Annotated in this window: 48 protein-coding genes and 6 pseudogenes (1 of these 54 running past the window's edge); 38 read left to right on the top strand and 16 right to left on the bottom strand. The window is 62.3% G+C overall.

Features of this window, described 5'->3' with window-relative positions; all coding sequences use genetic code 11:
* The 11 genes and pseudogenes from Q0Q48_RS00265 to Q0Q48_RS00215 form a co-directional block, all read left to right on the top strand.
* Positions 1–1649 carry the 3' portion of a CusA/CzcA family heavy metal efflux RND transporter gene (locus Q0Q48_RS00265; RefSeq protein WP_295132100.1) on the top strand. It extends 1465 nt beyond the left edge of the window, so only the last 1649 of its 3114 coding nucleotides appear in the window; its start codon lies off the left edge, out of view; the stop codon is at positions 1647–1649.
* A gap of 1103 nt (positions 1650–2752) precedes the next feature.
* Positions 2753–4066 carry a TolC family protein gene (locus Q0Q48_RS00260; protein ID WP_068196908.1) on the top strand — a complete coding sequence of 438 codons (1314 nt, stop codon included), beginning with the start codon at positions 2753–2755 and terminating at the stop codon, positions 4064–4066.
* Positions 4063–5043: a divalent metal ion exporter adaptor subunit IhpB gene (gene ihpB / locus Q0Q48_RS00255; protein WP_068196907.1), complete on the top strand. Its 981-nt coding sequence runs from the start codon at positions 4063–4065 to the stop codon at positions 5041–5043. The genes Q0Q48_RS00260 and ihpB overlap by 4 nt, the downstream gene beginning before the upstream one ends.
* Before the next feature lie 15 nt (positions 5044–5058).
* Positions 5059–8256 carry a CusA/CzcA family heavy metal efflux RND transporter gene (locus Q0Q48_RS00250; RefSeq protein ID WP_295132091.1) on the top strand — a complete coding sequence of 1066 codons (3198 nt, stop codon included), beginning with the start codon at positions 5059–5061 and terminating at the stop codon, positions 8254–8256.
* A complete protein-coding gene (locus Q0Q48_RS00245) occupies positions 8253–8624 on the top strand; it encodes a hypothetical protein (RefSeq protein WP_068190273.1) in 372 nt (123 codons plus the stop codon). Before Q0Q48_RS00250 ends, Q0Q48_RS00245 begins: the two co-directional genes overlap by 4 nt.
* 135 nt (positions 8625–8759) lie before the next feature.
* Complete coding sequence (locus tag Q0Q48_RS00240) at positions 8760–10037, top strand: adenylate/guanylate cyclase domain-containing protein (RefSeq protein WP_295132087.1); 1278 nt, start codon at positions 8760–8762, stop codon at positions 10035–10037.
* Positions 10034–10399, top strand: a complete 366-nt coding sequence (locus Q0Q48_RS00235; protein WP_068190277.1) for a hypothetical protein — start codon at positions 10034–10036, stop codon at positions 10397–10399. Before Q0Q48_RS00240 ends, Q0Q48_RS00235 begins: the two co-directional genes overlap by 4 nt.
* Positions 10400–10408: 9 nt before the next feature.
* Positions 10409–12454, top strand: coding sequence for a heavy metal translocating P-type ATPase (locus Q0Q48_RS00230; RefSeq protein ID WP_082751690.1), 2046 nt, complete (start codon positions 10409–10411; stop codon positions 12452–12454).
* Positions 12451–12735 carry a helix-turn-helix transcriptional regulator gene (locus Q0Q48_RS00225; RefSeq protein ID WP_068190279.1) on the top strand — a complete coding sequence of 95 codons (285 nt, stop codon included), beginning with the start codon at positions 12451–12453 and terminating at the stop codon, positions 12733–12735. The genes Q0Q48_RS00230 and Q0Q48_RS00225 overlap by 4 nt, the downstream gene beginning before the upstream one ends.
* A gap of 217 nt (positions 12736–12952) precedes the next feature.
* The gene (locus tag Q0Q48_RS00220; RefSeq protein WP_068190281.1) at positions 12953–13303 is read left to right on the top strand and encodes a hypothetical protein; all 351 of its coding nucleotides are present in this window, start codon (positions 12953–12955) and stop codon (positions 13301–13303) included.
* A 31-nt stretch (positions 13304–13334) separates the two neighbouring features.
* Positions 13335–13633, top strand: a pseudogene (locus Q0Q48_RS00215) (transposase); the annotation flags it as partial.
* 92 nt (positions 13634–13725) lie between these two features.
* On the opposite strand, the gene Q0Q48_RS00210 reads toward Q0Q48_RS00215, so the two are convergent.
* The 4 genes from Q0Q48_RS00210 to Q0Q48_RS00200 all read right to left on the bottom strand — a co-directional run bounded on the left by Q0Q48_RS00210 (position 13726) and on the right by Q0Q48_RS00200 (position 16685).
* The gene (locus tag Q0Q48_RS00210) at positions 13726–14253 is read right to left on the bottom strand and encodes an IS630 family transposase (protein WP_295132073.1); all 528 of its coding nucleotides are present in this window, start codon (positions 14251–14253) and stop codon (positions 13726–13728) included.
* A 581-nt stretch (positions 14254–14834) separates the two neighbouring features.
* Positions 14835–15254 (bottom strand): TatD family hydrolase, encoded by a 420-nt coding sequence (locus Q0Q48_RS28650; protein WP_366915252.1) that lies wholly within the window; start codon positions 15252–15254, stop codon positions 14835–14837.
* Between the two features lie 209 nt (positions 15255–15463).
* Complete coding sequence (locus Q0Q48_RS00205; RefSeq protein ID WP_295132070.1) at positions 15464–15811, bottom strand: hypothetical protein; 348 nt, start codon at positions 15809–15811, stop codon at positions 15464–15466.
* Positions 15812–15971: 160 nt separating this feature from the next.
* Positions 15972–16685 (bottom strand): Spy/CpxP family protein refolding chaperone, encoded by a 714-nt coding sequence (locus Q0Q48_RS00200; RefSeq protein ID WP_295132067.1) that lies wholly within the window; start codon positions 16683–16685, stop codon positions 15972–15974.
* A 711-nt stretch (positions 16686–17396) separates the two neighbouring features.
* Here Q0Q48_RS00200 and Q0Q48_RS00195 point away from each other — a divergent pair.
* From Q0Q48_RS00195 to Q0Q48_RS00165, 7 genes are all read left to right on the top strand, one after another.
* On the top strand, positions 17397–19349 hold the full coding sequence (locus tag Q0Q48_RS00195) for a 2Fe-2S iron-sulfur cluster-binding protein (RefSeq protein ID WP_295132064.1): 1953 nt from the start codon (positions 17397–17399) through the stop codon (positions 19347–19349).
* Position 19350: 1 nt separating this feature from the next.
* Positions 19351–20031, top strand: coding sequence for an iron reductase (locus Q0Q48_RS00190; protein ID WP_085936522.1), 681 nt, complete (start codon positions 19351–19353; stop codon positions 20029–20031).
* Positions 20028–20768: a class III cytochrome C family protein gene (locus Q0Q48_RS00185; RefSeq protein ID WP_295132056.1), complete on the top strand. Its 741-nt coding sequence runs from the start codon at positions 20028–20030 to the stop codon at positions 20766–20768. Before Q0Q48_RS00190 ends, Q0Q48_RS00185 begins: the two co-directional genes overlap by 4 nt.
* A gap of 420 nt (positions 20769–21188) precedes the next feature.
* Positions 21189–21383, top strand: coding sequence for a DUF2933 domain-containing protein (locus tag Q0Q48_RS00180; RefSeq protein WP_295132053.1), 195 nt, complete (start codon positions 21189–21191; stop codon positions 21381–21383).
* Entirely contained in the window at positions 21383–22075 is a 693-nt protein-coding gene (locus tag Q0Q48_RS00175) for an isoprenylcysteine carboxylmethyltransferase family protein (RefSeq protein ID WP_295132050.1), read from the top strand. Before Q0Q48_RS00180 ends, Q0Q48_RS00175 begins: the two co-directional genes overlap by 1 nt.
* A complete protein-coding gene (locus Q0Q48_RS00170; protein WP_295132048.1) occupies positions 22065–22445 on the top strand; it encodes a hypothetical protein in 381 nt (126 codons plus the stop codon). The genes Q0Q48_RS00175 and Q0Q48_RS00170 overlap by 11 nt, the downstream gene beginning before the upstream one ends.
* A gap of 185 nt (positions 22446–22630) precedes the next feature.
* The gene (locus Q0Q48_RS00165; RefSeq protein WP_295132045.1) at positions 22631–23527 is read left to right on the top strand and encodes a DMT family transporter; all 897 of its coding nucleotides are present in this window, start codon (positions 22631–22633) and stop codon (positions 23525–23527) included.
* 683 nt (positions 23528–24210) lie between these two features.
* Here the strand turns inward: Q0Q48_RS00165 and Q0Q48_RS00160 are convergent.
* From Q0Q48_RS00160 to Q0Q48_RS00145, 4 genes and pseudogenes are all read right to left on the bottom strand, one after another.
* Positions 24211–24807, bottom strand: a complete 597-nt coding sequence (locus Q0Q48_RS00160; protein ID WP_295132042.1) for a Crp/Fnr family transcriptional regulator — start codon at positions 24805–24807, stop codon at positions 24211–24213.
* A gap of 1043 nt (positions 24808–25850) precedes the next feature.
* Positions 25851–26162, bottom strand: coding sequence for a DUF1622 domain-containing protein (locus Q0Q48_RS00155; protein WP_366915251.1), 312 nt, complete (start codon positions 26160–26162; stop codon positions 25851–25853).
* A gap of 110 nt (positions 26163–26272) precedes the next feature.
* Positions 26273–26605 (bottom strand): annotated as a pseudogene (locus Q0Q48_RS00150) (haloacid dehalogenase); the annotation flags it as partial.
* A gap of 124 nt (positions 26606–26729) precedes the next feature.
* Complete coding sequence (locus Q0Q48_RS00145; protein WP_295132039.1) at positions 26730–27794, bottom strand: IS481 family transposase; 1065 nt, start codon at positions 27792–27794, stop codon at positions 26730–26732.
* A 180-nt stretch (positions 27795–27974) separates the two neighbouring features.
* Here Q0Q48_RS00145 and Q0Q48_RS00140 point away from each other — a divergent pair.
* A pseudogene (locus Q0Q48_RS00140) lies at positions 27975–28106 on the top strand (adenylate/guanylate cyclase domain-containing protein); the annotation flags it as partial.
* 68 nt (positions 28107–28174) lie between these two features.
* Positions 28175–29126: pseudogene (locus Q0Q48_RS00135) on the top strand (IS481 family transposase).
* A gap of 246 nt (positions 29127–29372) precedes the next feature.
* Here Q0Q48_RS00135 and Q0Q48_RS00130 read toward each other — a convergent pair.
* On the bottom strand, positions 29373–29741 hold the full coding sequence (locus tag Q0Q48_RS00130; RefSeq protein WP_139374054.1) for a hypothetical protein: 369 nt from the start codon (positions 29739–29741) through the stop codon (positions 29373–29375).
* Positions 29742–30335: 594 nt separating this feature from the next.
* Here Q0Q48_RS00130 and Q0Q48_RS00125 point away from each other — a divergent pair.
* The 6 genes and pseudogenes from Q0Q48_RS00125 to Q0Q48_RS00100 all read left to right on the top strand — a co-directional run bounded on the left by Q0Q48_RS00125 (position 30336) and on the right by Q0Q48_RS00100 (position 34279).
* Positions 30336–31090 (top strand): annotated as a pseudogene (locus tag Q0Q48_RS00125) (IS5 family transposase).
* Positions 31091–31514: 424 nt separating this feature from the next.
* Positions 31515–32092 (top strand): annotated as a pseudogene (locus tag Q0Q48_RS00120) (IS3 family transposase); the annotation flags it as partial.
* Between the two features lie 191 nt (positions 32093–32283).
* The gene (locus Q0Q48_RS00115) at positions 32284–32658 is read left to right on the top strand and encodes a transposase (RefSeq protein WP_295132032.1); all 375 of its coding nucleotides are present in this window, start codon (positions 32284–32286) and stop codon (positions 32656–32658) included.
* The gene (tnpB, locus tag Q0Q48_RS00110) at positions 32658–33254 is read left to right on the top strand and encodes an IS66 family insertion sequence element accessory protein TnpB (RefSeq protein WP_295132029.1); all 597 of its coding nucleotides are present in this window, start codon (positions 32658–32660) and stop codon (positions 33252–33254) included. Before Q0Q48_RS00115 ends, tnpB begins: the two co-directional genes overlap by 1 nt.
* A gap of 2 nt (positions 33255–33256) precedes the next feature.
* Positions 33257–33484 (top strand): hypothetical protein, encoded by a 228-nt coding sequence (locus Q0Q48_RS00105; RefSeq protein WP_295132026.1) that lies wholly within the window; start codon positions 33257–33259, stop codon positions 33482–33484.
* Between the two features lie 477 nt (positions 33485–33961).
* On the top strand, positions 33962–34279 hold the full coding sequence (locus Q0Q48_RS00100; protein ID WP_295132023.1) for a TrbI/VirB10 family protein: 318 nt from the start codon (positions 33962–33964) through the stop codon (positions 34277–34279).
* A gap of 375 nt (positions 34280–34654) precedes the next feature.
* Here Q0Q48_RS00100 and Q0Q48_RS00095 read toward each other — a convergent pair whose 3' ends face one another.
* The gene (locus tag Q0Q48_RS00095) at positions 34655–35869 is read right to left on the bottom strand and encodes an NnrS family protein (protein ID WP_295132021.1); all 1215 of its coding nucleotides are present in this window, start codon (positions 35867–35869) and stop codon (positions 34655–34657) included.
* 28 nt (positions 35870–35897) lie between these two features.
* The gene (locus Q0Q48_RS00090) at positions 35898–36599 is read right to left on the bottom strand and encodes a cyclic nucleotide-binding domain-containing protein (RefSeq protein ID WP_295132018.1); all 702 of its coding nucleotides are present in this window, start codon (positions 36597–36599) and stop codon (positions 35898–35900) included.
* A gap of 291 nt (positions 36600–36890) precedes the next feature.
* On the opposite strand from Q0Q48_RS00090, the gene Q0Q48_RS00085 reads away from it, so the two are divergent.
* Genes Q0Q48_RS00085 through Q0Q48_RS00040 form a run of 10 tightly spaced genes read left to right on the top strand, consistent with a single transcriptional unit; the run spans position 36891 to position 48859 of the window.
* Positions 36891–39593, top strand: a complete 2703-nt coding sequence (locus Q0Q48_RS00085; protein ID WP_295132013.1) for an MFS transporter — start codon at positions 36891–36893, stop codon at positions 39591–39593.
* A gap of 12 nt (positions 39594–39605) precedes the next feature.
* Positions 39606–43352 (top strand): nitrate reductase subunit alpha, encoded by a 3747-nt coding sequence (locus Q0Q48_RS00080; protein ID WP_295132011.1) that lies wholly within the window; start codon positions 39606–39608, stop codon positions 43350–43352.
* Between the two features lie 14 nt (positions 43353–43366).
* Complete coding sequence (gene narH / locus Q0Q48_RS00075; RefSeq protein ID WP_295132008.1) at positions 43367–44890, top strand: nitrate reductase subunit beta; 1524 nt, start codon at positions 43367–43369, stop codon at positions 44888–44890.
* Positions 44890–45660, top strand: coding sequence for a nitrate reductase molybdenum cofactor assembly chaperone (gene narJ / locus Q0Q48_RS00070; protein WP_295133725.1), 771 nt, complete (start codon positions 44890–44892; stop codon positions 45658–45660). The genes narH and narJ overlap by 1 nt, the downstream gene beginning before the upstream one ends.
* Positions 45657–46385 (top strand): respiratory nitrate reductase subunit gamma, encoded by a 729-nt coding sequence (gene narI, locus Q0Q48_RS00065; RefSeq protein ID WP_295132005.1) that lies wholly within the window; start codon positions 45657–45659, stop codon positions 46383–46385. The genes narJ and narI overlap by 4 nt, the downstream gene beginning before the upstream one ends.
* A 5-nt stretch (positions 46386–46390) precedes the next feature.
* A complete protein-coding gene (locus Q0Q48_RS00060) occupies positions 46391–47221 on the top strand; it encodes a peptidylprolyl isomerase (protein ID WP_295132002.1) in 831 nt (276 codons plus the stop codon).
* An 8-nt stretch (positions 47222–47229) separates the two neighbouring features.
* Positions 47230–47559, top strand: coding sequence for a hypothetical protein (locus Q0Q48_RS00055; RefSeq protein ID WP_295131999.1), 330 nt, complete (start codon positions 47230–47232; stop codon positions 47557–47559).
* A gap of 2 nt (positions 47560–47561) precedes the next feature.
* Positions 47562–48131, top strand: a complete 570-nt coding sequence (locus tag Q0Q48_RS00050; RefSeq protein ID WP_295131996.1) for a DUF2478 domain-containing protein — start codon at positions 47562–47564, stop codon at positions 48129–48131.
* Positions 48119–48589, top strand: a complete 471-nt coding sequence (locus tag Q0Q48_RS00045; RefSeq protein ID WP_295131994.1) for a hypothetical protein — start codon at positions 48119–48121, stop codon at positions 48587–48589. The genes Q0Q48_RS00050 and Q0Q48_RS00045 overlap by 13 nt, the downstream gene beginning before the upstream one ends.
* Before the next feature lie 6 nt (positions 48590–48595).
* Complete coding sequence (locus tag Q0Q48_RS00040; RefSeq protein ID WP_295131991.1) at positions 48596–48859, top strand: hypothetical protein; 264 nt, start codon at positions 48596–48598, stop codon at positions 48857–48859.
* Positions 48860–49851: 992 nt separating this feature from the next.
* On the opposite strand, the gene Q0Q48_RS00035 is transcribed toward Q0Q48_RS00040, so the two are convergent.
* From Q0Q48_RS00035 to Q0Q48_RS00015, 5 genes are read right to left on the bottom strand one after another with little or no spacing between them, the layout of a single operon-like run.
* Positions 49852–50385 (bottom strand): GNAT family N-acetyltransferase, encoded by a 534-nt coding sequence (locus Q0Q48_RS00035; protein ID WP_295131988.1) that lies wholly within the window; start codon positions 50383–50385, stop codon positions 49852–49854.
* Between the two features lie 16 nt (positions 50386–50401).
* On the bottom strand, positions 50402–50947 hold the full coding sequence (locus Q0Q48_RS00030; RefSeq protein WP_295131985.1) for a cytochrome b/b6 domain-containing protein: 546 nt from the start codon (positions 50945–50947) through the stop codon (positions 50402–50404).
* The gene (locus Q0Q48_RS00025) at positions 50944–52356 is read right to left on the bottom strand and encodes an efflux transporter outer membrane subunit (protein ID WP_295131982.1); all 1413 of its coding nucleotides are present in this window, start codon (positions 52354–52356) and stop codon (positions 50944–50946) included. The genes Q0Q48_RS00030 and Q0Q48_RS00025 overlap by 4 nt, the downstream gene beginning before the upstream one ends.
* Positions 52353–55442 (bottom strand): multidrug efflux RND transporter permease subunit, encoded by a 3090-nt coding sequence (locus tag Q0Q48_RS00020; protein WP_295131979.1) that lies wholly within the window; start codon positions 55440–55442, stop codon positions 52353–52355. Before Q0Q48_RS00020 ends, Q0Q48_RS00025 begins: the two co-directional genes overlap by 4 nt.
* A gap of 4 nt (positions 55443–55446) precedes the next feature.
* Positions 55447–56556: an efflux RND transporter periplasmic adaptor subunit gene (locus Q0Q48_RS00015; protein ID WP_295131976.1), complete on the bottom strand. Its 1110-nt coding sequence runs from the start codon at positions 56554–56556 to the stop codon at positions 55447–55449.
* A 104-nt stretch (positions 56557–56660) separates the two neighbouring features.
* On the opposite strand from Q0Q48_RS00015, the gene Q0Q48_RS00010 reads away from it, so the two are divergent.
* Positions 56661–57338, top strand: a complete 678-nt coding sequence (locus Q0Q48_RS00010; protein WP_295131973.1) for a response regulator — start codon at positions 56661–56663, stop codon at positions 57336–57338.
* On the top strand, positions 57335–57671 hold a 337-nt coding region (locus Q0Q48_RS00005; RefSeq protein ID WP_295131969.1), incomplete at its 3' end, for a HAMP domain-containing protein. The genes Q0Q48_RS00010 and Q0Q48_RS00005, both read left to right, overlap by 4 nt.

Raw genomic sequence — 57671 nt, 5'->3', positions numbered from 1 at the left:
TGATGGTTCTCTTCGTTCGCGGACGGATCGTTCCCGAGCATCGTAACCCGGTGAACCGTTTTCTCATCTGGGTCTATCGCCCTGTAATCCGCGCCGTTTTGCGCGCCAAGCTGCCGACGATAGCGCTCGCCTTGATCATCGCGACAGTCACCCTCTGGCCAGCTCGGCAACTCGGAACCGAGTTTATGCCGGCGCTCGACGAGGGGACGTTGCTCTACATGCCGACCACCTTGCCGGGGCTCTCCGTAACGAAGGCGGCCGAGCTATTGCAGACGCAAGATCGGATCATCAAGTCGTTCCCCGAGGTCGACTCGGTCTATGGCAAGGCTGGCCGCGCACAGACTGCGACAGATCCGGCGCCTACAGAAATGTTTGAGACCATCATAAACCTGAAGCCCAGGAGCGAGTGGCGTCCTGGTCTTACGGTGGAAGGTCTGATAGCAGAGATGGATCGGTCCTTGCAGTTTCCGGGCGTCTCGAACGCCTGGACAATGCCGATCAAGGCCCGGACGGACATGCTTTCGACCGGCATCAGGACGCCGGTCGGCGTGAAGGTTTTCGGCACCGATCTCCGGGAGATCGAGCGGCTGTCGCGGGAGGTCGAGCAGGTCCTGCGCAACGTTCCGGGAACGTCGAGCGCTTATGCTGAGCGCATCATGGGCGGCTACTACCTTGAGATCGCACCGGATCGCGCCGAGATGGCGCGGCACGGCCTGATGCTGGGCGATGTTCAGGAAGTGATCGCGACCGCCCTTGGTGCCGAGACGATAACGACGATGATCGAGGGACGGGAGCGCTATGGCGTGACCATACGCTACCCCCGCGATCTTCGCAGCAGCCCTCGGACGATCGCGCAAGACGTGCTGGTCCCCTTGCCCGGCGGGGCGACCGTCCCGCTCGGCGAGGTAGCGAAGATCGAGCTTAGCCGAGGTCCCACGACCATCCGGACGGAAAACGGACAGCTTGCCAGCTACGTCTACGTCGATATCCGCGATATCGACCTCGGGAGCTATGTTGCCGCCGCCCGCAAGGCAGTTGCCACGGGGGTCATTTTTCCGCCCGGTTACTACGTGACCTGGAGCGGCCAGTTCGAGTACCTCGAGCGCGCGCAAGCCAGGCTGGCTGTCGTGGTGCCTGTCACCCTGCTGATCATCTTCCTGCTGCTGTACCTCAACTTCCGGCGCCTCACCGAGACCCTGATCGTCATGCTCTCGCTTCCGTTCGCCCTGATCGGCGGCGTCTGGCTCGTCTGGGCCATGTCCTTCAACCTCTCGGTCGCGGTCGTCGTCGGCTTCATCGCACTCGCCGGTGTTGCCGCGGAAACGGGAGTGGTCATGTTGATCTACCTCGATCAAGCGCTCTCTGATGTCCGCGCTCGGTGCGCGAAAGCAAACGTGCTGTTCACGCGCGAGCATCTTCACGAGGCGATCATGACCGGAGCGGTGGATCGCGTACGCCCCAAGATGATGACGGTGGTGGCGATCATGGCTGGGCTGTTGCCCATCATGTGGAGCACCGGTACGGGTTCGGAGGTCATGAACCGCATCGCCGTGCCCATGGTCGGTGGAATGATTTCGTCTACCGTCCTTACCCTGCTGGTGATCCCGGCACTCTATGCTCTAATAAAGGGACGATCCTTGGCGACCTAGTGCTCCAGGTGGTGAGCCCAAGAAGACTGGGCGCCAGCCGCCGAGTGTACTCTCTGCGAGCACCACGCCGGCTGAACATGTCCAGCAGCCAACGCTGCGTCATGGTTAGCGATGGTGTCGCAGGCCGCCGCTTCTGATCGTTGTAAGAGAGCGAAGACGCTTTCAACGTGATCTGAAACGCCGTTCCGCGCCATCTCTCTCGCTCGCTATATCGTTCGCGAGGCCTACGACTAAAGAGCGGATGCCCGGAGAAGAGGGGCGACGCAGGCAGGGCCGCCGACACGTAGAGGCTGGCGGGAAGCGCTACGAGCCTGCCTACGAACGCCGCCGGCAGTGCCGGCACCGCGAGTGAGGTGAGCCTGCGCCAACGATCACGCCCGCGCATGCAGGCGCTGCATCGTATATGAGGCGGCCAAAAACGTTCTTGGCCATCACTGCCTGGCCGGAGATCGCCGACTGGTACGCTCGTGACGGCCATGACGGCGGGGTATCCCCTGCCGCTCGCTTGGCCGACATTGGCATAGACCGCCGACCGGCCCGGAGCGTCGCCATCAGATGGCGCTGCGCGGTGCCGATGGACGTTTTGCTGCCAACATCGTTTATCTGAGGCGCATCGCCGCATCATCGGCGGCGTGATTGTATAACCCCTTAGTGCTCCTCGATAATGAGTTGGTGGCGACTATGATGGGTCATCGACTGGTACTGACATTCCGGCGGAGCGCACGCTTCGTTCGAGTGATCTGTGTCTTGTCCTTGGCTATCGCCAGCATCGTCCATGTTGTTAGCGATTTTAGCGCGAACAGCGGAGCGACGGGCACAGGGCAGACCGCAGTTTCGACGCTATCGGACGACCGTGGAGGCGAGGGCGGCCAGGCCGCAGAAGCCTGTCACAGCTGCTCTGTTGCGCCCTATTTCACTGCGGCGCCCGTTCTGCTTATCGCCGACGCCTCTTCAGAAGTGCCAGAAGGACGCCTTGTGCAGGTGTCCGTTGCCTCGCCAAATATAGCTGGGCCGCCTCCCAAGAACTGATCCCGTCGTATTTCCATCGTCGCGCCTGCGTTTCTGGCGTGGCGTACCGATGAACGCTTTTCTGGGATCAGATCATGTCAATTCGCGTAATGGGGGCGCTGTGCGCAGCGCTGCTCCTCGTCACGCATGCTCGCGGGGCATCGTCTCAGACCCCGCAGCCGGCTGCGCAGCGCGCGTCAAATAGCGGTCAGCAGTATGCACCGAGCGGGGCGCTTACTCTTCGTCAGGCTCTGCAGCAGGCGGTGAACGCCAGCCCGCGCATCGACATTGCTGATCGCAACGTCGGCATGGCCGATGGTCGCCGCCGGCAAGCCGGCGCGATGCCCAATCCAACCATCGGCTTCGAGGTCGACAATTTCGCCCCCGGAAACTCCGAAAATGTCGGCGGTGCCGAGACGACGCTAATGCTCAGCCAGCTCATCGAATTGGGCGGAAAGCGCGACGCACGCGTATCGGCGGCTCTCGGCGATGCCGATGCCATGCGATGGGAGAAGGATGCAACCCGTCTCGAGCTGCTTTCGGAAACGACGCTTGCCTTCGTAGAAGCTCTTTCGGTACAGCGGCGCGTCCAGATTCTGGAGCGTCAGGCGGCAACCTTGGAACGGCTCGTGCCGCTGATGCAGCGTCGGGTCGATGCGGGTGCTTCTTCACCGTCGGAAGTCACGCGAACCCAGACCGCGGTTGGTGTTACGAGGTTGGAGCGTGATCGGTCACGTCTGGCCTTCGCCGTAGCCCGAAGGGACCTCACCGGGTTGATGGGGCGCGACCTCCCCAATTTCAACTCTGTCTCCGGAGATTTCAATCGTCTGGTCCGCCCAGCACCACTTGAAGCTCTGATCAAGGCTATTGATGACAATCCGCAGCTTATGCGCTGGACGGCCATACGCGCTCAAAGGGACGGAGAGCTGCTGGTCGCCCGTCTGAAGCCCATTCCAGACGTCACGGCAAGCGTGGGCTGGCGCTACTACTCCGACACCCAGCAGAGTGCCGTCCGGCTGGGCGTTTCGATGCCGTTTCCAGTGCTGGACAGGAACCGTGGCGGTATTCACGAAGCGCAGGAAAATTCGCGCAAGGCCCATTCCGAAAGGGCCTCGAACCGACTGGCTCTGATCACCGTTGTCGCGAAAGCACACGACACCGCAAACAATCAGCTCATCCAGCTCGACCTCATCCGCAAGACGATCCTGCCGGCGGCGCGTCAGACCTACGCGACCATCGAAGCGGGGTACGGACAGGGGCGCTTCACGGTCCTGGAGATTCTGGACGCCTATCAGACTGTCGCTGACGCGGAACTGAAAGAGCACGAAGCGCTGACCAGCTTTCATTCAGCCGTTGCTACAATCGAGGGCCTCACCGCGAGCCCCGTGAACGTTACGAGGGCACGATGATGAACTTCGCTAAAAAGGCACTGGGTTACCTGACGCTGGCGATCGTTTGCGCGGGCATCCTGGCCGCCGCTGGCTACTACGTCTTCGATGCACGATTTGCTAACCAATCCAAAGCCGCCGGCGCCAAAGGCGGGCACGCGGAGAAGGAAGGGGACAGCCACGACGAGGGCGTGAAGCTTACCGATGCGCAAGTGACCGCCGCCGGTATTGAGCTGCTGACGGCCGGCCCTCGTGAACTTCGAGACATTCTGCAACTGAACGGCACGGTTCAGCCCAACCAGGAAACGCTAGTGAAGGTGACCCCACGCTTTCCCGGTGTAATCCGCAGCATGCGCAAGCGACTGGGCGACAAGGTCAAAAAAGACGATGTACTCGCGACCGTCGAAAGCAACCAGAGCCTGACGGTTTATGAACTCAAGGCACCGATCGAAGGCACTGTGATCGACCGTGACGGCACGCTGGGTGAGTTCGCATCCGAAGCGCGGCCGATCTTCACCATTGCCGACCTCTCGACCATGTGGGTCGACTTCGCGGTCTTTCGGAAGGACTTCTCGAAGGTCCGGATTGGCGACGCCGTTTCCATCGATGTTGGTGACGGCGGTGCGATCATCGAAGCCAAGATTGATTATCTCTCCCCGATCGGCGCCAGCGATACTCAGTCGGCCATAGCGCGTGCAATCGTCCCGAACAGCGGACGGTTGCGCCCGGGCTTGTTCGTGGACGGAAAGGTCGTCCTGTCAGCGCGGCCGGTCGATGTTGCTGTCAGTACAAACGCCCTTCAAACGCTCGAGGGCAAGAACGTCGTCTTTGTACGCAACGGCGAAATGTTCGACGCGAGAGAGATCGAATTGGGCAATCGGGATGCCGATTGGGCCGAAATTACGTTCGGCCTCGTCGCAGGCGACGTCTATGCAGCAAAGAACAGCTTCGTGATCAAGGCGGAGATCGGCAAGGCCGGCGCCGCTCACGAGCACTGACGCGAGAAATCCAACATGATCAACAAGATCCTGGAGTTCTCCATCCAGAACCGATGGTTCGTCATTATTGCGGCCATCGCGGTTGGTGCGTTGGGTGCGTGGAACTTTACGCGCCTGCCAATCGATGCGGTGCCCGACATCACCAACGTCCAGGTGCAGGTCAACACCGTCGCGCCGGGCTACTCGCCATTGGAGGTCGAACAGCGCATCACTTTCCCATTGGAAACGGCAATGGGTGGTTTGCCGAAGCTCGAATACACTCGCTCGCTGTCGCGCTATGGCCTGAGCCAGGTAACCGTCGTGTTCAAGGACGGGACTGACATCTATTTCGCCCGCCAGCTCGTGAACGAGCGGATCCAGCAGGCCAAGGAGCAGCTTCCACCTGGCACGGAGACCGCGATGGGGCCGGTGTCGACCGGTCTCGGTGAGATTTACATGTATGCGGTCGAGGCCAAGCCAGGAGCTAAGCGGTCTGACGGCGAGCCCTATTCGGCGACCGACCTGCGGACGATCCAGGACTGGATCATCAAGCCGCAGCTCCGCACCGTGCCAGGCATTGTCGAGGTCAACACGATCGGCGGCTACGAGAAGCAGTTTCACGTCCTGCCCGATCCGGCGAAGCTGATGGCTTATCGCCTCGCGTTCCGCGACGTGATGCAGGCGCTAGCAACACACAATGCCAATGTCGGCGCCGGCTACATTGAACGCAACGGTGAGCAGTATCTGGTTCGCACGCCGGGGCAGGTGAACACGCTGCCGGAAATCCGCGACATCGTCATCGGAACGCGCGGTGGGGTGCCGATCCGGATTTCGGACGTAGCCGAGGTCAAGGAAGGGACCGATCTACGAACCGGTGCCGCGACGCTCGATGGCAAGGAGACCGTAATCGGGACCACGATGTTGCTGATCGGTGAGAACAGCCGGACAGCCGCACAGCGCGTGAGCGCGAGGCTGGACGAGATTGCGCGTTCCCTGCCGGACGGCGTCGTCGCACGCGCGATCTACGACCGGACCAAGCTCGTCGAAGCCACAGTCTGGACCGTCGAGAAGAACCTACTGGAAGGCGCACTGCTCGTTGTGGTCGTGCTGTTCCTGATCCTGGGCAACTTCCGGGCGGCCTTCGTCACAGCCTGCGTCATCCCGCTGTCGATGCTCTTCACCATCACCGGCATGGTCGAGAACCATATCAGTGCCAACCTGATGAGCTTGGGCGCCATCGACTTCGGCATCATCGTCGATGGGGCGGTGATCGTGGTAGAGAACTGCCTGCGCCTGCTTGCTGAAGAGCAACACAAGCGCGGTCGTTTGCTGACACGCAATGAGCGCTTCGCGACGATCCTTGCCGGTGCACAGGAGGTGATCAAGCCGAGCCTGTTCGGAACTGTGATCATCGGCGTCGTCTACCTGCCGATCCTCACGCTGACCGGCGTCGAAGGGAAGATGTTCACGCCCATGGCACTCACAGTGCTAATGGCGCTTCTGGGCGCGGCCATCCTGTCGATGACCTTGGTGCCTGCAGCCGTGGCGCTCCTGGTGACCGGAAAGGTCTCCGAGAAGGAGAACTTCTTCATGCGCGGCGCGCTTCGTGTTTATGCGCCGGCGCTCGAAGGCGCTATCCGGCTGCGCTACGTCGTGGTCGCGATGGCCTTCGTGCTGGTCGGTGTTGCAGGCGTGGCAGCCTCCCGGATGGGCGGGGAGTTCATTCCCTCGCTCGACGAGGGCGACATCGCTATGCATGCGATGCGCATACCCGGCACCAGCCTGACCCAGTCGGTACAGATGCAGGAAGCGCTTGAAAAGGCGATTCTGGAGTTTCCGGAGGTCAAGGAAGTCGCGGCCAAGATCGGTACGGCGGAGGTGGCCACCGATCCCATGCCACCCAACGTCGCCGACAACTTCATCATGTTGAAGCCGCGCTCCGAATGGCCCGATCCCAACCGGTCCAAGGCCGACTTGGTGGCAGCCATTGAAAAGAGGGTCGAGCAGATCCCCGGCAATAACTACGAGTTCACCCAGCCCATTCAGATGCGCTTCAACGAGCTGATCTCCGGTGTCCGGAGCGATCTTGGCATCAAGATCTTCGGCGACGATCTCGATACGCTTCTGTCGATCGCGACCAAGGTCGAAGCTGTTGTTCGGGCCGTGCCCGGCGCTGCCGACGTCAAGACTGAGCAGGTGAGCGGACTGCCGATGCTTACCGTGAAGCCCAACCGTGCGGCTCTCGCACGATACGGCATTACGCTGGCGGAACTGCAGGAAGTGGTGGAAATTGCCGTTGGTGGCCGAGAGGCGGGGCTAATTTTCGAGGGCGACCGCCGCTTCGACATCGTGATCCGGCTACCCGAGAGAATGCGCGTTGACGTCGACGCCCTGGCGTCGCTGCCAATTCCTATTCCTGCGCAGGTGGCAGGAAAGGAGAATGGAGCCAAGGGCAGTCGCGCGATCGTGCAAACAGGCCTCGGTGTGGCGGCCCCGTATGTGCCGCTCTCTGCCGTGGCCTCTATCGACATTGCGCCGGGCCCCAACCAGATCAGCCGTGAGAATGGCAAGCGCCGCATCGTCGTTTCTGCAAATGTTCGCGACCGCGATCTCGGTTCCTTCGTCAGCGAGGTTCAGAGCCGCGTCGCCGCACAGGTCAAGCTGCCATCGGGCTATTGGATTGGTTGGGGTGGTCAATTCGAGCAGCTTGTCGGCGCTACGAAACGCCTGGCGATCGTCGTGCCGGTCGCGCTGCTGCTGATCTTCGTCTTGCTCTGCATGAGCCTTGGTTCACTCCGTGACGCGCTCTTGGTGTTCAGTGGCGTGCCGCTGGCGCTGACTGGCGGTGTGGCTGCGCTCGTGCTCCGGGATATTCCCCTCTCGATCAGCGCCGGCATTGGCTTCATCGCATTGTCTGGCGTGGCCGTGTTGAACGGGCTCGTCATAATCTCCTTCATCCAAGGATTAAGAATCCAGGGACGCTCGGTGGCAGAAGCCGTGCGCGAGGGAGCCATGAAGAGGCTCCGTCCCGTGCTTATGACTGCGTTGGTGGCGTCGCTGGGCTTCGTGCCCATGGCAATCGCGACCGGCGCGGGCGCCGAAGTGCAGAGGCCGCTGGCCACCGTCGTCATCGGCGGAATCATCTCGTCGACTATCCTGACGCTGGTCGTTCTACCGGCTCTGTACGCTCTGTTTCACCGAGACAAACCCGTGCAAAAAGAGGAGATGGCATGAAGAAGTTTCTGATAGCGGTGGCGTTGATGCTGTGGGCCGGCGTGGCTGTCGCGCAGCATAATCACGCAGCCACGAAGGGGCCCAATGGCGGGCCGGTCCATGATGTGGCCGGGGTGCATGCCGAGTTGGTCATGTCCGGCAACACGGTGACCATCAATTTGCTCGACGAAGCGAACAAGCCGACATCAGCCAAGGGGTTCAGCGGTTCCGTGCTTATTGTTGCAGGTTCCTCACGTGAAACCGTGCAGCTTGCCGTTTCCGGTGACAATTCGCTGAAGGGCGACGCCAAGGCCGCCATTCCGTCCGGTGCACAGGTAACGCTCGTGCTGAAGAACGCTGCCGGAAAATCCGGCCAGGCCAAATTCTAGTTGAATTAGGCGCGGCTGCCCTGCGGGGCGGCCGCGTCTTGCGTCGTGTTTGGAGCAGGGGCCGCTGTTCTTGTCGGTGCGTCTGCCCGGAATGTGTTCGTCAAAATGCCAGACCTAGCCTCCGAGGAACTCTTGATGAACGTTGAGCGGCGACGCTGGCATCGTGAGCGTCGGTCGGCTTGGCTGCGTCTGGTGGCGCTCGCGATCTTGGTCGTCAACCTCGGCCTTGCCGGTGCGCAGGACACTGGGATCGTCCACGCGAATATTGTAGTCGCTTACGGTTCCCTTACGATCGTAGCCTTGGTCCTCGCGGAACTTCGCAAAGGTCCGAAGTGGCTCTCTTGGATCTACGTGGTGTTCGATGCCCTGCTGGTCGTCGTTCTGTTCCATGAGCACCTTTTCGCACCCGGCAAGGATCTTGATCACGCACTAACAGCGCCATCACTTGCTATCGGATTTGTACTGTTAACACATGCTGCGATGCGCCTGCGGCCGATGCTCGTCTTCCTGTTTTCGGGGATCGTCATTCTCGGGTGGCTGGCACTGCTGACAGTCGCGGTGGAGGCCTACCTGGGCAAGGGTGCGCCTCATGTCCTGGATTGGTCGGCATTCCTTACAGAGGCGGCTCTCGCAGCGGCATTCGGCTTCGCGGCGTTGGTATGCGGTCTGCTTACGCATGACCACAATGTTCTCTTGAAAACGGCCGTCCTGGCCGAGCGGCGGCGCGCCAATCTCAGTCGCTTCTTTTCGCCGACCGTCCTGACGGAACTGCAGGCGACCGGAACTTCGTTGGCTCTTGGCCGCCGCGAAGTGGCGGTGATGTTCGTCGATTTGCGCGGATTCACTAGCCTGAGTGAGTCTATCCCCTTGGAAGCGCTGGCCAGGCTTCTAGCTGAATTCCGGGAACTCGTGACGCGCGAGGTGTTCGCCCATGGGGGAATGATCGACAAGTTCATAGGCGACGGTGTGATGGCGGCTTTTGGCCAACCGAAGTCAACAGCGGACGACGCCGCCCGAGCTTTGGAATGTGCCGTCCACCTAAGAAGCATGCTGCAACGGTGGGCCGCCATGCGGCGGCGGCGGGGTGACGTGGATCCTCGCGCTGGCATCGGCCTTCATTTCGGTACCGCGATAGGCGGCGTTCTCCGTAGCGGGTCGCATGATGAGTTCACCCTTGTCGGTGACGCGGTCAACGTCGCTCAGCGCCTGGAAAGACTGTGCAAGCCACTGGATGCATCAATCGTTGCGTCATGGGAGGTCGTCGAGGAAGGCAGGGGACAAGAGCTAGTCGACTGGAAGTACGAGAACGGAGTTGAAATCGAAGGGCGGAGTAAGCGAATGCGCATCGCTTACGTCTCCAACGAGCAGGGGAGAGTGACGGGGGAATTGATTCAGCAAGGAGTCTGTCGATGAAAGCGCTTGTCTTGATTGCTGCGTTGATCCTCTCGAGTACCTCGTACGCCCAGCACGGCAGAGACATTGTCACTGGTCCTCATGACGGCAAGATGCAGGACATCGCCGGCGTGGAGGTAGAACTACTGGTAGGAGAACGGGAAGTAACGCTGTGTCCGTATGAGCGGAACGTGCCGATTGATATCCGCAACTACAAAGTTGTCGTTACCATCGTTTCGGGATCGAACCGGGAGCGGATCGAGCTTCGGCCAATCACGAGCGGCAGGTTGACAGGTAGCAGTACTTCGGCGCTGCGGCCGTATTCCGCCTTGTCGCTAGAATTGACCCCGCCCAACGGCCCTTCCGCCACTATTAAGTTCTAGGAAGACATCATGGCGACCCAGTCTCCGACGAAGAAAACGCAGAAGCCGCATTCGCATACTGATCCGAGCGATCGGCACGAAGAGAAGGGGAGCGAACACGCGCATTTACATGCGGGTTTCTTTGGTCGGTATGCCGAGCTGGTATTCTCGCTTGTCTGCGGTCTGCTGCTCGGTGTTGGCTTCGCTGCCGAACAGCTGGGCGGGGCACCTGAAGGGGTGTCGGTGGCACTCTATTGTGCGGCATACCTAGCGGGCGGCTTCTACACGGTGCGTGAGGCCTTCGCCAACATCCGGCGTGGGAAGTTTGAGATCGACACGCTCATGCTGGTAGCGGCTGCAGGGGCAGCAATCCTTGGCGCATGGGCCGAGGGCGCATTGCTGCTGTTCTTGTTCAGTCTTGGCCATGCGCTCGAGCACTTCGCGATGGGACGCGCTACCCAGGCCATTGAAGCTCTCGCAAAGCTGGCCCCTCAGACAGCCATCGTAAAGCGCGAGGGTGAAACGCAGGAAGTGTCGGTCGATCAGTTGATCATCGGAGATGTCATCGTTGTACGGCCGAACGAACGCCTTCCGGCGGATGGCTTCGTGGTTCAGGGACAATCGAGTGTCAACCAAGCACCTGTAACGGGTGAAAGCATTCCGGTCGACAAGCAGGCGGTCTTAGACGCTAGCGCGGCTCGCGCCAGGCCCGAAATCATTGCCTCTTCCTCGCGTGTCTTTGCTGGCACGATCAACGGTTCTGGTGCTCTTGAAATCGAGGTCACACGTAAAGCAGGGGACACCGTTTTGGCGAGGGTCGTCAAAATGGTCAGCGAGGCCGAGTCCCGAAAGTCACCGACACAGCGCTTCACCGACAGGTTTCAGAAGTTCTTTGTTCCGGCTGTCCTAATTCTGGCCATCGTACTTCTTGGAGCCGGGCTGATTGTCGACGAGCCCTTTGCCGCAAGCTTTTACAGGTCGATGGCAGTTTTGGTTGCCGCCAGTCCCTGCGCGCTGGCCATCGCTACGCCCAGCGCCGTGCTCTCCGGGGTCGCACGTGCTGCGCGAGGTGGTGTGCTAATTAAGGGTGGCGCGCCGCTCGAAGCATTGGGGGCCGTCCGCGCGATTGCGTTTGATAAGACGGGCACTCTTACTGAGGGAAGTCCGCGCATCACCGATGTCGAACCGCTGGACGGTGCTACTGCCGAGGAACTGCTGGCAGTAGCTGTGGCAGTCGAATCCGTCAGCGACCATCCCTTGGCGCTCGCAATCGTGCGCGATGGCAGTAAACGCCTTGGTAATCGGAAACTGGACCCTGCCGGTGATCTTCAGAGCTTCACCGGTCGCGGGGTGCGGGCCAAGATCGGAACCGATGTCGTCTGGATCGGCAAGGCGGAGATGTTCGGTGCCGACGGCGTACCCGCAATCGGTCAGGAAGCTCAGGCCGCGATCTTATCGCTGCGCGCATCCGGGCGCACAACGATGGTTGTCAAAAGGGGGACTAGGGACCTCGGCGTGATCGGCTTGATAGACGCACCTCGGGCGGGCGCACGTCAGGTCATTGCGCGTCTGCGAGAATTGGGCGTTGGCCGTATGGTGATGCTCTCTGGAGACAATCAGAAGGTAGCAGACGCGATCGCCAGAGAAGTGGGCCTTGATGACGCCCGCGGTGATCTCATGCCGGAGGACAAGGTCACGACCATTGGAACACTTAAGGAAGAAGCACGCCTGATTGCGATGGTTGGCGACGGTGTGAATGACGCTCCGGCTATGGCGTCCTCGACCGTTGGCATTGCGATGGGCGCCGCGGGTTCAGATGTGGCACTGGAGACCGCCGATATTGCATTGATGGCAGACCGTCTGGAACATCTCCCATTCGTCGTCGGTCTCAGCCGCTATACCCGCTCGATCATCCTGCAAAACTTGTACGTCAGCCTTGGGGTGGTGGGATTGCTGGTGCCGGCGACAATCATCGGCCTGGGAATAGGGCCGGCGGTCGCGGTCCACGAAGGATCGACGCTGCTTGTCGTCTTGAATGCGCTGAGAATTTTGGCGTACCGGGGTGATCTCCCGTGAAGAAAGGAGTTCGCCCCGAGCCCGGGTCGTCAGAAACACCGGTCGTCAAGGCTGGCGTCAGCGACTCCCTAGATGTGCATGTGGGGCAGCAGCTCCGTCGGCGGCGCCTCGCCCTGAAAATTCGTTTGAAGAAGTTCAGCAAGGACGCTGGCGTAAGTCAAAAGCAGATCCAGAGATTCGAGAGTGGTGAAAACAGGACAATTGCCCGGCGCCTGTTTGACTTCGCTCGTTTGCTGAACGTTTCTCCGGAATACTTTTTCGAGGATATGGAGAGCCTTTGAGAAAAAGCGCTTACAGGCGCGCTTCGCATGAGGAGGCTGCGTTTGCCATGGGGCATGCCACTCGGGAGTCTATGGCACTCCTGCGCGCGTTCCAAAAAGTGGAGTCCCAGCCTGTTCGCCAGGACGTCCTCTGCATGATCTTGGACCTTGAGGGCATGTAGATGCCGCATCCTGCGGGACGGTAGATTTCACACAAGAGTTGTTGCTGGAGAACAACATGAGAAAGCCAATCTGCTGCATTTTGCTCCTCTCATTGGTGGGGTGTTCTGGCGCGGTGCCGGCATCGGGCGGCACCTCTGACGGAGAACAATTCACAGGAACCTTTACCAAGCGCTCTGATGGGATGGCGGGCGTGGTGAAGCTGAGCAGCAACAGGGGCAGCGCCTGCGAAGGTCGGTGGCATCTAGACGAGGAGTACACGGGCTCTGCTTCCATGACCTGTAGCGACGGTAGAACCGGCACGGTAGAACTCTCGGTGCAATCGGAAAGCGGCACAATGAAGGGGATGCTGGGCGGCAAACCCTTCAAGGGTACCTTCCAAGATCCAGTGCGCGAGATGTCTAGGTAGGCGGAGATGCGTCTACCGCGCACTGGAGATGATGGCCGAGGCGATCCGCTACACACTGTCACGCTGGCAGGGCCTATGCCTGTTCCTCGACGACGGCCGCGTCGAGATCGATAACAACATCGTCGAACGCGCCACCCGCCCGCTCGCCTTGAGCCGCAAGAATGCGCTGTTCGCCGCTCCGATGCCTGCGCCGAACATTGGGCCGTCATTGCCTCGCTAATCGCTACTTGCAGGTGGATCGACGTCGAATCGTACAACGATCTGGCCGACATCATCATCCGCATCGTCGATGGCCATCCCAACAGACGTACCAACTTGCTTAAAGTGTGACGCACGCCCATTTGCGTGTACCGATGGATCGGATGCGACCTGGATGGTTGATAAGGAAGCGCCACGCGGCTGAGCAGGCATCGACGACGTCGTCATAGGTGTCCCAGATCCGCGAGAAAGGAGTTTTCGCGCAAGTAGCGCCAGACGGCTTCCATCGGGTTGAGTTCCGGCGAGTATGGCGGCAGGGGCAACAGGGCGATGCTGTCGGGCACGCGTAATCGCCTGCCGGTCTGGTGCCAGCCGGCCCCGTCGCAGATCAGCACGGCATGGGCCTGCGGCGAGACCTCTTCGCTGATCGCCTTCAGAAGATGGCTCATCGCCTCGGCGTTGACCTCCGGCATGACGACCATCGCGCCGACGGCGCGGTCGGGACAGATGGCGCCAAAGAGGTAAGCCGAGGCGTACCGGTTATTGCGCACCATCAGCGGGCGCGGGCCGACCGGCGCCCAGATATAGGCGTAGGCCGGCTTGTAACCGACCTGCTTGCCGCGATTGCGCTTCAGCTCCCGAGAGATGCTCGATGGCGCGCGATCCAGAGCTGCCGCCGATCTGGCGGGTCGAATAGCCGGCCTCGTGTAGCCCGGTAACCTGGCACCGCTCTTCAAGGCTGAGGTGATCATATCGTTTTCCCATTGCAAAACCATAAGCTGGTGTTGCACTTCGTTTGTGAGTACAGGGGCGACTTCGGACCCACGAGCGAGGGTTACGTGCGTTACTGGATTTCGTCGGTGATGAACGCTCCGCGCGAGAGCGAGAACGTGAGGACGTACTTTAAGGATACCGGCGAATTTCGGATGGTCACGGGCTCGCCTATCATCACCTACAGTAGTTCCCTCAAACGTGGCGTCGACCTTGCCATGGAGTTTCCGCGCCTGGGCGTTCGTTTTGCGCCGAGCCAACCTCGTCTTTAGTCATTTCCGTGCCCTGCCTATACGCGGGGCGGAACTCGGCTTCGCTTGCTTCGACGACGTGCGGTTTCCAGTGGCTGGTGAGGCCGCCCGTCCGCCCAACTTCTCTTCAATCGCACGCTGCGAGACTGGCCTGCCGACGCCCAGGAGGCTTTCTTGACCAAGGTATTGGCAAAGGCGTTCCGGCTGTTCGGCGCGACTCCTTTGCCGAATGCCGTGCCGCGAAGTGCCTGGGCAACAATGATCCTGAACGCGGTCGGACCTCTCCTTGCGTGAACCTCGTCGGTGACCGCTTAGTAAACGTGGACCGTTTCGAGCGCCCCCTGAGTCAACGATGTTGGTTGCAAACATGTACACAGTAAAGACTGGGGGTTGGTGTGGATCGCTCCGGTGACCGCTTCCTTAGGCAAGTTGCGAGCGCCGGCAATCGCCCCGACCGCCGCTCGCACATCCGCTGGCTCCGGCGGGCGGCCGTCGACTTGGGAGAAAGGACCAACGGTCTCCGTCACGATCCGATTCAACGGAAGGTCGGCGAAAAGGGTGCGACCGTGCTCGGGGCGGATCATTTGCGCATTGACCGAGATGTAGCATCCCAATGCGGCGGCGCGCCGTGCTTCGCTCCTGCTGCCCGTAAAGCAGCGGAGCACGACCGCACTACGATCCTGTGGCAGATGTCGTTTGACCATGTCCAAGACTTTGAGGACGCTTCTCACACTATGGACAATGAGAATTCTGTCCCTCGCTTCCGCGCACCTCTGCAAGATATGTCAAAAGACGCTCATCTGCGCTTCAAGCGAAGGTGCTGCTCCCATAAGGATACTGCACCGGCGCGCATTTGGACCAGCGACAGGCCTGCCTTGCCTCCGGTCGTTGACCGCGCGCCCGCATCCTTTCCGGGAATTGAGCCATCGACGATGAGGAATTACTTGCACCAATTCTGCTCGATCGCCCGATCGCGCGCTGCCTCCGCCGCTGCGCCGGCTGCCGATTGAAGCACGTGGTGGTAGACCAACGAGATGGAGTCGAGGATCAAACTCTCCAGAGTTGGCTCGAAGGAGCGAAGCAACGATTCGCTGCAGCCGGTGCATTCTTGTACCGACAGCCAGATCACGCTTGGCCGGGGCTTGGACGCAAGAGCTTGCGCAATCACTTCCGCGCTTCCCGCCGGCAAGGCTAGCACCGAGCTCATGTACCCACAGAACTTCAGGAAGCCGCGCCGTGATACACCTTGGCTTCGTAATTCTTCGTAGAGCGATGGACGGGCTCCCATGGCGCCGCCTCCTTCCGACTAGCGACGGTCTCTTAGTTGGCTTTTGGCGACACCAATGCGGTAAGAAAACGATATCGCGCCCCCTGCTGAGGTTGGGGGATACTGGGTTTACATCAGCCGAGGACGCGATATCGCCGGGGGGCCACGGTGCGCTCGCTTGCTACCGAATGCCCATGTGCGGCGCGATGAGTTCGTTGGCGATTTTCTTCTGCTTGTCGTCGAGTGCCGCATAGAGCTTCGCGTAGGCGGACTTCAACGCCTTCACGCTTTCCAGGCGCACCGTGAGCCAGCGCTCTTGATCGTCCAGTCGGTCGGCGGCGGTTGTCGTGGTCCGCTGCGGCTGGCCTTTTTGGGCGTATTCGACGCGCTTTGCATTCGTTCGCATAACGGTCGCAAACTCGGTCCATGCCGGCATCTGCGGTTCGGTGATCTTCAGCTCAGCATGAAGGTAGGCGATGCGACCGTCGATGTGGTCCGTGGGCAGATCCATCATGCGGGTTTGCATCATCATCTGCATCATCTGGGGGCCCATCATGGCTCCGGGTCCCATTGGCCCAGCCACTTGACCCTGCACGCCAGGACCTTGCATCGCTCCGCACTGTCCGCCAGAGCAATCACCAGGTGTCTGCATGTTCTGCATGCCCGAGCCTCCCATGTTATGGCCTTCCATGCCCATGCTCTTTCCCTGGCTCTGCATGCCCTGGCCTTGCCCGCCTTGGCCCTTCATACCCTTCATGCCCTTATCGTCGTCCATCATCTGCGCAACGACGGTCTTTGTCGGATCGAGGGTCTGCGAAGAACCGATCGCCGGGGCAAGTACGATGGTCGCCATCGTCGCTAGGCTTGCAGCAGACAAGAAGTTCATACGTGTCATGGGAGTTCCTTTCTTCTGAAAGCCAGTTTGTCAGCTACGTGGTTGCCTGCTCTTTCGCAGCGGCGCGGAACGCGGGGCAGTCGGGCGTCCTCTAAGTTGAGGCAATGCCGTTCGTGGCCAGTGACGTAGCAATATGTGTTTGAGCGGTTCCGGGCGGTCGGCGTGCTTTCACGTCAATCCCCCTCTAGAGCCAGCCTTCTGGCCGTGCCGTGCCTCGTTGCGATGCATTTGAAAGTATTCGGCCGACGAGGCTGATCACGCTGTCCCATTTGGGACACGTGCGCGAATTTTGCGGCGGGCTCGTACAGGGACATGCGGCAAAGCAATAGGCCGCCCGTTTCTGCGCCGGACATCTCAGGGGCCGAGGCTATTGCGGTGGGAGTGAACTCGCCAAGCTTGATGCCCTAAGCGATCGCGACAGTCCCAGGTCGAGCAGATTGAGGGGGCGCCATTGAGGGCCCGGCAGGCGGCAGATCACGCTAGAAATCTGCATATGTGTCTCAAATTGGACAGCGCAATTCGCCTCGTTGATCAATAGACGCAGAACCGATGCGGAAAAGGTCGGGCAGTAGGCAAGGATGCTTGTAACCATGCGGGGCAGGGTTGTTCATCCTGAAGTCAACGTCGCTCGTCAATCTGTTGAAGGGGCAACGCGTGCAGAGCGTCCAGCAAAGGTGTGTCAAGAACATCGAGTAATATTGGGAAGCAGCGGTGAAGAGTGAATATCCGCCGGCCCGCAATAAGGCGATGCGCCGTGGCTTGATGCTTCTGGCGGTAGCCGTTTTTGGAGGTGCAGCTCCCGCTGCTGCACAGCCCGCAGATTCCCATTCCGAGCATCATCCCGGTCAGACGCCGTCCGCTCCGTCTGCCGGCCAACCGGCACCATCATCCGCCGGCGGCATGGAGATGATGGGCACGATGATGGGCGGCCCACCCAGAAAGCAGCTCTATCCCCAGCTGATGGAGTTGCCGGTCATGACCCCGGAAGCCCGTCTCAAGATAGAGACGGACGCGCGAGCCCGAATTGTCGCCGGCAACGCGGCACTCGTACAGGGGCAGGACGATTATCACCGCGCTGCGATGAATAATGACGCGGCCGCAATGTCAGCCGCCTTGTCTCGCCAGCGTGCTGCGTTGGCAGAGATCGAGAGCGGCACATCAGCGTTGCGTGCGCTCGCAGAGGGGAGTCCGCCCCACGAGATTGCCTTGAGCTGGTTCCGTGACCAGATGAATCTCGCTCGGCCGACCTCGCCAGTACAAGAAGAGGTTGGACCGCTCAACCTGTCTTGGTTCCACATCGTCTCCATGACGGTGGTACTGCTGTTCGCGCTGACGATGCTTGTCGTCGGTGTTGGGCGTCGACATCGCTCGCTTGCTTTGGTCAATCGTTTGACTCGACCAGCCGGCCCCCAACCAGCGCAGGGTCGTGCGCCCGTACCGATCTCTGCCTCCCCTACGCCCACGACTCCAGCGGTATCCCCTCCACCACCGCCGTCGACAAAGGTCCAGCAGTCACCTCCGCTACCATCGCCTCCAACGTCTATATCGACATGGTCCGGAACGCTGCGCGTCGCCAGCATTGTTCGTGAAACACCTCTCGTAAAGACCTTCCGGCTGGTTGAGCCAGGAGGTGGCGCTATCCCGTTCTCCTATGCCCCCGGCCAGTTCTTGACTTTCTCAGCGCAGATCGACGGCAGACTGGTGCGCCGATCCTACACGATCGCCTCGCCACCAACACGGACCTCGTACGTGGAGGTCACCGTCAAGCGCGAGGAGGAGGGGGCGTATTCACGCTTCCTGCACGACAGCGTCGTGCCTGGCAGCGTGCTGCAGCTTCGTGGCCCCTCGGGTGTGTTCACCTTCGATGGGGGAAACGCCGAAAGTATCGTCCTGATCGCCGGCGGCGTCGGTATCACGCCCATGATGTGCGTGATCCGCTATCTGACGGACATGAGCTGGCCAGGCGAGATCTTCCTGATCCTTGCTGCACGGAACACCGACGAGCTGATCTTCCGTGAAGAGCTCGAGTACCTGCAGTGCCGTCATCCCAAGCTTCATGTTGTGGCGTCGGTCGGCGCGAGGTCGGAAGGATCAGCATGGATGGGCTTGGAAGGCCAGATAACGAAGGACGCACTCGCCCATGCAGTACCTTCACTAGAAAGTCGACGCGTGCACCTGTGCGGTCCACCGCCCATGATGGAGGCTATACGGCGCATCCTGAGCGAATTGGGTGTGCCAGCCAACCAGGTCAAGACTGAAGCTTTTGGTCCGGCCACCGGGGCCGTGCCGCCGCCGCGTCCTCTGCCGCCCCCACCGCCACCTTTGATGGTGACGGAGCTTGTCGAGCGGGTCGAGGCTGCCACACCTCCGTTGATGGAATCCATACCGGTGGCGGGTCCGGCGACGGCGACCATCTCCTTCGACCGGTCTCACAAATCAGCGCCTCTCCCGCCCGACAAGACGGTCCTTGAGGTGGCGGAGTCGATCGGCGTGCCGATCGACTATTCCTGCCGCGTAGGGACCTGTGGCCTCTGCAAGACCAAGTTGCTGGCTGGTCAGGTTGCTATGGAGGTTCAAAACGCGCTGACGGACGACGATAAGGCGTCCGGGATAATACTCGCCTGCCAAGCCCATTCTCTGGGCGACATCACGGTCGACGCCTGACATGGGCGACAAAGAGCGAGTTGTCGTCCTGGCGCTCGGAACACTGCTGCTCTTCCTTGCGCCTGGCTATCTCTTGCACGTTTCGCCGCGCTTTGCGGGCAGCCTGGCCGGCGGAGTACTGGGGATCATGGCAGCAACTTTCATGCTGCTGGCGCTCGTCTACCCCGCCGTCAAGTACATCGGTTGGCTGAAAGTTCGCGTGACGCGGCATGTTTCGCTGGGCCGCCTTCTTAGCTTCCACATCTACGGCGGGCTTCTAGCATCCCTGATTGCCATCCTGCATTCGGGACACAAATATCAAAGCGGCCTGGGCATCGCGCTGATTGCGGATATTGTGATTGTGATCGGGACGGGCTTTATCGGCCGTTACTATCTTGCACATCTCGGGACGGAAGTACGCCGGCAGCAGGCGCTGCTCGGGACGTTACGCACGGCCTATGATCGCATCGCGCTTCACCTCGGGCGCCAAGCCACTGTCGGCGCAGCCGCACCGGATGTCCCTATCCTGACACTCGTCGATGCGATTGCAGACATCGAATACTCGCTCGGGATGCGCGACACCGCCAAACGTATCGCCGGTCGATGGATTGTCGTCCACATCGTCGCGTCGATTCTAATGTACGGGCTCCTGTTGCTGCATATCGGCGGGGGCATCTATTATGGGCTGCGGTGGCTTCCATGAAATGGAAGGCGCTTATTTACCTATCGCTTGTAACGGCGACTGTCGCCAGCTCTATCATAGCTGTCGGTACCGTCTATCGTAAGGGATCGGCCAGCTTGCCTCACTGGGCCACATTGGTGAGGCCGGGCGCCCTTTCAACCAAGCATGCCTTTCTCTCCAATCAGTGCGAGGCGTGCCATACGCCGGTCAAGGGCGCGGAAGCCGCAGCCTGCATCTCATGTCATGCGGCCGACGCTACGACGCTCGCCCGCGAATCGACGGCCTTTCACGCGACCATTCAGACCTGTGCGACATGCCACGTCGAGCATTTGGGTGAAGTCCGTCCGACCCGCATGGACCACGATGCTCTGATCGCAATTGGGCGCTCGAGGCTTGTGAACCAACCGTCTCCCTGGTTTGCGCCACTGTCGGGTCACGCGTCCACTGACCTGGGCACGCTCGATTGCTTCGCCTGTCACAGCAACCGCAGTCCGCACCGCGACCTGTTCGGTAAGGAGTGCGCTGCCTGCCATTCGACGGTGACGTGGAATGTGGCCGGCTTCAAACACCCGTCGCCCAGTTCGACCGAGTGCGCGCAGTGCCATCAAGCTCCGCCCAGTCATTACATGGGTCACTTCGAGATGGTCTCGAAGAAGGTGGCGGGCCAAGAGCATGCCCGGGTCGAGCAATGCTATCTCTGCCATCAAACTGATGCTTGGAACGACATCAGGGGGGTGGGCTGGTACAAACATCACTAGGGGAGTGGACATACGGAAAAGAGAAGAGGGCTCGACGCTTCGCATTGTTGCGCTCAAGCGAATACCTCTGGCGATGTCCCAAATTGGATATCAGCGAAGGGTGAACTACCAGTAAGGTTCATCCCTCATCGCTCAAACCGTATTTCGTTGGTGGTTTCGGAACCTTGGTCCGCTGTTTAACAATCACGGGCTCCTGCATTCTCACAAGCCCCCGACTTGCGGCTCATCTACCATGGTCAATGGCAAGACGCCCAGCCATTCGCGGATCTACAGCGCGCGCCAGTGCACGCGTTCCTCAGAAGGGGCCACGCTCGAAGCGCCCAACGACTTCTGGCGGCGCGCCTCGATCAACACAGAGGGGCCGACCGACAAGTGGATCATACAAATAAGCCAGCTTGGTGGCGTCAACCGTTCCCGTGGGTGCTGATCGGCTTCCTCGCTGCAGGCGGCTTTCTCCTGCTTACCGAACACCGAGCGCACGTTCTAGGTGTTCTGCCCTTCCTCGTTCTCTTGCTGTGTCTTGTGATGCATCTCTTCATGCATTATGGGCACGGCGGTCACGGCGGGCAGCGACGCAACGCTGATGATCGGCTTGACGAAACCCATCCCGACTGATGACGAAGGCGATCTTGCAAGATCACTCTCCTGCCTGTGGGCTCAGGTCTCTGGTCATCGTCAACTCGGTGATCTTCATCGAATTCGCCTTCACCTTTTTCAAGCCGCATACAGGGCGAGACTGGCGTTCCTTTGGCGCCTTCAGTGCCTTCTTGGTTGCCCTGTTCGCCGAAATGTATGGCTTTCCGCTGACGATCTACGTCTTGTCAGGCCGGTTGCAGAGTCGATTCCCTAATGTCGACTGGTTCTCCCACGACGCCGGTCATCTTCTCGAGATGATGTTTGGCTGGCAGGCTAATCCACACGCCGGCCGGTTCCACGTGTTGAGCTTCCTCTTCATCGGTGCGGGCTTCTTGCTGATATCAGTAGGCTGGAAGGCGCTCTATCAGGGCCAACGACAGCACCAGCTGGTCACGACTGGCGTTTATGGATACATGCGTCATCCCCAATACGTCGGCTTCATCCTTGTGATGTATGGCTTCCTGCTTCAGTGGCCGACCTTGTTGACTCTGGGGATGTTCCCCGTACTCGTCTTCATGTATGTGCGCTTGGCTCGCGTCGAGGAGCGGGCTGCCGCCGCCGAATTCGGCAGTCTGTATGAACGCTATCGACGCGACGTTCCTGGCTTTGTCCCGCGGCTATCGAGACTCTTTTTCGTACCCTCTCGCCGGACTGCGAACGATGAAGAATGAGCGACAATCGGGACATCCGGGCAGGAAAGGCATCAGCAGCGCGATATGCCTCGGAGTCTTGGTCATTGCGACTATCGCCCTGCCTGGTATTGCACGGGCCACTGACACATGCCGCAAGGCGCTTGATGACTTGGTATCAGAGTGGCGATCCATCGCCGTGCCAGGCAAGCCCGAGCCGCCCGATCACGTCCATACACCGCTCGAGGTCTGGTATATGCGCGGCCAACTACGGCTGGCGCTCCGCTTGTGCGAAGAGGACAAAGACCATGAAGCCATGCTGCGAATGGATCTCGTAAGAGCTTGGCTCAGGCTTCCGGAAGTGCGCCATCCGGCCGATCACCGCTATCGCTATGACGACGATCGTCGCTGAGTCGGATTCGCAGGTTCGCCGCTTGTCGGGTGTCTGACGATCGCCGGAGGGAGGGGAGGCGCTCGCCAACTGAAGCCCAGATCCCTTTATCGACAACCATTGATTTTACCTGAAGCCGGGCGAGGTCGCGTGCAGCACATGCTCCGCGCTCCATGGGTCTTAGAGGGCAAGATGACTTGCGTCGCATGAGCCATTCCACCTCAACGTTGGACAGGTTTGGTCTTACCATCGTTGCAGCATTGGAGGCCCTCTGCTATCCGCTCATTTTCATGGGTGCGAGCAGTGCTCCGCATTTGACTTTCGCCGCCCTAAGAGCATTGGTTGCTGGCGCAGTATTGGCTGGAGTTGCGATCCGCTTTGGTCGCCCGATACCTCGTGAACCGCGTACGTGGGCATATCTCGCGCTCATCGGCGTCGGAACGATAAGCTTTGGCTACCTGGGAATGTTCAGAGGTTCCGAGTTTGTTTCGCCTGGTATGGCGACCACGATTACTCACGTGCGGCCGTTCATTGCCGCTCTATTGGCATATCCGCTCCGGGCGGAGAGGCCGACTTCCCTTCAGGTCATCGGTCTGATGCGCGGTTTTGGGGGCGTTCTCGTTATTGCCATCCCACCTTGGGTGGGCGGTCGCTCCACCGACTTCTCTCTAGGCTTTTCGTACCTCGTGATTGCAGCCACAGGTGTCGCAACTGGCAATGTCCTCACTCGCAAAGTCGCTGGCAACGTTGATCCGATCGTGGCTACGTCTGCACAGTGTCTTTTCGGCTTCATGCCGTTGAGTGTTGCCGCTGTTGTTGTCGAAGATCCGCTGGCCGTTGTGTGGTCCTACAGTTTTGTTGGAAGCCGGCTCGGTCTTGCCTTGGTTGGCACAGCCCTGGTTCGGTGCCTATTGTTTGTACTCCGGAGCCGCGTCCCGCTGCATGAAGGCAATGCCTTCACTTTCTTGACGCCGTTCATCGCACTGGGCTACGGCGCACTGTTCTTCGGAGAGGATATTGAAACCTCTACCTTCTTGGGCCTGCTCGTCGCAGCCTTCGGTATCTTGTTCGTGGAATCACACAGCGCACGCCAAAGGAAGTAACGGACTTAGCGGCCGACACGATTGGTGAGTCGTCAAGGCTACAAGGAGCGGCACAAGAAGAAGGGCGCGGCCTTGGCTGGGGCTAAGCAATTGCGCCAGGAAGACACACGCCTTACCGGTCCACCAGCGATGCTTGTCTCTCTCCTCGTAGAGCCGGTTTGGCGCTTCATTTGCCCGCGGGCGCGCCTCTGTACCTCGCCTTATCGGAGCGGAAGTGTTGCGGCAGTCCCGTCAGGAGGGGGCCCCGGCCTACTGAGTAGGCTTGCCGGTAGCTGGTCCACTCGAATGGTTAGGCGTGGCCGGCATGGTGTGCTGCTGCTGTTGAATCTCCTTCGTTTCACCCGGCTTAGGCGAAGAGGAGTGGCCGTGCGTCCCGGGTCCGGGTTGCGTCCCGCCCCGCATGTGCTGGCTTTTCGTGGCATCGGTTGACTGCGCCCAGGTGACTTGAGTCAACATCATGAATCCTACCGCACTCGCGGCAATTGCTAAGGCAGGTGTCCAACGATTCGTCATGGCAAATCTCCTTCAGCAAAACCTTGGGCCAAGCGTGCGGTTCGCGCTGTCCAATTTGAGACTCGGAACCATGCGTGCAATGACCTCGCGTCAGTGGCCCGGGGCGTCTGGCGCAGGACTAGTGCTGGCTTCGTCGCCAATGAGGCGACGCAATCGAACGCGTCGGCATCTCAATCTATTTCGCCCATTCGTCTCAAACGAGTATGCACCTTTATTGTGCCGGGCGGCAGGTGGCCTCCGTATTCGATTAGGTTGAGACGCCTGAACTTGTTCAGGAAGTAGTTCACTCTTGGGCGCGTTGAGCCGATGAGATTTGCCAGCATCTCCTGCTTGACGTTCGATGTGATGCCGAAGTCGCGACTCCCGTTGCCGACGTTGGCAAGTTTGAGCAGTACGCGCGCCAAACGCTGTTCGGCCGATCCGACGAGCTGGTCGATCAAGGCGGCTTCGGTTTCGAGGCTGTGCGCAACCAGGAATGCTGTAAAAGCGCCGGCGAGGTCTGGCCACTCCCGGAGCAAGTTGGGCATCAAGCTCCTCTCGATCCTCGCGATTTCAGCGTCTTCAACGACAACGGCTGACGTGGTGCGATACGGCTTATTCGCGAGGCATTCCTCGCCACAAAAAGCACCGGGGCCGAGAATCGCGACAAGCCGGTCATCGCCCTTCTCGGTCGTCACCAACCGGTGCACTTGGCCGTAGCCGATGTAAAAGATTGCATCCGCTGCATCCCCCTGGCGGAACAGGGGGCGGCCTGCTGAGTACCTCATATGCGGAAACTGGACACAAAGCTTTGCCAACGGATCATTGACGTACGCGCGTCTAGCAGGGACATCGCCCAAGTGGTCAATCCCGCTCGCCGGACCGAGTGTCTTGTCCCCCATCGGCCCAGAAGGGTCGCTAACGGGACAAGGTTTGGTCTCAAGCTCGCGACGGCGAAGTTGACTGATAGGCGGCTCTGGGCAAGCGCATGGAAGAGCGTCATGGCTCAGGCACGGTTGGGATTTCATAGCTATGCCGTGATCAAGAAGAGAGAGAAGCGCGAACGTGAAGGCGCACGAATCGTCAGATCCGTGTCGTCCCTCAGATGGTCGTACGCGAATTGCCGCCCCGGTGGCCTAAAGGGCCGCCGAGCTTCTGCCTTTCACGACGACGACTGGATCAGAAGATGCGCGGAGGTCTCTCTAGCCGACCTTGCTTTGAGCCGTGCAGCGATGGCGCTACGGTGATAATTGCGCTGAGTGGCAAGTGCCATGTTCGACTGTCGTAGGTTCTGCCGCCGATTGCGGCATGGCAAGCGACCCCGCAGCAGTCGCCGCTAAGATCGACATCCGATGAAATTTCGTTCGGACTACCGATGTCCCGTGGCAGAGCCAAGGCTGTGAATGCCAAGGCAGCCGCTGCTCGCTCTCGCGGTCCAACTGCGTGTGTGGATCGCGAGGCGTCGCCCTGGACGGAATGATCCGCGTGGGTAGGAGCAGCTCGCTGCTCATGATGAACAGGCGAATGAGCCGACGCCGCACCACCAAAGGCGAGTGCGCATATCAAGGCTACGAAGACTATGCCCAAAACGCGCATTCCACATCCGCGTGGTTCAGGGTTGGCCGAACGGCACACAACTGATGGCGCTTCGACTATGCGTCAGAAGCCGAGAGCAAGCCAGTATCATCGACTGTTGCATAAAAAGACCATGCTAAACCTAGGCCCTGTCGGCCCGGTTTTCCTTGATCTGGATCAACGATGTGCGGTTGCGGCTGCCTCGAGCTCTCAAATCGCGGCGTCGGGCTTCTTGCCCCGTTGGTGTTTGGAGAACCTATTCAGTGCGCTTCCATGGCCATCGTCCTTCGATCTCGACTTCGAGCGAAAAGCTCAAGAAGGTTCGTATTGTGATGATCAACCCCAACACGCCGAGACTGTGAAAGGTCGGTGCCAGGGCGACGGTTCCGATGATATCGGCCGCTACGAGGATATCGGCCGCTACGAGGAACTCCAGCCCCAGCAATATGCCGCGGCCGAGATCAGCCAGATAGCTCGGCATCGCGCCATTCCAGCCACTCCTCACCCCCGCCTTGGCGAAAACGTTAGTCGACGCAACTGCCGCGATGACGATGGCCCCCACGCCCACGACTTCAATGATCGTTGCAATCTTGAAAGCAAGACCTGGACCATTGTGGCGCGTGCATCTCCCGTCGACACGACCTCGAATGAGTTCATGGCGGCGGGATCTCCTCGCCCTTACAGATGCAGGGTGCGCAACCGAAGCGCATTGCCGATGACACTCAGCGAGCTCAGCGCCATGGCTGTTGCCGCGATGATAGGCGACAGCAAGATGCCGAAGAGCGGATACAGCACGTCGGCCGCGATCGGCACGCCGGCGGCGTTGTAAACAAAGGCGAAAGACAGGTTCTGCCGGATGTTGCGCATGGTCGCCTGGGACAAACGCCGCGCCTTGACGATCGCCATGAGAGCTCCCTTGAGCAGGGTGACGCCGGCACTCTCGATCGCGCCGTCGGTGCCGGTGCCCATGGCGATGCCGACGTCGGCTGCGGCCGGCGCTGGCGCGTCGTCGCTCATCCGGAGGAAACGACAGAGGCGAGAGGAGGCTAAGCCTGCACTTGATGCTGCCATCGGACTTTACATTGGTTGTTCTGGGACGGTAATCGGCTGACAGTTGCCGCGCCCTGACCGGTAGTCAGGCGGCTTCAGTCTGATCGATGTTCTGCTGGTTGTCCTCCTTCGGGTTGTTGTTTGCGGGGATGCGATCAACGAAGGCCCGTCCGGGTGTGCGGCCGTTCATGCCACGGCCCTGATGCGGCCGCGCGGTATTGTAGGTGACGAGGTAGGCGTCGAGCGCCTCCTGCATCTGCTCGACGGTCTCGAACCAGGTCCTGCGCCCTTCGATGCGGAAGTGCTCGTCGAGTAGCGTGCGATGGAAGCGCTCGACGATGCCGTTGGATTGTGGGCGCCGGACCTTGGTCTTGCGCTGCTCGATGCCTTCGAGTTGAAGGTACAGCTCGTAGGGATGGCGGTCGGGCCGTCCGCAGAACTCTCGGCCATTGTCCGACAATACGGTCTTGATGGGCACGCCGTATTCCTCGAAGAAGGGCACAACATCGGTGTTGAGCAGATGCACGGCAGTCAGCGGCATCTTGTTGGTGTAGAGCCGGCCCCAGGCGAAGCGTGAGCAGCAGTCGATGGCGGTCTGCAGGTAGACCTTGCCGATCGCTTTCAGGTGACCTACGAAGAAGGTATCGACGGCCACCAGATCGCCGCTGTAGTGGGCCTCGATGTGGCGTTCGCGGAACTCGGGGCTGAAGCGTTCGAGCGCGGCGACCTGCTCTTCGTTGAGCTGCACGACGCGGTCGGCCGAGGCCTTCTCCAGTCGCATCAAGCGGTCGTGCTTGCCAAGCAGGCCGTGGCGGCTCCACACGCCGCGCACCCCGCTCGACGAGACCTGGATGCCAGCCAGCGCCAGTTCGCCGGCGACTCGCAGGGCGCCGTGGCAGGGATGGGCCAGGCAATGGTCGAGGATCGCCTTCTCGACGTCCTCGCCGACCCGGTTGGGGTGCGGGTTGCGCGGGCCGGCGATCCTGTCGAGCAGGCCGTCGGCGCCGTAGGTCTGGAAGTTGCGCCGGATCTCGTAGAACTGCTGGCGGCTGTAGCCGACGATGCGGCAGGCCTTGCTGACATTGCCAAGTTGGCCGGCAAGCTCGAGCAAAGTGAGCTTGCGCCGTGCTACCTTCTTCTCCGTGGTCATGTCGTTCTCCGTTCAAGGTTGGATGTGCTTCACAACACCATCCTAACCCCGGCCGAGAGCGGCGTGGCCACACCGGGCGTCGCTGCACTCGGGGCCTTCGGCCCCTCCCTACGCGACACCCGGTGTGGCGCAATCTGTCAGGTCAATATCGTCTCAGTTCACATTGGTCTAAAGACGGCGGGTGTGCTCGAAAGCGGTCAACACTATGAGTTCACCGTCGTCGGCGACGCGGTGAACGTTGCGCAACGCCTTGAGCGACTGGCAAAGAAGCTTGACGCTGTGCTTGTGGTTTCTGCCGCCATCCTGGAGAGGCGTCTGCCTAGATGTTTGAGCCCGGGATTTGATAGTGCTCCCTTGTCGGCCGATTTGAGGGATGCGCTATGAGACAGGTTCTTCACGGCTGCGCCACAACGACAGAGGCGATCCGTCGAGCGATACAGCATCAATCCCAAGACTGTCGCCAAGTGGAGAAAGCGGGATTCCGTCGCTGATCTGAAGACGGGGCCGAAGGACGCGAAGTCGACAGTGCTTTCGATCGAGGACGAGGCGATCATCTTCGCGTTCCGCAAGCAAACGCTCTTGCCACTAGATGATTGCCGCTACGCCCTTCAGGCCACGATACCGCACCTGACCCATTCGTCCTTGCACCGCTGTCTCCAGCGCCACGGCATCTCGCGGCCGCCGGACGTCCAAGACGGCAAGGCCAGGAAGCGCAAGTGCAAGGCCTATCCCATCGGTTACTTCCACATCGATATCACCGAAGTGCGCAGCCAGGAGGGATGGCTCTACCACTTCGTGGCCATCGACCGGACTTCAAAGTTCGCCTTCACCGAGCTGCACGAGAAGGCCACTACGGCCGTATCGAGAGAGTTCCTGCTGCACCTGATCGCCGCTGTTCCCCACAAGATCCATACAGTGCTCACCGACAACGGTTTGCACTTCACCGATCCCCGGGGCACGAGTTGGACGGCAGCGGAGATCAAGGAGTTGATTGCTCGTGGGGAGCCCTTCCGCGCTCACGCCTTCGTATACACGTGCGCCCAGGCTGACATCGACCATCGCCCTACCAAACCCAAGCACCCCTGGACCAACGGCCAGATCTAACGCGTGAACCGAACGATCAAAGAGGCAACGGTCAAACGATTCTACTACGAGACCCACGATCAGCTTCGCAGCCATCTCGCCGACTTCGTTACCGCCTACAACTTCGCCAAACGCCTCAAGACCCTCAAAGACCGCACGACCTACGAGTACATCTGCAAGCTCCGGGCGAAAGAGCCAGACCGATTCACCCTCAACCCGCTCCAGCAAATGCCGGGAGTAAACATCTAGCCGGCCAACCTCATGCCTAGGTCAAAAAATGCCATCTTTGTCACCAGACGGATACCTGGACCGATATCCGAGGTGTCGGATGGTATAGGAACCAAGGGTGCATGAGCGCCGCAACCTGAATTCTACCGCGATGAATCACGGTGTTCCAGGCCGGACAAAAGCCCGCAAGACAACGAAGGGGGACCGTCAATGCTGACGCTCCTTGCGTTGGTGCCTGCGGCGGGGACAGCAATGTCGCTTGAGCAATCAGGTCTTGCTGGCAGGCGGATGCATGTCGCCGTGCGGGCCGATCGTGCACTTGGAACCGGTCGCCGTGGCATCATCGATGATGCCGTTGGCATCGACTGTGAAGTTGATCATGCAGCGTTGTGCTCGAAAAATGACCTGCGACTTCGGCCCCGTCACTGCCTGATTGGTAATCACATACCCGATGGCGCGACCGCCGTCAGAGGTCGGATCGTCGTGATGCGGCTTGCCCCACGACTGGATGAGATGGGCCGAGCTATGGCCGACCCAGTCCTTCACGTTGAGGTCCTTGACCTGCCCAGTGGACATAGGACCGCATGCAGCGGTGACCATCGCAAGACCTAACGAGAAAATTCCTCCGAGTTTCATGTCCCTCATCTCCTTTACGAGTTTGCCACTCACATCAATGCCTCCTTCATATTTCAGGAGATGGCCCTAGCGTTTGAGCCACATCAATCTCCACGCGGGAATAGAGAGAAGGCAAGTGCGATTGTGACAGCACGATTTATGCCAAGGGTCTCGCCGAAGGTGTGTTGCGATTGCATCGGCAACCACCACGAATATGACCGGTTGGTGTCCAATATTGGACTCGTCTTCTGCCAGAAGATTGGCCAACATTCTCAGGTCCGTGTCTGCGGATCTGACGTTGTCGCACGTTGGCGCTTGTCGCAACGACGTTCGGCGTCAGACTTCATGAGAAGCTCTTGCGGTCTTCATTTTGGCGCAGCGAGAAATAATTGCAGTCGTCGTCGGTTTTGAGGCAAGTGGTGACGTTGCCTTAATAGTTGATCGCTCAGTAGCGTGCGGATGCGCTCTGCGGCATTGGGGCATGATCATCGTGGCAATAGCAAGCGTGCGCCTGTTTCAGGCATAGCGCTGGCCCAAACATCTAGGATCGAAACCCAATATAGTTTTTGAGGAGAGAAACGCATAATGATTCTGTGCTGGCAAGGAGCACAGAGGATGCGAAGCAATCTGTTCTGGCTGGACGACGAGCAGTGGTCACGGATCGAACCGCATATGCCAAGCGACGTGCGAGGCAAGGAGCGTGTCGACGATCGACGGGTGATCAGCGCCATCCTGCATCTGCTGAAGAGTGGCTGTCGTTGGAAGGATTGTCCGCCTGAATACGGCCCATACACGATGGTCTACAACCGCTTCGCCCGGTGGGCCGAGCGGAGGGGCGAAGTTGTTCAAGGAGCTTGCCCAGCGCGGTCGGTCGACGGCGACGCAAATGATCGACAGCACGCATGTCAAATTCCCACCGCTCGGCGTTGGGCGCCCGAAAGGGGGGGGCGAAACAGGCGATTGGCCGCTCACGAGGAGGGCGCAATACGAAGATCCACGCACTGGCAGATGCTAAGGGCCATCTTCTTTCCATCCTTCTGACCGGTGGCGAGGCCCACGATTGTCCGCCGGCTCGGCGTCGGATCCGTCGCACCACGGCCGCCGCCAAGCTGCTCGGCGACAAAGCCTACGACAACGCAGAACTGCGGCAGTGGTTAGAAAAGCGCGGCACCAAGTCGGTTGTGCCCAACAGGTCGAATCCAAAGCAGGCCTTCAGCTTCGACAGAAAATCCTACAAGCAACGACACCGCATTGAGAATGCCTTCGGACGTCTCAAGGACTTCCGACGCATCTTCACCTGATACGACAGGTTAGCTCGAAACTTCCTCGCCTCAGTCTGCCTCGCCGCTGCTATCGTATGGTGGATTTAATGAGTCTCGACCCTAGCCACCACGGCCGTGGCATACTGCCACTCTGGAATGAGCAAACCGCTGAGGGCTGAAGCAGCATCCTCAGCCTATGCTTAGGCCAGTGAATGGCCGCAGGTTGGCGGTCACCACGTCGTCGGAATCTCTTTGATGCAGCGTCCCATGTGGACAGGCAGCGTTGCTGCCAGCAAATGGAATGCGCGCAACGATTGGATCCGAGTGACGATTGTCGCAGCATCGCGCGTCATGCAACGGTTGAGCGCAGGGGTGCGACGACAGGCTTATGTCGAATGTACATTCAAACTCTGTCGCCCAACCGTCACATCGGAACTGCTCGGCACCACATAGGGCCGACGGGAGCCATCGGCACCCTTAGCCATATCGTCCTGCGCAACGCCGTTAGTTCGATCGCTCCGTAATGGCGCAGCGTTTGAAGCAGCTCGAGGAGGAGAACCAGCGGCTGAAGAAGCTGGTGGCCGATCTCAGCCTGGACAAGGAGATGCTGCAGGACGTCATCCGGCGCAAAATCTGAGGCGTGGCCGGGAGCGGCAGATGGTCATTCACGTGCGTGTTGCCTGGCAGGTCAGCATCCGTCACGCCTGTCGTGCCTTGCCGGTGGAGCGATCAACCTACCACTACCGCTCGCGACGGACCGGTCAGGCCGCTCTCATCAGGCGCATCAAGGAGATTGCACGGAATCGCGTGCGCTACGGCTATCGCCGCATCCACGTGCTTCTGCGGCGTGAGGGCTGGCAGGTCAACGCCAAGCGGGTGTGGCGCCTGCACCCCGAAGAGAACCTCCAATTGCGCAACAAATCGCCCAGGCGCCGGGTCAAGGGGAAGTCCCGCGAGGGTCGTTCGTCTGCGGCAGCGCCCAATGAGGTGTGGGCCATGGACTTCGTGCACGATCAACTGTTCGACGGGCGCAAGATCCGCGCTTTGACGGTGATCGACACCTTGACCCGCTTATCGCCGGCGATCGAAGTCCGGCAGGCCTGGCGCGGCAGGCTGTCCCTGTCGCCTGACATGTACCTGCCACTTACCTTTGCGTTTACGGAAAGTCGCCATCGATCCAGCCCCACTGCAACATCAGTGTGACCGGGCCCTGTTTCCAGTGGCCTCGACCCCAACAAATAGTAACCCTTCGGCGAAGGCCGCCTTGTCGGGTTTGGGCAGTGGTCTAAGAGACTGTCCTTATGGCAAGCGTTAAGGACAGCCCTGAAGTGATGCGGCTCGAGGTGGTTGAGACCGGCCGTCGTCGTCGCTGGACGGAAGAAGAGAAGCTGCGGATCGTGATGGAGAGCCTAAGCGGCCCGCGCCTGGGCTTGGTGACGGCGCGGCGTTACGGGATAGCGCGATCGTTGCTGGCGACGTGGCGGCGCCGGTTCGGTGTTCAGGCGGCAGGGGCGTCAAGGTTTGTTCCGGCAGTCGTTGTGCCGGAGAGAACGGTATCGCCATCGCCGTCGAGCCGGATGGAGATCGTGGCGACGAGCGGACGTCGGATCATCGTCGACGTTGGCGTCGATGCGGCGGCGCTGAGCCGGGTGCTGGATGTGCTGGAACGGCGCTGATGATCGCGGTGCCGGCCGGAGTGCGGGTGTGGCTGGCGAGCGGCCCGACCGACGTGCGGCGCGGCATGAACAGCCTGGCGCTGCAGGTGCAGCAGGTTCTGAAGCTCAATCCGAACGGCGGTGATCTTTTTGTATTCCGCGGCAAGCGCGGGCACCTGCTGAAGGTGCTGTGGGCTGACGGACTGGGGATGGCGCTGTACATCAAGCGGCTGGAGCGTGGGCGCTTCATCTGGCCGGCACCGGTGGGCGGCGTGGTGGCGATCAGCGGTGCTCAGCTGGCCATGCTCAAGCGCTGGACGTCATTCACCCGCTTCCTCGAGGACGGCCGCATCTGTCTCACCAACAACGCCGCCGAGCGGGCGTTGCGCGGCCTGGCGCTGGGCCGCAAGGCCTGGCTGTTTGCTGGCTCCGATCGTGGTGGCGAGCGCGCCGCACTTCTCTACAGCCTGATCGTGACCGCCAAGCTCAACGACGTCGATCCCCAGGCTTGGCTGGCCGACGTGTTGGCGCGCATTGCCGAGCATCCCATCGTCAGGCTCGATGAGCTGCTGCCTTGGCATTGGGCGCCCCAGAAAGCTATCCTCAACGCCGCCTGACCATGGCTGCCCCGAGCTACGTATTCACCATTGCCAAGGTTGCCGACATTCTGGGCGAGGACGCGGCCATGCTCGAAGAGCTGGCGATCGGCATGGAACCCGAGGATGGTCGTCTCTTCATCGTCGATCTCGATGAAGACACCAGCGTCACCGCCTTCACGCCGTCCGGTGTTGAATACCTCCGCCAGCTGCTGGCCGACTTCAAAGCTCTACTCCCGCCCGCTTCCTGAGGACCAGCCTTCCGCGGGGTTTACCGTAGGGTTACAACAAATATTGATGGACTCGGCGAGATTCGAAGTCACGATCTCTGCCTTCGGGGGCAACGCTCCGACGCCTGGGGACTCTTAAGAAATCAAACTCGTCCGTCCGGTCCGCACCGCCACTCGCCGCATCGTTGTGAAGCGCTGGGTACATTGGTGGATACACTCGGAAATGTTCTTTAAAAAAAGCACGATTCTTCAGTCAGATAGAAGAAAATGCGATTCCGTCTCGGGGCACCATTTTCCATCCGGCCTAGTTCTTAGTTGTCCGCGCTCGTTCGCCGATTGCTCAGAACCCTCGTAAGATCAAGCTTTGAACGTTTATTGGCGTTCGGCACTGTTCGCGACCGTCCGCGAGAATCCGGCTCCTTCGGGTACACTGCGGGGACACGCGGAAGGCCGGGTACAATGACGGCACGATTACCGACGACCATGGCCTGAGCCTCGTTGTGCGGCCCAACGCGACCTCAGGGGGCATGGCTGATCGACGTCTTCGACAGCAAAGTCAGCTTCGGGCAGTCACGTATTCTTCTGGCCTGGACGCGGCTGCTTCTGCCGCAACGGCTATTCGATCATGCTCGAACGACAACCCGGAGCGGATGCCAGCGGGCAGGCTGGTCTGGAAGACGGCGTCGATCATCATTGGGCTCGCTGTTTAACGCGGTACTTCTCTCGACCGTCCTCGCGGTCGGCGCCGAGCTCGGGTCGGACCAGAACGATGGCGATATCGTCCGTGCCTGCGCAGTGGTGCGGGCGACACGCTGAAACAGGCCGGACAGCAAGTGGTGCGGCGCAACCTCAACATGCAGTCCACTGACCATCCGGCCGGTCAATCGGTGCGGGCAATCGCGACGCGTGACCCCGTGCTTTCGCCGGCCCGCGAATAGGAGAAGCGTAATGTCCGCGGCAGGCGGGCTGGCAGGTCAACAACGAGCGGGTCGAGCGGATCTGACGGCGCGAGGGGCTCAAGTTCCCCATAAGTAGCCCAAACGGGACCGCCTGCGGCTCAACGATAGTTCCTGCACCCGTCTGCGGGCGAAGCGGCCCACCCATGCCTGATCCTACGACTTCGTCGAGGCCCGAAGCCAGATCGTCGTGACGCGACAGCGAGGACCAAGAGGTGGGCTCCCATGGCCACCGTCATTTCGCCAGTCGCGGAATGAGATTTGATCTGATTTGGGGGGCGCGTGGAAGCCAGAAAATGGGGAAGTAGAGCACGGCAAAGCCGAGGAAGGCGGCCGCCCAGGCCATCGCCGCAACAGCGAGAAGCAGGCTGATATGGTTAGGTGCCATGATCGAGCCGAGGCGCGCGAGCGCGGCTATGAATGCGAAGGCGTAGACTGCCTGCAGGGCGGATGAGGCAACAAGCGGCCTTCCGGTGTGGCCTAGGCTCGCGCGACTCATGACAGCAAGTGTCATGATGCCGAAGGCGCCGGCCGTCCAGGCGTGGATGCCCGCACTTGGCGCCGTGATGCCGAAGGCGGAGAGGCCTGCAAGCAGGAAACCCAGTGGAACGAATGCGTAGCCAACATGCAGTACCAGGACAAGCCTGTCCGAGAAGCTGCGGTCACCGGCCCAGCGGCAGAGTCGGACGACATTGAGAGCGGCAGCGGAGACTAGGGTGACGCCGGTTGGTGCTTCTTCGGGCATGACGACCCATAGTGCGAGCGCCGCGCTGCTCAGGGTGATGCAGGCGATATCGAAACGTCCGAAGGGGACCGGGAGCCGGCCGGGTTCACGCCTGATCAGCCAGTTGCGCGTGAAGCTTGGAATGATGCGGCCGCCGATCACCATGATCAGAATGAGCACCGTCGCGATGCCGAGGCGGGATGAATAGAGCGCGATGCCCCCGAAATGCGCCTCTAGATGAAAGCCCAAATTCCCGGCTGCGAGCAGGGATAGAAGGGCGACTATCTTGAGATTTTTCCAGTTCTTGCCAGCCAAGATCTCGCGTGCCACCGCGGCCGCCATGAGGACCAGGAAAGCGCAGTCCACGACCGTCGCACCGAGCCAACCTATACTGGCGGACATGGTGATGGCGCCGCGGCCTGCAAGCCAGACCAGCACCAACCCTGCCAGCGGCAACCCCTGCAGCGGCAGCCGCCCGGTCCAATTGGGGATGGCCGTCAGCAGGAAGCCTGCGACGATGGCTGATACAGAGCCGAACAGCAATTCGTGGACATGCCAGTCACGCGGCGAGAGGGCCGTCGCGAACGACAATTCGCCGTAGAACATCGGCAGCCACGCCAGCACTTCGAAGCCTGCCCAGATCGACCCCAGGAGGAAGAAGGGGCGGAAGCCGTAGGAAAGTAGAGCGGGTCCAGCATAGGGCTTCAGTCGAGGGATCGCAGCCATGGTTGGTCCTTCTCAAGCGCATCCAATATCAGGCCCCTCCATCCGGGCCCTTCAAGGCGCGGGCGCCGGCGAATTCGCGCAGGCGTCCGGGATCGACGATCGTCACCTGGCGGCCTCCACCGCTGATGCCGAGAGGACGTAACGCGGCGAAGGCGCGCGATAGGCTCTGCGGTGTGATGCCTAGCCGGCCGGTAACGAGGCGCCGGCCTCCCGGCAGCGTTACCGTGACGGGGCCGGTCTCGCGTGGCGCCAAAGCGAGAAGGAAAGCCGAAAGCCGCTCTATTGCGGAAAGTAGCTTCAGATCCTTGATCTGCCCTATGAGTGTACGCCAGTAACCTGACAGTAGCAGCACCGCTCCGAAGGCTAAGCTGCCCGTGGCCCGCAACTGGGCACGGAACGCTGCAGCAGGCCACATCAGGATGCGCCCCTCTTCTAGAATTCGCGCGGTCAACAGGTAAGGCGCGTCGAGCACTACCGCCGGCACGATGAAGGCGTCGCCCGGCCCGAAGAATTCCACCAACGCCTCGTCGTGGCCAGCCGAGCCAAACAAGCCGACACGACCAGACAGAACTATATGGAGAAACTCCGCCTTCTCGCCCTGGTGACAGAGGGCCGCGCCGGCGGGAAGTGTCTGGACGAAGCAGGTAGTCAACATCGCCGCGAGATCGATCTCTCCCACCTGGGCGAACAATCTGGAGCGACGAATCAGCGGCAAATCGGTTGTACGCATGATGTGGTTGTGCCTCCTGCGCGCGACATCGTTGCGCTGCCAGATGGCAAGCGTCGTTGATCTGGCTCAATCCAGCGCAGGCTCAAGTGTTACCAAATGTTATCTATGTCTATTCGCAAAAGATAAAAAACAGCCCAAAAGAATCGATGCCGGCCTCCGGCTTGATTCAAATCAAGCAGTCTGTTGCTCCCCGCTCCGACCCTCGATCTGCGCTGTCGATGTGCGACGCGCAGGGGAGCATCAATGCAACGATCGGCGAGTGTTCAACAGGCCCCTCTAGAAGGGCGGGGCATGGCCCTCGGCATGAGCACCATCGCCTTCACGGTGTGCTTTGCCGTCTGGACGATCTTCTCGATCATCGGCGTACAGATAAAGAAGGATCTGGGCCTCAACGACACCCAGTTCGGCCTGTTGGTCGGCACTCCGATCCTGACGGGCGCGCTGATCCGGCTGCTCCTCGGGGTGTGGACGGACCAGTATGGCGGCCGCGTCGTCTTTACCGTCGTCATGCTGGCCGCGGCCGTCGCCACCTGGCTTCTCTCCTTTGCCTACGACTTTCAGACCTTTCTTCTGGCGGCGCTGGGCGTCGGCATCGCCGGCGGCTCTTTCGCGGTCGGCGTCGCCTACGTCTCGCGCTGGTACGAAAAGGAGCGGCAGGGGACCGCCCTCGGCATCTTCGGCGCGGGCAATGTCGGCGCCTCGGTAACCAAGTTCGTTGCGCCGTTCATAATGGTGGCCTACGGCTGGAAGACGGTCGCCGACATCTGGGCGGCCGCCTTGGTCGTCATGGCGATCCTGTTCTGGTTCACCACGAAGGACGATCCTCAACTCAAGGCGCGGCGCAGGAGCGGTGTCAAGCCCGAGTCGATGGCGGCGATGCTTGCACCCCTCAAGAACCTCCAGGTGTGGCGCTTCTCGCTCTACTACTTCTTTGTCTTCGGCGGATACGTTGCTCTGGCGCTGTGGCTGCCGCGCTACCTGATCGGTGTCTATGGTCTCACCATCACCACCGCCGGCATGATCGCCGCGGCCTACTCGGTGCCGGCGAGTCTGTTCCGGATCTACGGTGGCGTGCTGAGCGACAAGCATGGCGCGCGGCGCGTCATGTACTGGACCTTCGGCGTGTCAGTCGTGGCCTGCTTCGTTCTCGCCTATCCCCCGACCGAATATATCGTCAAGGGCATCCAGGGTCCGATCTCCTTCACCATGGAGATGGGGCTGCTGCCATTCACTGTTGCGATATTCGTGCTCGGCTTCTTCATGAGCCTGGGCAAGGCTGCCGTCTACAAGCACATCCCCGTCTATTATCCCAGCCATGTCGGTGCGGTCGGTGGTGTGGTCGGCCTGGTCGGCGGCCTCGGCGGTTTCATCCTGCCGATCCTCTTCGGTGTGATGAACGACCTGACCGGCGTGTGGACCAGCTGCTTCATGTTGCTGTTCCTGGTCGCTGCCGGCTCCCTTGCCTGGATGCATTTCGCGATCCGCGCCATGGAGCGGCAGGCGGTCGGTGAGGCACTCGACAGGCTGCCTCAGCTGCCCGAGATGCAGGAAATCCACCGTCCCGAGCATGTCGGCAAGCTGTCGGGCAAGACGCTTGAGGACTGGCGGCCGGAAGACAAGACCTTCTGGGAGCAGACCGGCCGGCGGATCGCGCGCCGCAATCTCGCGATTTCGATCCCAGCCCTGCTGTTGTCGTTCGCGGTCTGGATGGTGTGGTCGGTGGTCGTCGCCAAGCTGCCGGCGATCGGCTTCCAATACACGACCGACCAGCTGTTCTGGCTGGCGGCGCTGCCCGGCGTCTCCGGAGCGACGCTGCGAATCTTCTACTCCTTCACCGTGCCGATCTTCGGTGGGCGGCTGTGGACGACACTCGCGACCTGGTCGCTGATGATCCCGGCGATCGGCGTTGGCTATGCCGTGCAGAATCCGGCGACGCCCTACTGGATCTTCCTGGTCCTGGCGCTGCTCTGCGGGTTCGGCGGCGGCAACTTCGCCTCGTCGATGTCCAACATCTCGTTCTTCTTCCCCAAGGCGGAGAAGGGCAACGCCCTTGCCCTCAATGCCGGTCTCGGCAACCTGGGCGTCAGCGTCGTGCAGTTCATCGTTCCGGTCGTCATCACGACCGGCGTGTTCGGCTGGCTCGGGGGCGATGCCCAGGTCGCCCGGGAGGCGAGCGGCACGACCAGGCTCTGGCTGCAGAATGCCGGATTCATCTGGGCCCCGTTCATCGCCGCCTCGGCGTTCGCTGCTTGGTTCGGCATGAACGACATCGCGTCGGCCAGGGCCTCGTTCGCCGAGCAGTCGGTGATCTTCCAGCGCCGGCACAACTGGATCATGTGCTGGCTCTATACCGGCACCTTCGGTTCATTCATCGGTTACTCGGCGGGATTTCCGCTGCTCGCCAAGACGCAGTTCCCCGAGATCAACGCCCTTCAGTACGCCTTCCTCGGGCCACTGGTCGGCGCGCTGTCGCGCTCGCTGACCGGCTGGGTCGCCGATCGCTGGGGAGGTGGCCGCGTCACCTTCTGGGTGTTCGTCGTCATGGCGCTGGGAGCACTGGGGGTCGTGCACTTCCTCGGCGAGAAGAACTTCGCCGGGTTCTTCGCGATGTTCCTGCTGCTCTTCTTCGCGAGCGGCGTCGGCAATGCGTCGACCTTCCAGATGATCCCGGCGATCATGCGCAAGGACATGGAACGGCTGATGCCAAATGCATCCGCCGACACCCGGCGCATGCAGTCCGACAAGGAGTCGGCCGCCATCATCGGCTTCACGTCGGCGATCGCAGCCTATGGCGCCTTCTTCATTCCCAAGAGCTTCGGATCGTCGATCGCGATGACCGGCAGTGCGTCGGGTGCGCTCTACGGCTTCCTGGCCTTTTACCTCACTTGCATCTTCGCCACCTGGTTCTTCTACACCCGCCGGGGCGGCCTGCTGTTCGACGTCGAGCGCAAGGGCGCATCGATGTCCGCTCCCACTCCGAAACCCGCCCGCTGAAGGATACGGATAATGTCGCACTTCCTCGATCGCCTGACGTTCTTCAAGAAGGTCAGGGAGCCGTTCGCCGACGGTCACGGTATCACCACCGAAGAGAGCCGCAGTTGGGAGGATGCCTACAGAAAGCGCTGGCAGCACGACAAGATCGTGCGCTCGACGCACGGCGCCAACTGCACGGGCTCGTGCTCGTGGAAGATCTACGTCAAGGGCGGAATCGTCACCTGGGAGACGCAGCAGACCGATTATCCGCGCACCCGCCCCGAACTGCCTAACCATGAACCGCGCGGCTGCTCTCGCGGCGCCAGCTACAGCTGGTACCTCTATTCCGGCAACCGCGTGAAGTATCCACTGGCCCGCTCACGCCTGCTGCGGCTGTGGCGCGAGGCGCGCGCCACCCTGTCACCGGTCGCGGCCTGGGCGTCGATCGTCGAGAATCCCGAGAAACGCAAGGCCTACACCAGCAAGCGTGGACATGGTGGATTCGTGCGCGTCGGCTGGGACGAAGCGACCGAGATCGTCGCCGCGGCCAATGCCTATACAGCGAAGGCCCATGGGCCCGACCGGATCTTCGGCTTCTCGCCGATCCCGGCCATGTCGATGGTCTCCTACGCCGCGGGCTCGCGCTACCTGTCGCTGATCGGAGGCGTCTGCATGTCCTTCTACGACTGGTATTGCGACCTGCCGCCGGCCTCGCCGCAGACCTGGGGCGAGCAGACCGACGTGCCCGAGTCGGCCGACTGGTACAATGCGGGCTTCGTTATCCTCTGGGGCTCGAACGTACCGCAGACGCGCACGCCCGACGCCCACTTCTACACCGAGGCCCGCTACCGCGGCCTGAAGAGCGCCGTGATCTGTCCCGATTACTCGGAGGCGTCGAAGTTCGGCGACATCTGGCTGTCGGTTAAGCAGGGCACCGACTCGGCGCTGGCCATGGCGATGGGGCACGTGATCCTGAAGGAGTATCACGTCGACAGGCAGGCCAAGTACTTCCGCGACTATGTCCGGCAGTACACCGACATGCCGATGCTGGTGAAGCTCGCCAAGCGCGACGGAATGTACGTTCCCGATCGCTTCGTGCGCGCGTCCGACTTCGACACGTCGCTGGGCGAGTCCAACAATCCCGAATGGAAGACGGTCGCCTTCGATGAAGCGACAGGCGATGTCGTGGCGCCGCGCGGATCGATCGGCTTCCGCTGGGGCGAGAGCGGCAAGTGGAACCTGGAGAACAAGGAATCCACGGGCAGGGACGTGACCCCTCGGCTGTCGCTGGCCGACGTGCGGGATGAGGCGGTGGAGGTGGGATTTCCCTACTTCGGCAACATCAAGCATGAGCATTTCGCCTCGACGGATCATGCCGGCGTGCTCAAGCGGCGCGTTCCCGTGAAGTCGTTGAAGCTGGTCGAAGGCGACACGCTCGTTGCCTCGGTCCACGACCTGTTCGTCGCCAACTACGGCGTCGACGCGGGGCTGGGCGGGCCCAACGTCGCTCGTTCGCTCGACGACGACGTGCCCTACACGCCGGCCTGGGCGGAGAAGATCACCGGCGTCTCGCGCGACAAGATCATCCAGGTGGCGCGCGAGTTCGCGTCCAATGCCGAGAAGACCAATGGCCGGTCGATGATCATCATCGGCGCCGCGATGAACCACTGGTACCACGCCGACATGAACTATCGCGGCGTGATCAACATGCTGGCGATGTGCGGCTGCGTCGGGCAGTCCGGCGGCGGTTGGGCGCACTATGTCGGTCAGGAGAAGCTCCGGCCGCAGTCCGGCTGGTTGCCGCTCGCCTTCGCCCTCGACTGGGGGCGTCCGCCAAGACAGCAGAATTCGACGTCGGCGTTCTACGCGCACAGCGACCAATGGCGCTACGAGACGATCAACGTCGGCGACATCGTCTCGCCGACCGCGCCTCCGGGCCAATGGGACGGCGCGATCATCGATTACAACATCCGTGCGGAGCGCATGGGCTGGCTGCCGTCCGCGCCCCAGCTCGAGACCAACCCGCTGCAGGTGTCGCGCGATGCGGCAGCCGCCGGCATGGAGCCCAGGGATTACGTCGTGCAGAAGCTCAAGAGCGGCGAGCTGAAGCTCTCCTGCGAGGATCCCGACGATCCGAAGAACTGGCCTCGGAACATGTTCGTGTGGCGATCCAACCTGCTCGGATCCTCGGGCAAGGGACACGAATACTTCCTGAAGCACCTGCTGGGCACGACCCATGGCGTGATGGGCAAGGATCTGGGGCAGGAAGGCAAGGCCAGGCCGGCGGAGGCGGTGTGGCACGAGGAGGCCCCGCAAGGAAAGCTCGACCTGCTGGTCACGCTCGACTTCCGTATGTCTACGACCTGCGTCTACTCCGACATCGTCCTTCCCACGGCCACCTGGTACGAGAAGAACGATCTCAACACCTCGGACATGCACCCGTTCATCCACCCGCTGACCGCGGCGGTGGATCCAGTCTGGGAGGCACGCAGCGACTGGGAGATCTACAAGTCGATCGCCAAGGCGTTCTCGCGCGTGGCGCCCGAGGTTCTGGGCGTGGAGAAGGATGTCGTGCTGACGCCGATCATGCACGACAGTCCCGGGGAGATGGCGCAGCCGTTCGACGTCAAGGACTGGAAGCGGGGCGAGATCGAGCCGATCCCCGGCAAGACCATGCCGGCCATCACGGTCGTCGAACGCGACTATCCCAACGTCTACAAGCGCTTCACCTCGCTCGGGCCCCTCATGGACAAGCTGGGCAACGGCGTGAAGGGCATCGCCTGGCCGACCGGCCACGAGGTCGAGCTCCTCAAGCAGCTCAACGGCGTCGTCATGGCCGACGGCCCGACCAGGGGGCTGGCCCGTATCGAAAGCGACATCGATGCCGCCGAAACGCTGCTGATGCTGGCGCCCGAGACCAACGGCGAGGTTGCGGTCCGCTCATGGGCGGCGCTCTCGCGGACGACCGGCCTCGACCACACTCATCTGGCGCATCCCAAGGAGGATGAGAAGATCCGCTTCCGGGACGTCGTGGCCCAGCCGCGCAAGATCATCTCGGCACCGACCTGGTCGGGGCTGGAGAGCGAGAAGGTCTGCTACAACGCCGGTTACACCAACGTCCACGAACTGATCCCATGGCGCACGCTCACCGGGCGCCAGCAGCTCTACCAGGATCATCTCTGGATGCTGGCCTTCGGCGAGGGTCTGTGCGTCTACCGGCCGCCGCTCGATCTTCGGGCCGTGAAGCCGGTGATCGACATCCGACCGAACGGCGAGAAGCAGATCGTCCTGAACTTCATCACGCCGCATCAGAAGTGGGGGATCCACTCCACCTACACCGACAACCTGATGATGCTGACCCTCTCGCGCGGCGGGCCGATCGTCTGGTTGAGCGAGACCGACGCGGCCCGCGCGGGCATCGTCGACAATGACTGGGTCGAGGCTTTCAACGTGAACGGCGCCCTGGTCGCACGGGCCGTCGTCTCGCAGCGCATGAAGGAGGGCACGCTCTTCATGTATCACGCGCAGGAGAAGATCGTGAACGTGCCGGGGTCGGAAATGACCGGCAACCGCGGCGGCATCCACAACTCGGTCACGCGCGTGGTCATGAAGCCCACGCACATGATCGGCGGCTATGCCCAGCAGGCCTACGGCTTCAATTACTACGGCACGATCGGGACCAACCGCGACGAGTTCGTGGTGGTGCGCAAGCTCGGCAAGGTCGACTGGCTCGAACGCCCGCATAAGGACGCCGTTCCCGTCCTCAGCGCCGCCGAGTGAAGGGGAGAAGTATCATGAAGATTCGCGCTCAGATCGGGATGGTGCTGAACCTCGACAAGTGTATCGGGTGCCACACCTGTTCGGTCACCTGCAAGAACGTATGGACCAATCGCGAGGGCATGGAATACGCGTGGTTCAACAACGTCGAGACCAAGCCCGGCATCGGCTACCCGAGGGACTGGGAGAACCAGACGCGCTGGAAGGGCGGCTGGACGCGCAAGCGCAACGGCAGGATCCAGCCGCGGATCGGCTCCAAGTGGCGCATCCTCGCCAACATCTTCGCGAACCCCGACCTGCCGGAGATCGACGACTACTACGAGCCGTTCACCTTCGACTACGAACACCTGCAGAAGGCGCCCGAGCTGGAAGCCTTCCCGACCGCGCGGCCACGTTCGCTGATCAGCGGCAAGCGGATGGAGAAGATCGAATGGGGTCCCAACTGGGAAGAGATCCTGGGCGGCGAATTCGCCAAGCGCTCCGTCGACGCCAATTTCGAGGGCGTGCAGAAGGAGATGTACGGCCAGTTCGAAAACACCTTCATGATGTACCTGCCCCGGCTGTGCGAGCATTGCCTCAACCCGGCCTGTGTGGCGGCTTGCCCGTCGGGCGCCATCTACAAGCGGGAAGAGGACGGCATCGTCCTGATCGACCAGGACAAATGCCGCGGCTGGCGTATGTGCGTGTCCGGCTGCCCCTACAAGAAGATCTATTTCAACTGGTCGTCGGGCAAATCGGAGAAGTGCACCTTCTGTTATCCTCGCATCGAAGCGGGACAGCCGACGGTATGTTCCGAGACCTGCGTTGGTCGCATCCGCTACCTCGGCGTCATGCTCTATGACGCCGACCGCATCGAGCAGGCCGCCAGCGTTGCCGACGACAAGAAACTCTACGATGCCCAGATGGGCATCTTCCTGGATCCCAACGACGAGACGGTGATCGCCCAGGCGCGCCGTGATGGCGTGCCAGATGCCTGGCTGGAGGCCGCGCGCCGCTCGCCGGTGTGGAAGATGGCCATGGAATGGAAGGTCGCGTTCCCGCTGCATCCCGAGTACCGCACGCTGCCGATGGTCTGGTACGTGCCGCCGCTGTCGCCGATCCAGGCTGCGGCCGAGGCCGGCAAGATGGGCATCGACGGCGGCATGCCGGACGTGCGCTCCCTGCGCATCCCTCTGCGCTATCTCGCCAACCTGCTGACGGCAGGCGACGAGGGACCGGTAGCACGCGGCCTGGAGCGCATGCTCGCCATGCGCGCCTACATGCGCGCCAAGACCGTCGATGGCGTGATCGACGGTGCGGTCGCGGGACGCGTCGGGCTGAGCCCGGAGCAGATCGAGGAGATGTATCACATCATGGCGATCGCCAACTACGAGGACCGTTTCGTGATCCCGACGGCCCACCGCGAGACCGCCGAGGACGCCTACCAGCTTCGCGGTGCCTGCGGCTTCAGCTTCGGCAACGGCTGCTCGTCCGGCGACAGCGGCGGCAATTTGTTCTCCGGCGGAAAACTGCGCGCCAAGAATCCAATGGAGGTCGTGTGATGAAGACGCTCAGGGCCCTTGCCGCACTGCTTTCCTACCCGAGCGCCGACCTCATCGCGGCGGCCGATGAAATCCGCGGGGCCATCGACGGCGATGCCATCCTGCCATTGACGGTACGCACGGAGCTTCATCGATTGATCGATGACCTCGCAGGGGGCGATCTCTACGACCTGCAGGAGCGCTACGGCCTGCTGTTCGACCGTACGCGATCGCTGTCGCTGCATCTCTTCGAGCATGTCCACGGCGAGAGCCGCGACCGTGGCCAGGCCATGGTCGATCTGCTCAAGCTCTACGAAGAAAGCGGCTATACGCCGACCGCGACCGAGCTGCCCGACTTCCTGCCGCTGTTCCTGGAGTATGCGTCGACGCGCCCGCCGCAGGCGGCCATCGAACTGATCGGTCAGCCGGCCAACGTGATCGCGGCCCTCAGGGAGCGCCTGGCAAAGCGGAGTTCGTCTTACACTGCCGTAATGTCTGCGCTGCTGGCGATCTCGAAGGCCAGGCTCGATGTGAAGGCGCTGGCGGCACTGCGGGCAGAACCCGATCCCGAACCGGACGATCTCGAGGCATTGGATGCTGCCTGGGAAGAGGAGGAGGTGACCTTCGGCCCGGGGGCCGCCGACGCGAAGGGCGCATGCGGCGTCGAGGGGCTTTCGACCCGGTTGCGCGCGGCCATGCGGCCCGCCGACGGCGTCGCGCCGCCCCTCGTGCACGGAAGATCCGCCGGGCGTCACGCCACGGCACCCTCCAACCCGGGAGTCCGGTCATGAAGGACTACGTCTTCCATCTCCTGTTCGTCTGGTATCCCTACATCTGCCTGACGGTCTTCCTGCTCGGCAGCCTGGTCCGCTTCGACCGCGAGCAATACACCTGGCGCGCCAGCTCCAGCCAGATCCTGCGGAAGCGTCAGCTCACCTGGGGCTCCAATCTGTTCCATGCCGGCATCCTCTTCCTGCTGCTGGGGCATACGGTGGGTCTGCTGACGCCGACCTGGTTCTACACGCTCTTCATCACCGTCGAGCAGAAGCAGCTGATCGCCGTCGCCGCCGGTGGCATTGCGGGCGTCGTCTGCTTCGTCGGCCTCACCATGCTGCTGCACCGGCGCCTGTTCGATGTCCGTATTCGCGCCAACAGCTCGATGATGGACATCGCCATCCTGGCAATCCTGTGGCTCCAGCTCTGTCTCGGCCTCGCCACGCTGCCATTTTCCTTCGCGCATTCGGACGGGTCGGTGATGCTGATCCTGTCGCACTGGGCGCAGGGCATCGTGATCCTGCATCCGGTCGATGCCAGAACCCTGCAAGGTCTCGCCTGGCCCTACCTCACGCATCTCGTGCTGGGGATGACCCTGTTCCTGGTCTTCCCGTTCAGCCGGCTGGTCCACATCTGGTCGGCACCGGTCTGGTACCTCGGCCGTCGCGGCTATCAGGTCGTGCGCCGGCGGCGTCCCCTGTCCGCATCCGGTCGACCGGCCTCTCGTCAGCCGGCGGAGTGAGCACCATGAGCACGTCTCAGTCCACCGCAGCATCGGCCCCGGCCCGCCGTCGTTTCACCCGCCCCGTACCGGTCAGTGTCAACGGCGTGGTCATCCCGAGTGCGGCCATCGCCCGCGAAACCCAGCATCACGAGGCCTCCGATCCTGATCAGGCCTGGATGCTGGCGGCGCAGGCGTTGGCGATCCGGGAATTGCTGTCGCAGGAAGCCGAAAGACTCTCGATCGTGGCCGAGCCGGCCGACGATGGAGAAGGCCGGCGGGAGACACCGCAGGAGGCGCGCCTGCGTGAGCTGGTGGAGCGCGAAGTGAAGGTACCGCGCGCCGACGACGCAGCCTGCCGGCGCTACTACCAGGCCAATCTCGGCCGCTTCCGCTCCGCCGACCTTTGCGAGGTCGCGCACATCCTGATTGCAAAGGGGCCGCAGGCGCACGAGCTGGCGGTGCGCCTCATTGCCGAGTTGCAACAGCGGCCGGAGCGCTTCGCTGACACCGCAGCCGTCCACTCGGTATGCCCCTCGGGCAAGCAGGGTGGCAACCTCGGCCAGATCGGTCCGGGCCAGACCGTGCCGGAGTTCGAGGCCGCACTGCGCGGGCTGGAAGCCGGCGGGGTTCATCCCGAGCCGATCGAGAGTCGCTATGGCCTGCACATCGTACGCCTCGACCGCCGCATCGAGGGCCGCCAGATGCCCTTCGAACTCGTGCGCGAGCGCATCGCCGACTATCTGGAGGAGGCGGTTCATCGCCGCGCGCTGCGCCAGTACGTAACCATCCTGGCGGGCCGCGCGCAGCTCACCGGCGTCGACTTCGGCGCCGCTGCCGGCCCTCTCGTCCAATAGGGTGCGCCATGATGCTTCTGGGACAGGTCCTCGACCGACTGGGCGACGAGGGCATCGCCGCCGAGACCCTGCTGGGCCTCGACGACCTGCCGCTGATGGTCGAGGTCGAGGCCACTGGTGCCAGGTTCGGTGAAAGCTCGCCGATCTACGCCAGCAATGCCGTAGGCCGCTTCGCCGCTTTCGCCTCGGATGAGGATTGGCTGGCGCTGATGACGGCGCTGGAACGCGCGTCCGATCCGGCTGCGGCCTGCCTGCGCCAGATGCTGCTCTGGTCGCTGCGCCAGGACAGCCATGCGGGCTGCGATGCCGGTCACGAATGCTGCAATCACAGGAGCTGATCATGTCGTCCCCTCTCATCGCTGCCCTGATCTATGCCGACGGCGTCTATCCCGAGCGTGTGATCGCCCATGTCGTCGAGGGCCTGCGGGGTCGTGGCATCGTGCTCGCGGGCGCCTTGCAGCGAACGCCCGAAGACATGGCCGATCGCCATCCCTGCGATCTGCTGATCGAGGACCTCGCCACGGGCGAGATAACGGCCATCGCCGAACACCGCGGCAAGCAAGCGCGTGGCTGCCGTCTCGATGTCGGCCTGCTGACCGAACTCGCCGAGGCCGTGCTGGCTAGCCTGCGCAGTGAGGAGCCGCGCCTGCTGGTCATCAACAAGTTCGGCAAGATCGAGGCCGACGGTGGCGGACTGCGCCAGGCCGTAGCCGAGGCAGTCGAACTCGGCATCCCCGTTCTGGTCGGCGTGCCAGCGCGCAATCTGGATCGTTGGCGCGCTTTTGCCGGGGCTCTTGCCGTCGAATTGCCGGTGGACGAAGTCGCGGTCGCGCGCTGGCTGGCGAGTCACGGGCTCGACGCCGGGGCAGGTGAACGATCGGGCGAACTGGCCAAGTCATGGACGATGTAACCCTGGCCCGCGCCTTCCACGTGCTTGCCATCGTTCATTGGATTGGCGGCATGGCTTTCATGACGCTGGTCGTTCTGCCGGCGGCGCGTGACACCGCCGACCCGCGCGAGGGCCTCGCCCTTTTCGAATCGGTCGAGGGACGCTTCTCCCCGCAGGTCCGCCTGTCCGTGCCCCTGGCGGGGCTCAGCGGCTTCTACATGGCCGAGCGCCTGGATGCCTGGCCGCGCTTCCTCGATCCGGCACAGTGGTGGCTCGGCGCCATGGTGCTGCTGTGGCTGTTGTTCATGACCGTCCTGTTCGTTGTCGAGCCCGCCATCGGGCCTCGCCTGCTCGAGGCGGGCCACTCCGACCCGGAAGGTCTCCTAAGGCGCGTCGCGCGAGTGCATTGGCTGCTGCTCGGGGCGAGCGCTGTCGTTGCCGGGGGCGCCGTCCTGGGTGCGCATGGATTGCTGGGATGAAGTGCGATGTGGCGTGCTCTGCCTCTGGCGACATTGCTTCTGATCACGGCCTGCGCCGGCGAGCCGCCCGCATCGCCGGAACGGCTTGCCGAATGCAACGGGCTGTTCGCCCTGTGGGCGCGCTATGAGCAACACTGGACGTTTCACCATACCGGCCAGCGAGCGCGTGCCGAACTGGCGCTCGATGACTGTCAGCACGGCCGCTACGAGGAGGGCATCGCCGAGTTGAAGCGCCTCTTGCGACGCGGCGGCTTTGCTCTCGCGGACTAGTGAAACAATCTGGCCTGCCTCGCTCGGCTTTTCCAGGAAAGCAATGGCACCGGCTGCCAGTGCCTGCTGTCACACGACAGTGACGGGCTTCCCCATCATGGCTATGGCCGGCACCCTCAGCCCTTGCACGCGCAGACACTGCAGATGCGCCACCACGTCCATTCCCGGCAGGTCGACATCGATCATCACGCGGTCATCATCGGTGAGGCGGCGATGGTCAAGGAAGTCCCGAGGGCCGCCGAAACTACGGGAGGGGGCGCCCCGCGTAACCGCGGTCGCCTCCTCTGAACATGATCCATGTCTTTCGCAGGAGGTGGCCCGTGTTCCGGGGCGATTTTGCCAGGGCCAAGTCGATGAGTCTCAGCGCCTCTGGATAGTCACCTGACGCCGCTGCAGCATGCGCCGCACTGGCTAGTGCATCCTCGTTGGACTCGTCCATGCTCAGGGCGCGAAGAAACGCCTGATACGCTTGTCGGAACTGTCGGGGATCGCCGCCGGCGAGCACTGCCTGTTCCAAGTGGTTTTCACCCAGCAGGCTGCAGCCGGATGCAGACTGCATGTCCAGGCGACAGGCTTCGGCTGCGACGGCGAGCGCGTCCGCCAGAAGACCTTTGGCCTGCAATATTCGCCCCCAGTGATGGAGGCCCAATGGATGCCGCGGCCTTTTCGCCAGGCCACGCAACACGTGATGCTCGGCTGCGGCCAACCTCGTCGAGGGCGAAAAGCTCTCGGCGCGTCTAGAGGAACTCGGGCGCCAGGCCCTCCCTCAAGACTCGGCGACGCTGCCCCGTCCGCCGAAGCGGACGCGTCAAGCCGCTTGAAAGAGAGCCTCAGACCCAAAGCCTGCATGGCGGAGTTTACCGCTATGTTCCCATCGAATGCCCCATGTACATGATGCGCGCGCGTCGTTCTGATAACTCCGACCGTTATTTCGGTCGGCTCTACAAGATCCTCATTGAGCGCGTCATGCGACGACTTACGGAAACCAGGCCTCAAAGAATGGGTACTCGCATCTCTTTTTCGAAGCGAAACATCTCATCACCGATGCCATCATCGCTGTAAGCGTGATGTGGGTCGGAATGCCGCTCGTTGAAGAACTCGACGGCCTTAAATCCGCAGACGTTTATGTAGAAGTGAATGTTGCGCTTCTCGAAATAGGGTGTTTGGGTTTCCCATAGCAGGGTCTCAGGGAACATTGCCTCGATCGCCATCCATGCCTTGCGACCCAGGCCACGGCCATGATGGCCGACGACAATGTAGAACAAGTCCAGCCTGTTGTGGTGCGTTCGCTCGTCGATCACCACCACGGCGCCACCCACCCTCTGCCCGCCCTGCACGATTTCTAAAGTGAGCGCGCCGGGGGCCGCGATGGCGGCGTCGAGGTCGCCATCGGACGGGATCGGGCCATTATCGAGCACGCCGGGTTCATCGGCCACCGCCAGAGAGAAGGCGGTTTGGAGTGCGCGTTTGAAGTCGGACAGAGCCTCTGGTTCGGCGCGGATCAGGGTAAGGGGGCGATCAGTCATGTTGGGGTCCAGGCCTTTACAAAATGCGGTGCAGCACGTCTGTGCCGGGCGTGCGATCGAGGAAACAGTGTTTCAGCACACCGAGCACATGCGCGGCGATCAGCGTGAGCAGCAGATACGCGAGCGTCGCATGAAGCCTGGCGAAGACCGCGAAGGCCGCGTCGTTCTTCGGCAGCAATTCGGGCAGGTGGCCGACGAAGAACGGCACGCCGTCGCTCTGTGCGAAAGAACTCGACATGGCATAGCCCATTAGCGGCACGACGATTGCCAGCCCCTGCATGGCGCGCTGCACCCATATTGAGAGCAGGACCTCCCACTGCGCCAGCGCCGCGGGATTTCCCGGTACGCAGCTGCGCAGACGGCAGACGATGGCCGTGACGCCGACCAGAAAGGCGAGCACGCCGAACTCCTTGTGGACGGGATACATCCACTCGAACTCGGCGGAGGTGCCATCGGGCAGCGTCGTCATTGTCCATCCCAGCGCGGTCAGGCCCAGGATCAGGCCCGCGCGGATCCAGTGCAGCAGCCGCGTCGGCCACGAATAGCGAACGGGCGTGGTCATGATGGTGTCTCCGTCATCGTGTCGCCGCCCAGCGCGCGGTAGAGGGCGATGGCGCTGGTCAATTCATCGCGGCGCGCCGTCAGCAGCGCCTGCCGGGCGGCATAGGCGGAGCGTTGCGCGTCGAGCAATTCGAGACGGCTCGCCATTCCCGCCTGATAGGACATTCGCGCGAGGACGACACGCCGCTCGGCCTGCTCGGCAACCACCTTTTGCTCGGTCAACTGGCTGGCGAAGGTCGCGCGGGCGGCAAGGCCATCGGCGACCTCGCGAAACGCGGTCTGAATGCTCTTCTCATAGGTGGCGACCGCGATCGACGTGCGCAGCCGGGCCAGATCGAGGTTACCGCGCAACTCGCCACCGCGGAAGATCGGGAGCGTGATCGCGGGCGTGTACGACCAACTCTGGTTAGCGGCGTTAAACAGCCCGCCCAGGGCGAGGCTTGCGACGCCGAACATCCCGGTCAGCGACAGGCGCGGCAGGAACGCCGCGCGCGCCGCGCCGATGTCGGCATTGGCGGCGTGCAGTTCATGTTCGGCCTGCGCGATGTCGGGGCGCCGCAGCAACAGGTCCGATGGTGTGCCAGCGGCCAACGCGGTGCGGATCGGCTGCTGCATCAACGCGATCGGGGGCGGCAGGTCGGCGGGCAGCGACGCACCGACCGTCAGCGTCAGCGCGTGGGTTGCCAGCATCCTTTCACGCCGGCGTTGGACAAGGTCCGCCTGCGCCTGCCGCGTCAGTCCCTCGGCTTGCGCCAGATCGACGCCGCTTGCCTGGCCCGCATCGTGCAGCCGCCGTGCGATGGCGAGTGAAGCCTGCCAGTCGGCCAACGTCACCTCTGTCAGCCGCAGCTGCTCATCCGCCAGCCGCTCCGCCAGATAGGCATCGGCCACCGCGCCGATCACCGCGAGCCGCACCGCGCGCTGCCCCTCGCGCGAAGCGAGATAGCGCTCGGTCGCGGCGGCATTCTGCGCGCGCAAGCGGCCGAACAGGTCGATCTCGAACGAGGTCAACGCTGCCTGCGCCGTGAACTGGCCGAAGGTGACGGCAGATGACGCGACATTACCCAGGCCGACGCCCGCGTCTGCAACGCTGCTGGGCTGCTGCTGACCACTGTAGCTGCCGTCGAGGTTGACGTTCGGCAATCCTTGCGCGCGCGTCACGCGGATCTGCGCGCGCGCCGTCTCGGCATTGAGCGCGGCGATGCGCAGGTCGCGGTTGTCCCTCAGCGCAAGGTCGATGAGCGTTTGCAGGCGTGGATCGCCGAACATGCCGCGCCATGCGGGGACCGCCTCTCCGTCGAGCGCGAGCGGATAGGCGGAGGCGACCGGCGCCTCTGGGAGTGTCTGCTTCGGCGTCATCGTGCATGCCGTGGTCGCCAGCAGCAGCGTGAGGGCAAGTTCACGCGTCATCGTTTCTCCTTCCGGCCACGCCGTTCGGCAAGCCCGACCACGACGACGAAGAACACCGGCACGAACAGCACCGCTAGAATGGTTCCCGTCACCATGCCCCCGAACACGCCGGTGCCGATCGCCGCCTGCGTTTCCGCGCTCGCGCCGCGCGCCAGCAGCAGCGGCATGACACCCAGCGTGAAGGCAAGGCTGGTCATTACGATCGGACGCAGCCGGACCTTCGCCGCGGCCAGGGCGGCATCGACAAGTCCCATCCCATCTTCGCGATAGCGCTTGGCAAACTCGACGATCAGGATCGCATTCTTCGCGCTGAGGCCGATGATCGTGATCAGGCCGACTCGAAAGAAAATGTCGTTCGACATGCCTCGCAGCATCACCGCCGCGACCGCTCCGATCAGCCCGAGTGGTACGACCAGCATTACCGCCGCCGGGATCGACCAGCTTTCGTATAGCGCCGCCAGCACCAGGAAGACGACCAACATCGACAGCGCCAGTAGCAGGGGGGCCTGCGCGCCCGCGTCGCGTTCCTGCAACGACGCGCCGGTCCATTCGATCGCGAAGCCGCGCGGCAGTTTTGCTGCGATCTGCTCCATCGCCTTCATCGCGTCGCCGCTCGACACGCCGGACGCGGGTGATCCGGTGATGCTGATCGACGGATAGCCGTTGTAATTGGACAATTGCAGCGGCCCGTGCTGCCACACCGGCGTCACCAGTTCGGCCAGCGCGACCGTCCCGCCGCTGGCATTGCGGACGCGCAGCGCCAGCACATCGGTCAGGTTCATTCGGTGCACCGCATCCGCCTGCACGATCACCTGCAGCAACCGCCCCTCGTTCGGGAAATCGTTAACATAGCTGCTGCCGAGCGACGTCCCGATCATATCGGTGATTGCGGTGAAAGACGCACCCATCGCGCGCGCCTTGGCGCGGTCGATGTCGAGCCGGACGTTGGTCCCGCCGGGCAGTCCGTCGGCATAGACGCCGGACAGCTTGTCACTCTTAGCGGCATGGTCCAGCAACAGGTCGCGCGCGACGCCCAGGGCCTCACGCCCCTTGCCCGCGCGGTCCTCCAGTCGCAGCGTGAAGCCCGACGAGGTGCCCAGCTCCTCGATCGCGGGCGGCATCATGTTCATGACCCGGCCTTCGTGGATTTCCTTCGCCATCGCCGCATCGGCGGCCGCGATCTCGGCACGCACGTCGGTGCCGGGTTTCAGGATGGTGTAGATCGTTGCCGCATTGGCCCCTGAACCGGAGAAGCCGAAGCCGAGGATCGATTGCGTCGTCTGGACACCGGGGCGCATCGCGGCAAAGCGCTCGAATGCGGTCACGGCCTCCAGCGTGCGCGTGGCGGTGGCGTCGGCGGGCAGCTGGAAACTGGTCATGTAGTAGCCCTGATCTTCTTCGGGTAGGAACGAGGACGGCAGGTTGACGAAGCCGATGGCGAGCAGCCCGACGATCAGCACGAACACCGCCATCACCCACCCGCTGCGCCGGAGCAACGTCGCCACCCACGACTGGTAGCGCGCCGCCGTCGCCTCGCACCAGCGGTCGAAGGCGCAGAAGACATGGTTCTTCCGCGTCGTCGTCTCTAGCGGCTTCAGCAAGGTCGCGCACAGGGCAGGCGTCAGGGTCAGCGCGAGGAAGGCTGAGAACAGGGTCGACACCGCCATCGCCATCGCAAACTGGCGATAGATCGCGCCCATCGATCCCGGCGCCAGCGCCATGGGGATAAACACGGCGGACAGAACCAGCGTGATGCCGATGATTGCGGGCGTGATCTCGCGCATCGCGCGGACGGTGGCGTCGCGCGGCGATAGATGCTCGTCGTGCATCGACCGCTCGACATTCTCGACGACGACGATCGCGTCATCGACGATGATGCCAATGGCCAGCACCATGCCGAACATCGTCAGCACGTTGATCGAATAGCCCGCCAGCAGCATCACCACGATCGTGCCGAGCAGCGCGATCGGCGCGACGATCGCGGGGATCAGCGTGTAGCGAATGCTCTGGAGGAACATGTACATCACCAGGAAGACGAGGATCATCGCCTCGACCAGCGTTTGCACCACCTTCTCTATCGAGATTCGCACGAACGGCGCGGTGTCCAATGGCACCGACCAGCTGACGCCTTGGGGAAAGGCATGCGCCAGCTCGACCATGCGCGCATTCACCGCCTTCGACACCGCGACCGCATTCGCACGGGGCGACAGCTGGATCGCGACGGAGGCGGCGACCTTGCCATTTTCGCGCGTCGCGGTGCCGAAGCTCTGCCGTCCCAATTCGATTCGCGCGACCCTGTCGAGCGTCACCGACGATCCGTCCGTCTTCGCCTTCAGGACGATGCCCGCGAAATCCTCGGGTGTCTTCAGCTGGCCCTCGGCGGTCAGCGGCACGGTCACGCGCTGTCCGGCCGTCGTCGGCTCGGCCCCCAGCGCGCCGGGGGCGATCTGAATGTTCTGCTCGCCGATCGCGGCGGTCACGTTGCTGGCGGTCAGGCCATAGCCGGCAAGCTTCGGGGGATCGATCCAGATCCGCATCGCGCGCTCGGCGGAGAAATTCTGCACCCGCCCGATGCCCGGCACCCGCTTCAGTTCGTCGACGATGCGGCGGGTCATGTAATCGGCCAGCGTCACCTCGTCATGACGCCCGTCGTCGGACATTAGGCTCACGATCATCAGGAAACCTGACGAGGCGGATTCGACCGTGATTCCGGTTTGGCGCACGGCCTGCGGTAGGCGGGCCTCGATCGCCTTCAGCCGGTTTTGCACATCGACTTGCGCCATCTCGACATTGGTGCCGGGGCGGAAGGTGGCGGTGACGGTGGCGCTGCCTGAAGTGTCGGTGCTGCTGTCGAAATAGAGGAGGTTCTTCACCCCCGACATCTCGCGCTCAATCAGCGAGACGACGCTGTCGTTCAACGTCTGCGGTGTCGCGCCGGGATAGGTAGCGATCACGCTGACACTGGGCGGCGCGACGCTGGGGAAACGCGCGACCGGAATCTGCGGCAGCGCGATGGCTCCCAGCAGCACGATCACGATCGCGATGACCCAAGCGAAGACCGGACGGTCGATGAAGAAGCACGCCATCGGGTCAGCGCCTGCGCCACGGGAGCGACTTGACCGGCGTGCCCGCCTGTACCCGATCCTGCCCCTCGACGATCACGCGTTCCCCCGCGCGCAGACCGGATAGGATCAGGTAGCGGCCATCCACGACCTCTCCAACCGTGACGGGACGAACGTCGACCCGGTCCTCTTGGTCCACGACGCTGACCTGCGCCACACCGTTTGCATTGCGTGTCACCGCCTGTTGCGGAACGCTGAGCGCGGCGGGCATCACGGCACGCGGCAGGCGGGCGCGGACGAACATTCCCGGCAGCAGGCGCTCGTCCGGATTATCGACTGCGACGCGCACCAGAATGTCGCCGGTGCCCGGATCGACCGCGATGCCGGCAAAGAGCACATGGCCCTTCACCGGATGGACCTGCCCGCCGGTGGTGAGGATATCGACCGACACGTCAGTTCGCCCCAGCGACCGCAGCACCGCGAAATGATCGGCTGGCTGACGCAGGTCGACATAGACGCGATCGATCTGCTGCACCATCGCCAGCGGTTTGGCGTCGCCCGCCGTGACCAGCGCACCCTCCGTGACGTTCGCCGCGCCGATCCGCCCCGCGATGGGGGCGGTCACGAGCGAGAAGCCGACGTCAAGCTGTCGCCGCCGCAGCGTCGCGCTCGCCTGCTCCACCTCCGCCGCGGCTTGTGCGCGCGCAGCCACGGCGTCGTCATAACTCTGGCGGCTGATCGCATCCGCCGCGACCAGCGGCTTCAACCGCTCCGCCTGTACCTGCGCGCGTATCAGGGCCGCGCTGGCCTTTTGCAGCGTGGCGCGTGCGGCATCCGCGTCAGCGCGGTACGGTGCGGGGCTGATCTGGAACAGCGGCTGGCCGTCGCGGACCAGGGCGCCCTGCTCGAACAGCTGCTGCTGCACGATACCGCCGACCTGCGCGCGGATCTCGGCGGTACGCCACGCGACGACGCGGCCGGGCAGTTCGTCTGCGACCGTCATCGGCGCGGGCGTGACCGTGACGGTCAGCACCTCGATCTGGGCCGGCTTGGCGGCAGGTCGCTCGGCGATGCATCCTGCCAGCAATGGGGCGAGGAGCAGAGGAGCGAGCGACAGATGAAGAGGGGTGGCGATCATGACGACGCCCTTCGCTCCCTTGCATTGCGTCCCCGTCGAGATTGTGTGGAGACTGTGGGGAGGCGCACTAGTCGTCACCACGGCATCGCTGCTATCCCATGGTCATGAATCCGCTCGCCCTGATCGCCGAGGATGACAAGGACATCGCCGATATCCTGCGCGCCTATCTGGAGCGCGAAGGCTTTCGTACCGTCCAGGCCAGCAACGGACGTACCGCACTCGACGTGCACTTGGCGCTACGACCCGATATCCTCCTGCTCGACATCACCATGCCGGTGGTCGACGGATGGGAGGTGTTGTCCGAGGTGCGGCGGCGCGGTGGCACGCCGGTGATCGTCATCACCGCGCTCGACCAGGATCTAGACAAGCTTCTGGCGCTGCGCGTCGGCGCCGACGATTATGTCATCAAGCCCTTCAACCCGGTCGAAGTCGTCGCGCGGGCCAAGGCGGTGCTGCGCCGCGCTGCCGGGCTGGGCGTCAGCGGCGTGCAGCGTATCGGCGCGGTCGAGATCGATACCACCAGTCACATCGTCCGCGTAGAAGACCGCGAGGTTGCCCTGACGCTAACCGAATTCCGACTGCTCGCGCACATGGCGCGCAACCCGACGCAGGTCTTCACGCGCGGCGATCTGGTCGACGCTTGCATGCCCGGATCGGACGCGCTTGACCGCACCGTGGACAGCCATGTCAGCAAGCTGCGCCGCAAGCTGCATCAAGCTGGCGCGCCCGACATGCCTGAGGGCGTACGCGGCGTCGGTTACCGGCTGACGTCACGCGCATGAAGAATGCGATCAGCCTGACCCGGCAATTATGGGCGGCGATGGCGGCACTGTCGGTGATGACGATCACCGTCAGCACTGCCGCCTTCTACATCATCTACGCGGTACTGGAACGCTGGCGGATCGTCGCGCCGATGCCCACGGAGATGGAGGACACGACCGGGCTGGACGTCGGCATCACGCTGGGCGTCTGCGTGCTGGGGCTGCTTCTGGCGCTGGGCGTCGCGGCATGGGTGGCACGGCGGATCGTCCGCCCGCTCGCCGCGGTGGGCGCGGCGGCGCGGCGGATCGCCGGGGGCGATCTCGCCACCCGTGCCGACACTGTGCCGGAGGCGC

This window comes from uncultured Reyranella sp., from assembly GCF_945957355.1.
In the GTDB taxonomy this organism is placed as follows: domain Bacteria; phylum Pseudomonadota; class Alphaproteobacteria; order Reyranellales; family Reyranellaceae; genus Reyranella.
The sequence above is the reverse complement of the archived record's forward strand: the minus strand, read 5'-3'. Positions and strand labels throughout refer to the sequence as shown.

Coding starts and splice junctions, on each gene's coding strand:
- Q0Q48_RS00160 (WP_295132042.1), bottom strand. CDS start 24,807: ATGAGGTACTCAGCAGGCCGCCCCCTGTTCCGCCAGGGGGATGCAGCG.
- Q0Q48_RS00245 (WP_068190273.1), top strand. CDS start 8,253: ATGAAGAAGTTTCTGATAGCGGTGGCGTTGATGCTGTGGGCCGGCGTG.
- Q0Q48_RS00235 (WP_068190277.1), top strand. CDS start 10,034: ATGAAAGCGCTTGTCTTGATTGCTGCGTTGATCCTCTCGAGTACCTCG.
- Q0Q48_RS00025 (WP_295131982.1), bottom strand. CDS start 52,356: ATGACGCGTGAACTTGCCCTCACGCTGCTGCTGGCGACCACGGCATGC.
- narH (WP_295132008.1), top strand. CDS start 43,367: ATGAAGATTCGCGCTCAGATCGGGATGGTGCTGAACCTCGACAAGTGT.
- Q0Q48_RS00015 (WP_295131976.1), bottom strand. CDS start 56,556: ATGATCGCCACCCCTCTTCATCTGTCGCTCGCTCCTCTGCTCCTCGCC.
- Q0Q48_RS00205 (WP_295132070.1), bottom strand. CDS start 15,811: ATGGGAGCCCGTCCATCGCTCTACGAAGAATTACGAAGCCAAGGTGTA.
- Q0Q48_RS00085 (WP_295132013.1), top strand. CDS start 36,891: ATGGCCCTCGGCATGAGCACCATCGCCTTCACGGTGTGCTTTGCCGTC.
- Q0Q48_RS00035 (WP_295131988.1), bottom strand. CDS start 50,385: ATGACTGATCGCCCCCTTACCCTGATCCGCGCCGAACCAGAGGCTCTG.
- narI (WP_295132005.1), top strand. CDS start 45,657: ATGAAGGACTACGTCTTCCATCTCCTGTTCGTCTGGTATCCCTACATC.
- tnpB (WP_295132029.1), top strand. CDS start 32,658: ATGATCGCGGTGCCGGCCGGAGTGCGGGTGTGGCTGGCGAGCGGCCCG.
- Q0Q48_RS00165 (WP_295132045.1), top strand. CDS start 22,631: ATGAGCCATTCCACCTCAACGTTGGACAGGTTTGGTCTTACCATCGTT.
- Q0Q48_RS00040 (WP_295131991.1), top strand. CDS start 48,596: ATGTGGCGTGCTCTGCCTCTGGCGACATTGCTTCTGATCACGGCCTGC.
- Q0Q48_RS00130 (WP_139374054.1), bottom strand. CDS start 29,741: ATGAAACTCGGAGGAATTTTCTCGTTAGGTCTTGCGATGGTCACCGCT.
- Q0Q48_RS00115 (WP_295132032.1), top strand. CDS start 32,284: ATGGCAAGCGTTAAGGACAGCCCTGAAGTGATGCGGCTCGAGGTGGTT.
- Q0Q48_RS00030 (WP_295131985.1), bottom strand. CDS start 50,947: ATGACCACGCCCGTTCGCTATTCGTGGCCGACGCGGCTGCTGCACTGG.
- Q0Q48_RS00145 (WP_295132039.1), bottom strand. CDS start 27,794: ATGACCACGGAGAAGAAGGTAGCACGGCGCAAGCTCACTTTGCTCGAG.
- Q0Q48_RS00210 (WP_295132073.1), bottom strand. CDS start 14,253: ATGATCACCTCAGCCTTGAAGAGCGGTGCCAGGTTACCGGGCTACACG.
- Q0Q48_RS00185 (WP_295132056.1), top strand. CDS start 20,028: ATGAAATGGAAGGCGCTTATTTACCTATCGCTTGTAACGGCGACTGTC.
- Q0Q48_RS00240 (WP_295132087.1), top strand. CDS start 8,760: ATGAACGTTGAGCGGCGACGCTGGCATCGTGAGCGTCGGTCGGCTTGG.
- Q0Q48_RS00095 (WP_295132021.1), bottom strand. CDS start 35,869: ATGGCTGCGATCCCTCGACTGAAGCCCTATGCTGGACCCGCTCTACTT.
- Q0Q48_RS00045 (WP_295131994.1), top strand. CDS start 48,119: ATGGACGATGTAACCCTGGCCCGCGCCTTCCACGTGCTTGCCATCGTT.
- Q0Q48_RS00020 (WP_295131979.1), bottom strand. CDS start 55,442: ATGGCGTGCTTCTTCATCGACCGTCCGGTCTTCGCTTGGGTCATCGCG.
- Q0Q48_RS00200 (WP_295132067.1), bottom strand. CDS start 16,685: ATGACACGTATGAACTTCTTGTCTGCTGCAAGCCTAGCGACGATGGCG.
- Q0Q48_RS00010 (WP_295131973.1), top strand. CDS start 56,661: ATGAATCCGCTCGCCCTGATCGCCGAGGATGACAAGGACATCGCCGAT.
- Q0Q48_RS00230 (WP_082751690.1), top strand. CDS start 10,409: ATGGCGACCCAGTCTCCGACGAAGAAAACGCAGAAGCCGCATTCGCAT.
- narJ (WP_295133725.1), top strand. CDS start 44,890: ATGAAGACGCTCAGGGCCCTTGCCGCACTGCTTTCCTACCCGAGCGCC.
- Q0Q48_RS00080 (WP_295132011.1), top strand. CDS start 39,606: ATGTCGCACTTCCTCGATCGCCTGACGTTCTTCAAGAAGGTCAGGGAG.
- Q0Q48_RS00170 (WP_295132048.1), top strand. CDS start 22,065: ATGAAGAATGAGCGACAATCGGGACATCCGGGCAGGAAAGGCATCAGC.
- ihpB (WP_068196907.1), top strand. CDS start 4,063: ATGATGAACTTCGCTAAAAAGGCACTGGGTTACCTGACGCTGGCGATC.
- Q0Q48_RS00055 (WP_295131999.1), top strand. CDS start 47,230: ATGATGCTTCTGGGACAGGTCCTCGACCGACTGGGCGACGAGGGCATC.
- Q0Q48_RS00190 (WP_085936522.1), top strand. CDS start 19,351: ATGGGCGACAAAGAGCGAGTTGTCGTCCTGGCGCTCGGAACACTGCTG.
- Q0Q48_RS00050 (WP_295131996.1), top strand. CDS start 47,562: ATGTCGTCCCCTCTCATCGCTGCCCTGATCTATGCCGACGGCGTCTAT.
- Q0Q48_RS00220 (WP_068190281.1), top strand. CDS start 12,953: ATGAGAAAGCCAATCTGCTGCATTTTGCTCCTCTCATTGGTGGGGTGT.
- Q0Q48_RS00175 (WP_295132050.1), top strand. CDS start 21,383: ATGACGAAGGCGATCTTGCAAGATCACTCTCCTGCCTGTGGGCTCAGG.
- Q0Q48_RS00105 (WP_295132026.1), top strand. CDS start 33,257: ATGGCTGCCCCGAGCTACGTATTCACCATTGCCAAGGTTGCCGACATT.
- Q0Q48_RS00060 (WP_295132002.1), top strand. CDS start 46,391: ATGAGCACGTCTCAGTCCACCGCAGCATCGGCCCCGGCCCGCCGTCGT.
- Q0Q48_RS00250 (WP_295132091.1), top strand. CDS start 5,059: ATGATCAACAAGATCCTGGAGTTCTCCATCCAGAACCGATGGTTCGTC.
- Q0Q48_RS00090 (WP_295132018.1), bottom strand. CDS start 36,599: ATGCGTACAACCGATTTGCCGCTGATTCGTCGCTCCAGATTGTTCGCC.
- Q0Q48_RS00260 (WP_068196908.1), top strand. CDS start 2,753: ATGTCAATTCGCGTAATGGGGGCGCTGTGCGCAGCGCTGCTCCTCGTC.